The 57671-nt window shown below is 55.5% G+C and carries 52 protein-coding genes (2 of these 52 running past the window's edge); 44 read left to right on the forward strand and 8 right to left on the reverse strand.

Features of this window, described 5'->3' with window-relative positions; translation table 11 throughout:
- From J4772_RS11550 to J4772_RS11585, 8 genes are all read left to right on the forward strand, one after another.
- Window positions 1-378, forward strand: partial view of a hypothetical protein gene (locus J4772_RS11550; RefSeq protein ID WP_209075314.1) — the 3' portion only. The gene continues 2139 nt to the left of window position 1, outside the view; the window shows 378 of its 2517 coding nt (coding positions 2140-2517); its start codon lies beyond the left edge, outside the window; the stop codon is at window positions 376-378.
- A 15-nt stretch (window positions 379-393) separates the two neighbouring features.
- Window positions 394-927: a hypothetical protein gene (locus J4772_RS11555; RefSeq protein WP_209075315.1), complete on the forward strand. Its 534-nt coding sequence runs from the start codon at window positions 394-396 to the stop codon at window positions 925-927.
- A gap of 2 nt (window positions 928-929) precedes the next feature.
- Window positions 930-1052, forward strand: coding sequence for a CD1375 family protein (locus tag J4772_RS11560; protein ID WP_209075316.1), 123 nt, complete (start codon window positions 930-932; stop codon window positions 1050-1052).
- Between the two features lie 30 nt (window positions 1053-1082).
- Window positions 1083-1334, forward strand: coding sequence for a hemolysin XhlA family protein (locus tag J4772_RS11565; protein WP_209075317.1), 252 nt, complete (start codon window positions 1083-1085; stop codon window positions 1332-1334).
- Between the two features lie 5 nt (window positions 1335-1339).
- Window positions 1340-1567, forward strand: a complete 228-nt coding sequence (locus tag J4772_RS11570; RefSeq protein ID WP_371822847.1) for a hypothetical protein — start codon at window positions 1340-1342, stop codon at window positions 1565-1567.
- Window positions 1567-3132: a glycoside hydrolase domain-containing protein gene (locus tag J4772_RS11575; protein ID WP_209075319.1), complete on the forward strand. Its 1566-nt coding sequence runs from the start codon at window positions 1567-1569 to the stop codon at window positions 3130-3132. The genes J4772_RS11570 and J4772_RS11575 overlap by 1 nt, the downstream gene beginning before the upstream one ends.
- 139 nt (window positions 3133-3271) lie before the next feature.
- Entirely contained in the window at window positions 3272-4258 is a 987-nt protein-coding gene (locus J4772_RS11580; RefSeq protein ID WP_209075320.1) for a fibronectin type III domain-containing protein, read from the forward strand.
- A 16-nt stretch (window positions 4259-4274) separates the two neighbouring features.
- Window positions 4275-4826 (forward strand): hypothetical protein, encoded by a 552-nt coding sequence (locus tag J4772_RS11585; protein WP_209075321.1) that lies wholly within the window; start codon window positions 4275-4277, stop codon window positions 4824-4826.
- A gap of 61 nt (window positions 4827-4887) precedes the next feature.
- On the opposite strand, the gene J4772_RS11590 is transcribed toward J4772_RS11585, so the two are convergent.
- A complete protein-coding gene (locus J4772_RS11590; RefSeq protein ID WP_209075322.1) occupies window positions 4888-5079 on the reverse strand; it encodes a hypothetical protein in 192 nt (63 codons plus the stop codon).
- Between the two features lie 88 nt (window positions 5080-5167).
- On the reverse strand, window positions 5168-6103 hold the full coding sequence (locus J4772_RS11595; RefSeq protein ID WP_209075323.1) for an ATP-dependent DNA ligase: 936 nt from the start codon (window positions 6101-6103) through the stop codon (window positions 5168-5170).
- Between the two features lie 98 nt (window positions 6104-6201).
- Here J4772_RS11595 and J4772_RS11600 point away from each other — a divergent pair, with 98 nt between their 5' ends.
- The 7 genes from J4772_RS11600 to J4772_RS11630 all read left to right on the forward strand — a co-directional run bounded on the left by J4772_RS11600 (window position 6202) and on the right by J4772_RS11630 (window position 9926).
- The gene (locus J4772_RS11600) at window positions 6202-6402 is read left to right on the forward strand and encodes a hypothetical protein (RefSeq protein WP_209075324.1); all 201 of its coding nucleotides are present in this window, start codon (window positions 6202-6204) and stop codon (window positions 6400-6402) included.
- Window positions 6392-7651 carry a DNA polymerase IV gene (locus J4772_RS11605; RefSeq protein ID WP_209075325.1) on the forward strand — a complete coding sequence of 420 codons (1260 nt, stop codon included), beginning with the start codon at window positions 6392-6394 and terminating at the stop codon, window positions 7649-7651. Before J4772_RS11600 ends, J4772_RS11605 begins: the two co-directional genes overlap by 11 nt.
- A complete protein-coding gene (locus tag J4772_RS11610; protein ID WP_209075326.1) occupies window positions 7648-8109 on the forward strand; it encodes a YhjD family protein in 462 nt (153 codons plus the stop codon). The genes J4772_RS11605 and J4772_RS11610 overlap by 4 nt, the downstream gene beginning before the upstream one ends.
- A gap of 150 nt (window positions 8110-8259) precedes the next feature.
- Window positions 8260-8931 (forward strand): hypothetical protein, encoded by a 672-nt coding sequence (locus tag J4772_RS11615; RefSeq protein ID WP_209075327.1) that lies wholly within the window; start codon window positions 8260-8262, stop codon window positions 8929-8931.
- Complete coding sequence (locus J4772_RS11620) at window positions 8891-9406, forward strand: accessory gene regulator ArgB-like protein (protein ID WP_209075328.1); 516 nt, start codon at window positions 8891-8893, stop codon at window positions 9404-9406. Before J4772_RS11615 ends, J4772_RS11620 begins: the two co-directional genes overlap by 41 nt.
- Before the next feature lie 7 nt (window positions 9407-9413).
- Window positions 9414-9551 (forward strand): cyclic lactone autoinducer peptide, encoded by a 138-nt coding sequence (locus tag J4772_RS11625; protein ID WP_209075329.1) that lies wholly within the window; start codon window positions 9414-9416, stop codon window positions 9549-9551.
- On the forward strand, window positions 9552-9926 hold the full coding sequence (locus tag J4772_RS11630) for a LytTR family DNA-binding domain-containing protein (protein WP_209075330.1): 375 nt from the start codon (window positions 9552-9554) through the stop codon (window positions 9924-9926).
- A 279-nt stretch (window positions 9927-10205) separates the two neighbouring features.
- Here the strand turns inward: J4772_RS11630 and J4772_RS11635 are convergent, their stop codons facing one another.
- Window positions 10206-10427, reverse strand: coding sequence for a helix-turn-helix transcriptional regulator (locus J4772_RS11635; RefSeq protein ID WP_256442707.1), 222 nt, complete (start codon window positions 10425-10427; stop codon window positions 10206-10208).
- 566 nt (window positions 10428-10993) lie between these two features.
- Here J4772_RS11635 and leuC point away from each other — a divergent pair.
- The 27 genes from leuC to gyrA all read left to right on the forward strand — a co-directional run bounded on the left by leuC (window position 10994) and on the right by gyrA (window position 51179).
- Complete coding sequence (leuC, locus tag J4772_RS11640) at window positions 10994-12415, forward strand: 3-isopropylmalate dehydratase large subunit (protein WP_116064501.1); 1422 nt, start codon at window positions 10994-10996, stop codon at window positions 12413-12415.
- 17 nt (window positions 12416-12432) lie between these two features.
- Window positions 12433-13035 carry a 3-isopropylmalate dehydratase small subunit gene (gene leuD, locus J4772_RS11645; protein WP_209075332.1) on the forward strand — a complete coding sequence of 201 codons (603 nt, stop codon included), beginning with the start codon at window positions 12433-12435 and terminating at the stop codon, window positions 13033-13035.
- A gap of 199 nt (window positions 13036-13234) precedes the next feature.
- Window positions 13235-14722: an N-acetylmuramoyl-L-alanine amidase family protein gene (locus J4772_RS11650; protein WP_209075333.1), complete on the forward strand. Its 1488-nt coding sequence runs from the start codon at window positions 13235-13237 to the stop codon at window positions 14720-14722.
- A 62-nt stretch (window positions 14723-14784) separates the two neighbouring features.
- Window positions 14785-17487 carry an S-layer homology domain-containing protein gene (locus J4772_RS11655; RefSeq protein ID WP_209075334.1) on the forward strand — a complete coding sequence of 901 codons (2703 nt, stop codon included), beginning with the start codon at window positions 14785-14787 and terminating at the stop codon, window positions 17485-17487.
- A gap of 139 nt (window positions 17488-17626) precedes the next feature.
- Complete coding sequence (locus J4772_RS11660; protein ID WP_209075335.1) at window positions 17627-18319, forward strand: response regulator transcription factor; 693 nt, start codon at window positions 17627-17629, stop codon at window positions 18317-18319.
- Window positions 18320-19855 carry a sensor histidine kinase gene (locus J4772_RS11665; RefSeq protein WP_209075336.1) on the forward strand — a complete coding sequence of 512 codons (1536 nt, stop codon included), beginning with the start codon at window positions 18320-18322 and terminating at the stop codon, window positions 19853-19855. It begins immediately after the preceding gene.
- Window positions 19856-20154: 299 nt separating this feature from the next.
- Window positions 20155-21330 carry a TolB family protein gene (locus J4772_RS11670; protein WP_209075337.1) on the forward strand — a complete coding sequence of 392 codons (1176 nt, stop codon included), beginning with the start codon at window positions 20155-20157 and terminating at the stop codon, window positions 21328-21330.
- Between the two features lie 30 nt (window positions 21331-21360).
- Complete coding sequence (locus tag J4772_RS11675; protein ID WP_209075338.1) at window positions 21361-22056, forward strand: stalk domain-containing protein; 696 nt, start codon at window positions 21361-21363, stop codon at window positions 22054-22056.
- A gap of 216 nt (window positions 22057-22272) precedes the next feature.
- Window positions 22273-23892: a response regulator gene (locus tag J4772_RS11680; RefSeq protein WP_116064509.1), complete on the forward strand. Its 1620-nt coding sequence runs from the start codon at window positions 22273-22275 to the stop codon at window positions 23890-23892.
- Window positions 23889-25667 carry a cache domain-containing sensor histidine kinase gene (locus tag J4772_RS11685; RefSeq protein WP_209075339.1) on the forward strand — a complete coding sequence of 593 codons (1779 nt, stop codon included), beginning with the start codon at window positions 23889-23891 and terminating at the stop codon, window positions 25665-25667. Before J4772_RS11680 ends, J4772_RS11685 begins: the two co-directional genes overlap by 4 nt.
- Window positions 25667-26659: a substrate-binding domain-containing protein gene (locus tag J4772_RS11690; protein WP_209075340.1), complete on the forward strand. Its 993-nt coding sequence runs from the start codon at window positions 25667-25669 to the stop codon at window positions 26657-26659. Before J4772_RS11685 ends, J4772_RS11690 begins: the two co-directional genes overlap by 1 nt.
- Window positions 26660-26861: 202 nt before the next feature.
- Window positions 26862-28364, forward strand: a complete 1503-nt coding sequence (locus tag J4772_RS11695) for a sugar ABC transporter ATP-binding protein (protein ID WP_209075341.1) — start codon at window positions 26862-26864, stop codon at window positions 28362-28364.
- A gap of 31 nt (window positions 28365-28395) precedes the next feature.
- On the forward strand, window positions 28396-29385 hold the full coding sequence (locus J4772_RS11700) for an ABC transporter permease (protein ID WP_209075342.1): 990 nt from the start codon (window positions 28396-28398) through the stop codon (window positions 29383-29385).
- Window positions 29386-29470: 85 nt separating this feature from the next.
- Complete coding sequence (locus tag J4772_RS11705) at window positions 29471-30478, forward strand: ABC transporter substrate-binding protein (protein WP_116064514.1); 1008 nt, start codon at window positions 29471-29473, stop codon at window positions 30476-30478.
- A gap of 120 nt (window positions 30479-30598) precedes the next feature.
- A complete protein-coding gene (locus tag J4772_RS11710; RefSeq protein WP_209075343.1) occupies window positions 30599-31606 on the forward strand; it encodes an alcohol dehydrogenase catalytic domain-containing protein in 1008 nt (335 codons plus the stop codon).
- Complete coding sequence (locus tag J4772_RS11715; protein ID WP_209075344.1) at window positions 31603-32613, forward strand: zinc-dependent alcohol dehydrogenase family protein; 1011 nt, start codon at window positions 31603-31605, stop codon at window positions 32611-32613. The genes J4772_RS11710 and J4772_RS11715 overlap by 4 nt, the downstream gene beginning before the upstream one ends.
- A 461-nt stretch (window positions 32614-33074) precedes the next feature.
- Complete coding sequence (locus J4772_RS37320) at window positions 33075-33995, forward strand: DUF6444 domain-containing protein (RefSeq protein WP_209075345.1); 921 nt, start codon at window positions 33075-33077, stop codon at window positions 33993-33995.
- On the forward strand, window positions 33899-34549 hold the full coding sequence (locus tag J4772_RS37325; protein WP_256442708.1) for an IS66 family transposase: 651 nt from the start codon (window positions 33899-33901) through the stop codon (window positions 34547-34549). Before J4772_RS37320 ends, J4772_RS37325 begins: the two co-directional genes overlap by 97 nt.
- Before the next feature lie 201 nt (window positions 34550-34750).
- Window positions 34751-35419, forward strand: coding sequence for an endonuclease III (nth, locus tag J4772_RS11730; RefSeq protein WP_209075347.1), 669 nt, complete (start codon window positions 34751-34753; stop codon window positions 35417-35419).
- Window positions 35416-39135 carry a dynamin family protein gene (locus tag J4772_RS11735; protein ID WP_209075348.1) on the forward strand — a complete coding sequence of 1240 codons (3720 nt, stop codon included), beginning with the start codon at window positions 35416-35418 and terminating at the stop codon, window positions 39133-39135. The genes nth and J4772_RS11735 overlap by 4 nt, the downstream gene beginning before the upstream one ends.
- Before the next feature lie 259 nt (window positions 39136-39394).
- Window positions 39395-41194 carry an ABC transporter ATP-binding protein gene (locus J4772_RS11740; protein ID WP_209075349.1) on the forward strand — a complete coding sequence of 600 codons (1800 nt, stop codon included), beginning with the start codon at window positions 39395-39397 and terminating at the stop codon, window positions 41192-41194.
- Window positions 41191-42990 carry an ABC transporter ATP-binding protein gene (locus J4772_RS11745; protein WP_209075350.1) on the forward strand — a complete coding sequence of 600 codons (1800 nt, stop codon included), beginning with the start codon at window positions 41191-41193 and terminating at the stop codon, window positions 42988-42990. Before J4772_RS11740 ends, J4772_RS11745 begins: the two co-directional genes overlap by 4 nt.
- Before the next feature lie 136 nt (window positions 42991-43126).
- Entirely contained in the window at window positions 43127-43945 is an 819-nt protein-coding gene (locus tag J4772_RS11750; protein ID WP_116061018.1) for a GDSL-type esterase/lipase family protein, read from the forward strand.
- A 23-nt stretch (window positions 43946-43968) separates the two neighbouring features.
- A complete protein-coding gene (locus J4772_RS11755) occupies window positions 43969-44934 on the forward strand; it encodes an ABC transporter ATP-binding protein (protein ID WP_209075351.1) in 966 nt (321 codons plus the stop codon).
- A complete protein-coding gene (locus J4772_RS11760) occupies window positions 44927-45916 on the forward strand; it encodes an ABC transporter permease (RefSeq protein ID WP_116061020.1) in 990 nt (329 codons plus the stop codon). The genes J4772_RS11755 and J4772_RS11760 overlap by 8 nt, the downstream gene beginning before the upstream one ends.
- A 58-nt stretch (window positions 45917-45974) precedes the next feature.
- The gene (gene parE, locus J4772_RS11765; protein ID WP_209075352.1) at window positions 45975-47948 is read left to right on the forward strand and encodes a DNA topoisomerase IV subunit B; all 1974 of its coding nucleotides are present in this window, start codon (window positions 45975-45977) and stop codon (window positions 47946-47948) included.
- 717 nt (window positions 47949-48665) lie between these two features.
- Window positions 48666-51179, forward strand: a complete 2514-nt coding sequence (gene gyrA / locus J4772_RS11770) for a DNA gyrase subunit A (RefSeq protein WP_209075353.1) — start codon at window positions 48666-48668, stop codon at window positions 51177-51179.
- Here gyrA and J4772_RS11775 read toward each other — a convergent pair.
- Window positions 51170-51349 carry a hypothetical protein gene (locus J4772_RS11775; protein ID WP_116061023.1) on the reverse strand — a complete coding sequence of 60 codons (180 nt, stop codon included), beginning with the start codon at window positions 51347-51349 and terminating at the stop codon, window positions 51170-51172. The two genes, gyrA and J4772_RS11775, sit on opposite strands and share 10 nt — an antisense overlap.
- A gap of 194 nt (window positions 51350-51543) precedes the next feature.
- Here J4772_RS11775 and J4772_RS37525 point away from each other — a divergent pair, with 194 nt between their 5' ends.
- On the forward strand, window positions 51544-52113 hold the full coding sequence (locus J4772_RS37525) for a MarR family winged helix-turn-helix transcriptional regulator (RefSeq protein WP_371822849.1): 570 nt from the start codon (window positions 51544-51546) through the stop codon (window positions 52111-52113).
- Window positions 52114-52243: 130 nt separating this feature from the next.
- Here J4772_RS37525 and J4772_RS11785 read toward each other — a convergent pair whose 3' ends face one another.
- From J4772_RS11785 to J4772_RS11795, 3 genes are all read right to left on the reverse strand, one after another.
- A complete protein-coding gene (locus J4772_RS11785) occupies window positions 52244-53623 on the reverse strand; it encodes a CapA family protein (protein WP_209075354.1) in 1380 nt (459 codons plus the stop codon).
- Complete coding sequence (locus J4772_RS11790) at window positions 53539-54408, reverse strand: class I SAM-dependent methyltransferase (protein WP_209077110.1); 870 nt, start codon at window positions 54406-54408, stop codon at window positions 53539-53541. Before J4772_RS11790 ends, J4772_RS11785 begins: the two co-directional genes overlap by 85 nt.
- A 98-nt stretch (window positions 54409-54506) precedes the next feature.
- Window positions 54507-55241 (reverse strand): response regulator transcription factor, encoded by a 735-nt coding sequence (locus J4772_RS11795; protein ID WP_116061025.1) that lies wholly within the window; start codon window positions 55239-55241, stop codon window positions 54507-54509.
- A 174-nt stretch (window positions 55242-55415) separates the two neighbouring features.
- On the opposite strand from J4772_RS11795, the gene J4772_RS11800 reads away from it, so the two are divergent.
- Window positions 55416-57521: a sensor histidine kinase gene (locus tag J4772_RS11800; RefSeq protein ID WP_209075355.1), complete on the forward strand. Its 2106-nt coding sequence runs from the start codon at window positions 55416-55418 to the stop codon at window positions 57519-57521.
- On the opposite strand, the gene J4772_RS11805 is transcribed toward J4772_RS11800, so the two are convergent.
- Window positions 57518-57671 carry the 3' end of a helix-turn-helix domain-containing protein gene (locus J4772_RS11805; protein WP_116061027.1) on the reverse strand. 194 nt of this gene lie beyond the right edge of the window, so the window shows 154 of its 348 coding nt (coding positions 195-348); its start codon lies beyond the right edge, outside the window; its stop codon occupies window positions 57518-57520. The genes J4772_RS11800 and J4772_RS11805 overlap by 4 nt on opposite strands.

Below are 57671 nucleotides of genomic sequence, written 5' to 3' on the forward strand. Positions count from 1 at the left end.
CGGGAAGTGATCGAAGCCAGGACAGAAACGTCCGTCCTGCAGAACACGAAGGCGCAAAAACAACAGCCGCAATGGATTGCGCCGACCCTGCGAAATGATTGGGCAGGAACGGTCAGATACATGAAAGACGAATTCGGGAATGTTCATCTAAAAGGATACGTTTCGGGTGGAGTAATGACAGGTACTTCAACGGTCATATTCGCTCTACCAACGGGTTACAGGCCGAGTGTTCAAGCGTCAATTCCAACCGTTACTTCTGAGGCTGTGACATCCAATCCGGGATCTTTGGTTGTGTATGTGCTGACAAATGGCAATGTTGTATTTGAGCCAACATCAAAAAATGTTATTTTCTTCAATTGTACATTCAGATTGGATTAAGGAGGGAACAACCCAATGAAAGAAGCTGCAAAAATAGACCTCGACGGCCTATACGCCGAATCGGTCATCGCCCCACTCTCACAGTCGGGCGTGACGGAAATCCGCGAGCTGCTTCCCGCCGAAGACGACGAGGAACCGGAGGAAGTCATTACCGGCTACATCGTCGCCGAGAAAGTCCCAAACGGGCTGTTTACGCCCCGCTGGGACTTTACTATGTGGGCGGACTATCAAACGGCGCTTGCCGACGCCCAAGCCGCCTACGACCAAGCACTAGCCGATTGGTACGCGCTGCCGGAGGAGGAGCGCGGAGAGCGCCCAACCTACATCGATCCGATCCGCCCGGAATGCTGGGTCGAGGGGATGCCGCCTGAGGAGATCGAGGCGATCCGCAACGCGCCGCAGCCGATTTCCGAGACGGAGCATCTACGGACTGAAAACCTCGAACTGAAGCTTGCACTTGCCGAACTGGCCGAGGCCCAGCAAACCGACAAGCTCGACGTGCAGCTCGCTCTGGCCGAACTAGCCGAAATCATAACGGGAGGTGCGTGACCGTGGCGAAAATCTACTATGACCTGATCAAAGCCGGATTGCGAACGATTGACGACGTGCCGATTCGCTGGCGAGACGATGTGCAAAACATGATTGGTGCAGATACGCAAGGCTCCGCAACCTAAGCGGGGCCTATTTAATTGGGGGTGGGCCGTATGAGCCAAACAGATAACGCAGATGTGCTGCAGCGTATGACACGAGTTGAGACCAAATTGGACAATATGGATGGGAAGCTCGACCGGGCGATTAGCGCTAGTGAGACAGCCGTACAAGCACTCGAATCAGCTAAGTCGGCTCATTACCGGCTGGACGAGATCAAGGATAATCAAAAATGGCTGTGGCGCACTGTCATCGGCACAATACTGGCCGGGGCGATCGGGGCGCTTATTAAATTTAATGGAGGATGATCAAAGTGATCAACTGGAAGCAAAAACTCGCAAGTCGTAAGTTCTGGGCGCTGGTTGGCGGACTCGCTACCAGCGCTCTCGTTTTGATCGGAGCTGGCGAGGATACGATCGTCAAGGTTGCCGGACTGATCACAGCGGCGGGAACGGTTGTGGCATATATCTTTGGAGAGGCACATGTAGACGCGTCTCGCCCGCCGGATGACGATCCGTTCAAAATCGGGGGGTCGAACTGATGGTGCTGATCGCTCACAAACGTATTCGCATCGTCGCTGGCAGAATCGAGGAAGGCCCGCTGCAGTACAGCGGCGGGTACAGCAAGGCGCAGGGCTGGACGGACATCCGGATCGTCGAGCTTCCGCCGGTTGCCGTGCGGGCCGCTCGGTACATTTACAGCAAGGGAGGCAACGTGCCGTCGATTGCGGCCAAGCAGGGCGGCGATGTGATCGCTTTTAATGCCTCCTATGTAGACGTGGCCAGTGGGGCGCTGCTCGGCCGCACCATCGCCGATGGCAAGCAGATCGCTGCGGACATCGCCAGCAAGACGGTCGACCGCGATCATCTCTATTACGCCGACGGACGCTTCGGCGTCGGGGACATCACCGGCGTCACTGGATTAACATGGGCAGCACAGGGAGCGCCTCGACTGGTGCAAGCCGAGAAAAATGTAGCAGACAGCGCTGCAGCATTGGAAAATGTGCAACCGGATATCGCAAAACAGTTGCAGCCGCGCCTGGCTGCCGGAATCAAAGTGGACGGCGCGTTACTGCTTGTTCTGGTTGACGGTCGGGGCAATGCGGACCGCGGGCTGTACCTGTCGGAACTCGCTACGGTCATGCTGCACTACGGTGCCCGCGATGCAATCAACCTGGACGGAGGCGGATCCGCGACGCTGTTTGCAAGCTTTCCGGAATTACGGACGGCAATCGACATCAAAAAGGGCAACTACCACCTTGCCGATCTGAGCGCCAGCTCGCCACGCACGGTACACCATGCTGTCGTGGTCGAGGTGGACAAGGCAAAACTGCTTCCTCCGGCGCTCTTCGGGATCGATTGCGCTGTACCACTGACTGCGGCAAAGGCCAAAGCGCTGGCGGCCGAGGGAGTAAAGTTCGCGGTCCGTTATTTGGTGCCGGCGTCCTATGCCTGGAAGCGGCTACTCAAGTCGGAGGCGGATGCGATCCAAACGGCGGGCTTGCGACTGGCTAGCGTGTTCCAGCTTGGGGAAGACCGGCCGAAAGGCGGGGGCGCCAACGGTAAAGCAGACGGTAAGGCCGCTCTGGCTGAGGCCAAATCGATTGGGCAGCCGGAGGGCTCAGCAATCTTCATGGCCGTCGATTACGACGCGCCGGAGAACGACTACGACAAGATCGAGGCATACCTGCGAGCTGCTCAGGCCGAACTGCCTGGCTACCATGTCGGCGTTTACGGCCATTACAGCGTAATTGAGGAGATGGCCCGCCGCAGCGCCTGCCGGTACTTCTGGCAAACGTATGCCTGGAGCGGTGGGAGAAAGAGCAGCCGTGCAGATCTGTGGCAGTACAAAAATAACGTCACGATGGCCGGCCATACCGTCGATTACAATGAGTGCTACGATGATTCTATCTTTTGGGGAGCGGCGTTCAGGGAGGAGGAGAAGCCTGTGAACGAGATCGCCATCATTGTGAACGACAAAGAGATGCCGGAAAAAGGCGAGGTTAAAGCAGGCGTTACTCGAGTGCCAGTCAGAGTTATCGCCGAAGCGCTGGGCGCTAAAGTGATATGGGATAAAGAGGCTAATGCTGTACGCATAACGATATGACGATCTGCCCGGAAACCAACGTTTCCGGGATTTTCCTTTCAACCTTCCAGTATATTGTAGTTTCCTGTCGATTATCAGACTGCAAATTCCTGAAATTTCCTTGTACGATGGGAGCAGTACAAACATAGGAGGTTTTAACTTGAAGAAGATTGCTAGTTTTGTGCTCAGTCTATCATTACTTATCGTTTTTTTGATTCCAGTTTCTTCAGTAAGTGCGTATAACGGTGGTTTAATGAACGGTAAAAGCATGAGTTACGGGCCAGGCTTCGACGTTAGTAAAGGAACAACCAACTTCATGACGGATAATGATGAGAGCACTTACTTTACTCTTCATGCTCAACATGTAAGCTCCCAAACTGTTTATGATAACGCTTGGTCGAACTTTGGTCTCGTTCACACCGTTGGTTCTTACAAACTGTTATCAGGTACATCGGGTCAGCCCAATCTGGCATTCTTCGACGCCAGCGGTAATTTACTTAAAGTGATAACTCCCGTCACAGACGGCACATTACAATTAATTGAACCTATCCCAGGAGTAAAATCAGTCGATCTTTCGAATGGTTATGACACACCAACAGATGTGTATGAGTTCGATGTATTCGATGCTGTGTTGCCAGATGCTCCAATTTTGACTGGGGTTGCAGGTGTTGGCCAAAATTCACTAAGTTGGAGTGCTGTTGAGAATGCTGACTTTTATACGATTAAGCGTTCCCTAACGAGTGGTGGTCCATATACGGTAATAGGATCCATTATAACTGATCTAGGTTTTGTTGATACCGCTGTTACTGCCGGAACTACATATTATTATATTCTGACAGCTACTAATCTTAATGGTGAGAGCGCCTCGTCAAACGAGGTCGCGCTTACACCACAAACGGAATTTGAAAGTCGCGGCCTCCTCACCATCTACATCTCCGGCGGCCAGATCAAGGAGTACGACCTGTCTGCAGCTGAACTGAACGCCTTCCTCTCGTGGTACGATGCCAAGGATGCAGGCAGCGGCCCAGCTAAGTACAAATTCGTGAAGACATGGAACAAAGGACCGTTTAAGACACGGGCCGAATACGTGATCTTCGATAAGATTTTGACGTTCGATGTGGACGAGTACGAAGTAGAGAATCCATAAATAGGGGGAAATGAATATGAAGAAATGGACTAAGAAGGTTTGGATGTCTGCGGGGGCTGTACTGATCGCGATTATGTCGGTGTCGGCTATTCCGGTATCGGCTGATGTGAGTAGGGTTCAATACTTTACAATCCAAAATAACACAGCATGTGATAGTTCAATTAGATTAACCGGACTGTACTTCAATGTTAACAATATAAGCAATAGTAGCGTTCAAGCAACTCTCTACTTATACAAAAACGACGGGACTTTATTTACAAGTCCCGGAATAACGACATCTACCGGCTTCAGTAGTACACTAACTCCAGGAACTAGCTTTACTATTGACCCTTATTCAACAAAACAATATGCTTCCGCTTTTGGTGGCCAAACAAATGGAACAACTGTAACCACAAATTTACCTTGCACAGATCGTCCGGCTTATGGAAAGATAGTAGTAGAATCCGATACAGGATTGATTATGGCTAACGGAGAAATAGTCGGATCGGATAAAATCGATCCAAATAACACAAACAGAAATATATACCAAAATACTGGGATAAGCATTAACGAAGGAAAGCCGTTTTAAGTATTAGCTAATTGACGCAAAGGCGGACGGATATTCTTTTACAAAGAGTATCTAATAACGATCAGCCCGGGGGCTTAGGCTCTCGGGCTATTTTTATTTCGCAGCTTGCTTTTGAGAAGAAATCCTCGTCATCCAGTCGAATGTAATCCTTCGTATGCTCCGTGATCCGACCTGTTCCGGTAAGCTCGCCAGCTTGCCATACTTCGACGGTCAGGTTGTGCAGGAATGCGTGATTGATCATTTTAGCGTCCACGCTACCCACCTCCATTTCACATGCGTTTGTGATTATCATATTTTCAATGAGTATCTATGTAAAGGCTGGCTTTCGCAGCTCCTGCTCTCTATGCGAATGTACATTCATGAGGAGGAACTGTCACAAACGCCTGAATACTCGGCTGCCGCATCGTCCTTCCCTCTTGCCAGCGCCACTCCGTGTACTGGATCTTCGCAGTCAATATAGGCTTGCACCAGTGTGCGCCGCGCATGTCGGGATGACGGTTGGCAAATGGGCAGTCCAGGGTGCTGATCTGCGCGACCACTTTGGTTATCTCGCGCCAGTCCGCTGCTGTGAGTTTGCCGGTCCCGACCTTGCCGATAAAGTAGAGCTTTCCCCCGCTATAAAGGCCAGCTAGTACAGCGTTAACTACTCCGCCCCGCATTGTATAACCGCCGATCACCGCGACAACATCCCCATAATTTTTGACCTTTACCCACCGGCCGTCTTTTCGCCCGATTTCGTAGGTACTGTTCCTATCTTTGCAGACGATGCCTTCCATGCCATTCTGTTCGACGACACGGAACAAGGACTCCCCGTCAGGATGAGAGGCAACCAGTTGCACGGATGGAGTCGGAATAACGAATTCCTGCAGTAGCTCCAGACGATCGGAGAGAGGTCGGTTATTAAGCCATTCCCCGTTTAAATAAACGATATCGAAGATCATGTAAGTGATCGAAACTTCTTTTTGCGCAACCGATACATTTTCGGGCCGGCGAATTCCGTCTCGGCGCATGACCTCGTGAAACGACGGCTTCCCATCAGCCGCCAAGGCAATAACCTCTCCGTCCAAGATAAAGGAGGAGGCACTGCAATAGCTTGGGTCGGTCAATTCTGGAAACTGCATTGTTCGTTCGTTAAGGTGCCGGTTGTAAAGCCTGATTTTGGCGCCATCGAAGTAGGAAAGGATGCGTACACCGTCCCATTTGACTTGATAAATCCATTGCCTTCCTTTGGGTACGGAGTCAGAACGTACGGGCTCAAAAGGGATAATTGGTTTCATGTTTGTATAATGCCCACATCACAGGAATAAATTGAGTATTGCCGGGGAACAATTGTTCGTATTATGATAAGAACAAACGTTCTATGGGGGCGAGGAAGATGTCCATAGCCAAATATATTGGTCGGACGGTCATGATCGTGTATATGGACAAAAAGGAGCGGATCAGCAAGCGGACGATCCGGGTGATCCGCATCGATGCGGGGACAGTGTATGCGTTTGATAGGTCTTGCAACGGGCCGAGAAGATTCACGATCGAGCGGATTTTGGCGACGCAGCCGGTGATTGTGCATGCCTCCTGAGCGCACGATTTTCCTGATCGACGGCCAGTCGTTTTACGCCTCATGTGAAAAAGCTGCACATCCAGAGTACCGCAATAGGCCTGTTGCCGTTGGCGACCCGAGCCGCCCATCAGGGATCGTGCTGGCCGCATGTCCAATCGCCAAGGCTCGTGGCGTGACGACTGCTGAGCGCAATTTTACGGCGCTCGCCAAGTGCCCCGAGTTGGTCATCATACGCCCTCGGATGCAACGATACATTGAGATTTCGTTAATGATAACAAAGATTTTTGAGAGCTATACGGAACTTGTGGAACCCTTTAGTATTGATGAACAGTTTTTGGATGTAACTGGGAGTTTGGGGCGATATAAGTCTGCCGAGGAACTCGCAAAGCAAATCCAAGAAGAAGTGCTATTGTCAACGGGCGTCTGGAGTAGGGTAGGAATCGGTCCATCGAAAATTATGGCCAAGACGGCAACTGACAATTTCGCGAAAAAAAACGATACCGGTGTGTTCCGTCTTGACTACAACAATATCGAGGAGACGTTATGGCCACTTCCAGTACACCAAATGTTTATGGTTGCGTCGAAAATGGCGACCCACTTTGCGATCATGGGGCTCCCGACAATCGGCGACATCGCCCGTACGCCATTACCTGAGTTTAAGCGTCGTATGCGACTCCGGATGGGCAAACAATCAGACATTCAGGCGGAGTATTATTGGCAGACGGCCCGAGGCATTGATCCTAGTCCGGTCACGCCTTCGATCCGAAATGAACTTAAATCGGTGTCGCATGGCAAAACACTCCGAGCAAGTTTGTACTTTAGACGTCCTGACATTGAACTTGTACTGCAGGAACTCGTAATCGAGGTTTGCCGGCGAGCGCGGCGGCTAGGCAAGCAAGGTCGCGTTGTATCGGTTGGAGCCGGGGAGACAGATGGAGAGAGGGCTTATCGTTTCGGTCGGCAGATGACTTTGCCTCATGCGACAAACCTTACTCATGAAGTGTTCGCGTCGTCGCTTCGGCTATTCCGCGAATATTGGCACGGGCTGCCGGTAGCCTACCTACACCTATCCTTAACGCAACTGTCTGACGATAACGTGACACAACTGACACTATTTGATGACAGGGCACGGATCCATGACCTAGAGGCGGCCACAGACATGATTAAGGAACGATACGGCAGCGCGGCAATTATGCGAGCATCTTCGCTGCAAGAAGCTGGAGTTGCGCGTGAACGAGCTGGACAGATCGGAGGTCACTACAAATGAGTAAGCTCGAAGGTAACGGACGTTGGGGAGGCAAAATGCTCTTGACCGAGCATCAGGAGCAGTACGGTAGACGGGAACAAACAATAAGCGGGAAGGCTACGTCAGATGAGATGAGGTTGATCAGGGAGGCCATACTGCTTCCTCACTTGATGACGATGCTCCAAAGATCGATCGACGAGATAAGCCGATCTCAAATATCCATGCACAATGTAATGGCACGATTTATGCGGGTGCTTTTAGATCGAGTAAGCCTTGAATCCTTCGGTACACGGCGGGAGTTAAAGAAGCGAAATATCAAGATTTTGTCCGATCAGACGCAGGACGATATCGTATACACTAGCTATCTCTGCAGAGGATACGAAGACAAATTTGGGATGACTCGGGAGATCATGCGGGCGGAAATCAGCAGTCATCTTGCTAAAGCTGTTGAAAGCATACTTAAACCCATAAAAGAGTAACCTACACTGTGCTCATTTTTTGAACTGTACATGGTGTTAATTGGAAGACGTGGTCAATAACTCTCTTGCTACTAATGACCTATCAATATATATTCTTTAGTAGGGTGGAAAATCGAGGCAACTCATTAGCCCACAAGGAGATTTTGTTGAATGGACATTGTTTTATTTTCAAAGTTTATGACTTTTTCGATGATCGAGGTGATGGCTGCCATTGCAATTACGTTATCATTATTCCGCTTTAAGTTAACGGACTATATTTGGCCAGCTTTACTGGCAAGTGGAATAATGAACACTTTGAGTTTCATCTTGAGGGATGAAGCTGGACTGGCTAGCTTGTCTCCGGTAGTAAATTTGTTGCTGTTAGCCATCTTTGTAACCATTTTTGTTAGAGTGCCGCTGGTTTGGTCCTTCATTATGAGTATCATAGGATATGCATTTTCGGTATTGTTGCAAGCGCTAATAATCGTTCTTTCTCTTGGCGCGTTATCTATCGCAGCAACAGATGAAAGTTTGGATAAAGGGTACTTACTACAGACAATAACTGGAGCAATTCTGTTTGTATTGTCTTACTTATCTTACAAGTTTGGATTGGGGTTTGCTTTTAACTTCGAAAGACTCAGATTCAAGTCGGAGAGATTGCTAATCCTCACTTTAATAGTTGCTATGGGCATATCTGTCGGTTTTTTATTCTATTATAAAATAATCTACATTATAATTCTGACATTGCTCTTTATGCTCCTGTTCTTTGTGTACTATGCAGCTCAAAAGGAGGTAGAGAGTATTGATTCAAAACTTAGGACAAAAGGCGGCCCGAAGAATTAAGCGAGTTGTTCCAGATCATCCGGCGAGCCTTGACGTATTGGCGTTTTCCTTGACTGCGCTATTGAACGTATTAGCCATTGTGACAATTACACTGATAATTGCAATATTCACAGGAAAAATTGCTTCTGCGAGCATTGCCATTGTATCTTTTGCAATCCTTCGACAATTGTCGGGTGGAATACACTTACCATCAACCGATTGGTGCGTAGTGGTCAGCGTGATCGGCCTTACGGCACTTTCCTTCTTAGACGGCTTGGCAAGTGGAATCACCATAACTGCAACCATAGTATCTATGATCATAGCCGCATTGTTTGCGCCGACCGGAATAGAAAGGCAATCGAGGATTCCTAAACGATTTTACCCATATCTTAAAGTGGTTTCAGTTGCTCTTATTGCAAGCAATCTATTAATAGGATCATCCGTTATTGCTTTCTCATTCTTAGCGCAATGTCTGACACTAACAAAGAAGAGGTGAAGGAAGTATGAAAAAGGAGATTTATTATAGGATCGCAACGATTTTAGGTGGCATCGCGATATTGTTCGTATCAACTGCAAGCCTATTTTTTATTGGTCAACCAAGCGTTCCAGACGAGCTGCTGAAAGTAGGGGAGGGAGAGTAATTGAAGTTGATTGTCTCAAATAACACAATTGGAGCAGGCCCATTTGTGGAGTTGCCCGTTGAAGACATTTTGTACTTCGAATTCGACAGAAAATCAAAAATGATAACGCTACATTCGTTGGCTGAACAGTTTTACATGCCAGGAACTTTGATTTTCTGGCAGAACGGACTTTTAGAAAGTGGATATGAATTTGTTATGTTGGATCGGAACAATGCAGTTAACCTTTCAAAATTGCGCTATGTTGATCAAGTAAGCAATCGTGGTTACTTTGAAGATGATATAAGTCCAAAATCAAAGCATTGTACGATCTCGATCGCGAACATAGCCATCGTCAAACAAAGGGTTGCGACTATGTCGAATATGCTAGTAAATTAAAAAAGGCTGCCGAGAGGCAGCTTTTTTGATGATCTAATATATAAACATAACAGAGCCAAAATGAAAATGCTGTCGAATATCGTCGGCAGTTTGTCGAATGTATGACTATTTTCGTCCGGACGAGTATTTATTTACACCGTAATATAATAGGAGATAATCTAAAGATAAGATAGATGTAATTCACAACTTTCTATTCTATATTGACAAAATAACAGTAGCGACCATCGGCTATGAAGAGGAGAGGGAGGGCGGTAAAAACCACCATCGCCGGTAGCTGATCTACCATTCGTATTCGTAAATTTCATCCATAGTTACGCCGAATACGATGGCGCAAGCTTTACGAACAAGATCAGGGAACTCCCTAACGTTGCGCTCGTATTTGCTCAGAGACTGGGGCGTAACAGATACATAGGGTTTTAGCTTGTCAGCCAATTCTTGTTGTGTCCACCCTCTGGCAGCTCGCAGATCAGGAACCAAGCACCTCCCCCTCTCAAGGGGCATGCTCTAATCCTCCAACGAATATTGATATCAGTATTATAGCATCGGAGTAACTCTAGGCAAGCATCTCCTCGGAAGATGCACATGCTTCTATTTACTCCTTGCGTTTTAATTTCAGCATCATTATAACACCTGGAAACGAGGGAGACACTGTGAATCGAACCAAAGTATCGTTGATCGATGCAAGACAAAGGGCAGAATACACTGTTGGTGATGCAGCATTCGCCCTAGGTGTTACAATTGATGACTTATCATATTATGAAGTAAACCCAGGAAAAACCCCTTGCAGCGTAGTTATAAAGATGTGTAATCTATATAAGTTGAAATCAGCGGATCAAATACTGGTGGATTAACAATGCCCATATATTGCCCACAAAGACAATGCAACCGAACGCTTTTGACTAATCGCGAAAACCATCTAGATGCACAAAAATAAGGCAACCCAGTTTCCCTGGGTTGCTCATGAATAGGTTACACCTATTAACCTTATAGAAATTATATCTTGGAACAATGATAGACGAAATGTTAAGATAAGAGCAAGTTAAAGAGAACTTTTGGGGTGACAACAAATGAGCAAAAAGACGATGTTCGAGAAAATTTGGGAAAACCACGAGATCGTAGCCGAACAAGGGAAGCCTAGCATTCTCTATATCGATCTCCATCTGGTGCACGAGGTTACGTCCCCGCAAGCGTTCGAGGGACTGCGCCTGTCCGGCCGCAAGGTGAGACGTCCGGAATTGACGTTCGCGACGATGGACCACAACGTTCCGACCAAAGACCGCTTCAACATTGCCGATCCGATCTCCAAGCAGCAGGTCGACACGCTGACGGCAAACTGTAAAGAGTTCGGCGTCAAGCTGTACGACCTGAACACGATCGACCAAGGCGTCGTTCACGTTATGGGACCTGAGCTGGGCTTGACCCATCCGGGCAAAACGATCGTCTGCGGCGACAGCCACACATCGACTCACGGCGCATTCGGCGCTCTCGCGTTCGGTATCGGAACGAGCGAAGTCGAACACGTTATGGCGACGCAATGCTTGCAGCAAGCCAAAGCGAAAACGATGTGCATTCGCTTCAACGGCAAGCGCAAGCCGGGCATTACCGCTAAAGACATGATTCTCGGTCTGATCGCCAAATACGGCACGGACTTCGGTACGGGCTACGTTATGGAATATACGGGCGAAGCGATTCGCGAGCTGTCGATGGAAGAGCGGATGACCGTCTGCAACATGTCCATCGAAGCCGGCGCTCGCGCCGGTCTGATCGCTCCGGACGAAACGACTTTCGAATACTTGCGCGGCCGCGAGTACGCTCCGCAAGGCGAAGCATACGATAAAGCGGTTGAACAGTGGAAAGCGCTGTGCACGGATGAAGGCGCAACGTTCGATTTGACTCTCGATTTCGACGTAGAGTCGTTGATTCCGCAAGTGACTTGGGGCACGAGCCCTGGCATGGGTACGGGCATTACCGATTCCGTGCCGGTTCCGGAGGAACTGCCGACCGAGAACGAGCGCAAAGCCGCTAAGAGCGCGATCGAGTACATGGGACTGAAGCCGGGCACGCCGATGACCGATATCGAGATCGACTATGTATTTATCGGTTCTTGCACGAACGGACGGATCGAAGACTTGCGAGCTGCGGCATCCGTAGCGCGTGGTCACAAAGTCAGCTCTCAAGTAACTGCGATCGTCGTTCCGGGCTCGGGACGCGTCAAGCTGCAAGCCGAGAAGGAAGGCTTGGATAAAATCTTTACCGAAGCCGGTTTCGAATGGCGCGAAGCAGGCTGCAGCATGTGCCTCGCGATGAACCCCGACGTGCTTCAACCGGGACAGCGCTGCGCATCGACGTCCAACCGCAACTTCGAAGGCCGTCAAGGCCGCGGCGGGCGCACGCACCTCGTATCGCCGGAGATGGCGGCTGCGGCTGCGATCCAAGGCCGTTTCGTCGACGTGCGCAAGTGGGATTTCAAAGCCGAAGTGACGGCGTAAGGGGAGGAACCACCAACATGGAAGCATTCGTACAACTGAACGGACTTGTCGCCCCGGTTGACCGGGTTAACGTAGATACGGACGCCATTATACCGAAGCAATTTTTGAAAAGAATCGAAAGAAGCGGGTTCGGCCAATTCCTGTTCTTCGAATGGAGATGGGATGAGCAGGGCAACGTCATTCCTGAATTCAGCCTGAACAAGGACCGCTATCAGGGCGCATCCGTCCTGCTGTCCCGCGCCAACTTCGGCTGCGGCTCGTCCCGCGAGCACGCGCCTTGGGCCATTCTGGACTACGGTTTCCGCTGCGTGATCGCGCCGTCTTTCGCCGACATTTTCTACAACAACTGCTTCAAAAACGGCATTCTGCCAATCAAGCTGAGCGAGGAGCAAGTCGACGACCTGTTCAAGCGCACGGAAGCGATGGAAGGCTACAAGCTGAACGTCGATCTGGAAAATCAGGTCATTACCGACGAAGACGGACTTAACATTCCGTTCGAGCTCGACGCTCACCGCCGCAACTTCCTGCTGCAAGGTCTGGACGACATCGGTCTTACGCTGCAGCACGAAGCTGCCATTACGGCCTACGAGCAAAAACGCGCCGCAAGCGCGGTCGTATAACGCCGAATCTGCGGACGAAGTAAACGGCAGGAGAAAGACCTTTTGTCACCGATTCGGCAAAATTCGGGACAAAGGGTCTTTTTTTCCTCGGTTACGCAACTTTTCTTCGTTTTATACGTCTAATGATTCGTGGACAAACCGCTCGTAAGCTTACATAAATCGACCTTGTTCGCAAATCTATTAGACATCGAGGTGAAGCATGAAGAAGTGGCTCTCCCTGTTGTTTGTCGTCGCCGGCATGCTGGTTCTGAGTTCGGGCATGGCGCACGCCGCCAAAGCGGAGACGCCGACACCCAAATTAATTTTGGACGGCATGGAATTAGAGCCTAAAGTTCCGCCCCTTCTCCTGAAAAGCACGGTAATGGTGCCTGTTCGCATCGCGACCGAAAATTTGGGATACAAGGTGGACTACGACAACCGTAAGAAACAGGTGACGGTATCGAACGGCAAGAAGGAACTCGTCATGACGGTGGACAAGCCTACGGCCTATTTGGACGGAACCCCCGTAGAGATGAAAAATCCGCCGCTAATCCAATCCAACACTACTCTTATCCCTTTAAGATTTCTTGGCGAATCTTTGGACGTCCAGGTTTTCTGGGATAATCAAATTAAATCCGTATTCCTATATTCGCCTTCGAAGCCGGATCCCGAAAATGGGAGCGGAAGCAAGCCGACAGATCCTTCGGACGGCGGCCTGATCGGAGTCGTCGACCCGGTCGAAGGCTCGGAAGGTTCGGGGAACGGATCTTCGCCGGGCACGGTCGTCCCTCCCGTCGTAACGGGAACGTTAAACGAAATCTATTACGATCCCGGAACGGAATCGGTCGTGCTGAAATACGACGGACTGATCGTTCCGCGCGACTTCAAGCTGGATGGCCCGAAACGCATCGTGATCGATATCTCGGGCGGAGCTTACTCTCCGGAATTCGTGCCTGCGGTCGATCTTGCCGCGGCTAATGAAGGCAATATTCCGATTGAAGGACACGAGGCGCTGCGATCGATTCGTTATTCGATGTTCGGCACGGATACGAAAGCGCCAAGATTCGTGCTCGATTTGAATCAAGCATGGGATTACGAATTGCACAACGACCCGAGCGCCGGCGTTCTTACCATTGCGCTTAAGCGCCCGCCGGAAGACAAGTCTTTGTACACCGTCGTCCTCGATGCCGGGCATGGCGGAAGCGACCCGGGCGCCATCAGCATTACGAAGCGTTCGGAGAAGGATTTTAATCTCGCTGTCGTGCTGAAAGTGCAAGCGCTGCTCGCGGGAGAAGAGCGGATTAAGCTGATTATGACGCGCGAAGGCGATACGTACCCGACGCTGACGGATCGATATACGCTGGCCAATTCGCTTCAGGCGGACATTTTTGTTTCCGTACACGCGAATAGCAGCACCTCTCCGAAAACGAACGGCACGGAAACCTATTATACTCGCGCAGACAGCAAGGCGTTCGCCGAGCTGATGCACTCCGTTTTCGCTCCGTCGACGGGGCTGAAGGACAACGGCTTCAAGAAGCACTCCGTCAACCTCGCCGTAACGACGAAGACGACGATGCCGGCCATTTTGCTGGAAGTAGGCTACTTGTCGAGCAGCATCGACGAGCCCCAGCTGTGGACTGAAGAGCTGCAAAACCGCGTCGCCGAAGCAATCGCGACGGGAATCAAAATGCAATTGAATTTGCAATAAGCCGTCCGGCCCCGAATCAGGGGCCGGCATGCGCATATTTTGGGAGAGGGGACAGGTTGACGATGAAAAAGGGGTTATCGAAAGGCGTTACCGGTTTACTTGCCGCATCGCTGGTGTTATCGGGGGTCTCCTACACAAGTAAGGCCGTATGGGCCGCTTCCATTTTCACGGACGTTAAGCCGGGCTGGTCGGAGAAGCATATTACGAAGCTGGCTATGCAAGGCATTTTGAAGGGCGGCACGGGCAAGCAAGCAGGCATGTTCAGCCCCGCCAATAAAGTGACGCGCCAGGAAGCGGTTATTATCGCGATCCGATTTATGGGCGTCGAGAACGAAGTGAAGGTCGGCGATCCTCTTGTTTTTCCAAGCGATCTGGTCATTAAAGACGACTACAAACCTTACATAAAACTTGCGGTACAAAAAAATATTTTGAATCTCCAGGAAGAAATCGCACTGGTTCAAAAAGACGGCGGCAAGGAATGGGGCAGCAGCCCCGCTACGCGCGAATGGATGGCCAAGCTGCTCGTGCGCGCCATCGGCAAAGACCAGGCAGCCAAGGATGTCGCGGACAAAGCGACTTCGTTCAGCGACGACGGGCAGATCGACGCCGGCCTGAAAGGCTACGTCAGCGTTGCAACGACGCTCGGACTCGTTAACGGCGTTACGGCGACCAAGTTCGATCCGACGGCATCGGTGACGCGAGAGATGGCATCCACACTGTTCAGCCGCGCGCAATCCCAAGTCGACGTCGCCTACTCCGGGCAAGTATCCGGAGCGCTAACCGCAGTGGAAGGCAGCAAGCTGACGCTGCTTCATTCCGACGGCGTCGTGAAGAGCTACACGCTGAGCTCATCCTCTTTTGTCTACGGATTCGGTTCGGAACAGACGACCAATATTTCTGCTTTAAAGCTGTACGGCGAAGTGATTCTGATCGGCAATACCGACGGAACGGTCGGATATGTCGAGCAGACAAGCGAAACGCCGAAGGTGAAAAATATCGAAGGAACGCTGCTGCTCGTATCCGAAGCGCAAAATAAGCTGACCGTCTCGATCGACGGGGAGCCTAAAAGCGTTTCCTACAATGCGCAAGCTTTAACGATCAAAGATATTAACGGCAAATCGCTTACGATCGCCGATCTTCCCGTTAACGTGCCTGTGACGCTAGGCGTGGATGTGGCGACTGAGAGCAAGCTCCTGTCACTAACGGTGAACAAGGCGGTTACGAACAAGTCTGGCACAGGTACGGTTGAAGCTGTCAATGTAAGCGGCTTGACCCTGCAAGTTAAGGATGCAGCAGGCGAATCGGAATCATATCCTATCGATGCGAATGTAGTCGTTAAACATAACAGCACGAATTTGACGCTGGATCAGCTTGTCGCCGGCGATGCCATTTCCTATGAAGTGAAGATGGGCTCGGTGACGAGCATTACCGTGACGAAGAAGGTTCAGCCTCCGATCATAGGTACTGTAAACCTGCTGGACAAAGGAACGAAAACGATCCAGTATCGGGTGAACGGGAAACTCGAGGTTCAGGAGCTGGCGGATAATGTCACTGTCAAGCTTGAAGGACTGTCCAATGTAACATTGAACGACTTGTTCCCGGGCGATACAGTATCTATGACACTGAACGACAGCGGCAAAGTCGGGATCATCACAATTACGAGTCGTTCCGTCAACTTCCTGAACGGAGCGGTGGTGTTTTCCGCCGACCTGGATAACGACATTCTGATCGTGACCGATTCCACGAACAAGAAGGTTCCGCTTATTCTTACCGAGACGACCCGGTTCGATCTGAATGGAACAGTTCTCACGAAGAAAGATGCGGTAAAATATATCATCAAAGGCAAGAAAATTAACGTAGGCTACACCAACTCGAACGCGGCTTACATTTCGGTCGTTTCCCAGTACTCCGGCACAGTGCTGGAGAACAACCTGTCGGCCAAGACGCTTAAGCTGCAGCTGGACAATAAGAATGAGGTCGTACTGCCTTATCCGAACTATTTCTCGGCTGAAATCTACGGAACGTCCTCGACGAGCTATCTTGATATTCGCGTCGGAGACAAAGTTACGGCGCTGATGGATTACAATACGCAGGATACGGTCATTGCCGTCCAAGTAGAGAAAACAGTACAGTTTGAACTGGAAAAAGTGGATCTGTCGCTGAACAAGGTTCGCGCGAAACGGTCCGACGGCGTGTTCGAAGAATGGAGCCTGAATACGACGCTGCTGTCCCTTGTGGACGAGAACGACAACCCGATCAGTCTGAACGCATTGAATCAATTAAACACCAAGCTGCTTAATGTGACATTCAAAGGCAGAACGCCGGTCAAGATCAAAGCGTATCCGGTCACCTACGGAAAAGTGACGTCCGTGAACGCTGCGGCAAACTCGGTCGAACTGTTGACGAACACAGGCGCGACGGTTACGAGAACGTTCGCCGCGGCTCCATCGGTCGTGCGCAACAGCTCCGTTGTCGGTTCGTTGTCTTCGATCAAAGCGGACGATCGCGTCGAAGTACGGGTAGACGAGAGCGGCAAAGCTGTAATTGAGATCGTTGCGGGGATCAGCAAGACGTACAATAACCACAATTCGAGTGTGCTGTACGTGAACAGATCGTCGCTGAGCGAGAGCAATACGTATGATTTGCATCCGCAAGTATACGTTCATCAAGGAACGAGAACGGTGCTGCTGTCGGAGATGAAGAAGGACGATGCGCTCACGCTGTATATTTTACGGGGCAAAGTCGTCGAAATCGTGAAAAATTAAGTAGTTTTCAATCGTCAGGCCAATCGGAGAAATCCGGTTGGCCTGATTTGCTGTGTGCGGAGTATACCGCCCGGAATCGTGGCAACCGATTCTTCTTATTTGATATACTACAGGGAACAAATCATACGAGGAGATTTTCATGACCAAAATACTTGTGGTGGATGACGAGAGCAGCATTCGGGAGGCTGTAGCTTACGCGCTGCGCAGAGAAGGGTATGAGGTGGAGACGGCTGCAGACGGTCAGGAGGCGCTGGACAAGGTGGAGACGTTCCGGCCGTCGGTGATGGTGCTCGATGTCATGATGCCTCGTGTTAACGGTTATGACGTATGCCGCAAATTGGATGGGCGGCCGCGGCCTGCGATTATGCTGCTGACCGTCAAAGACGATATCGTCGATAAAGTGCTGGGGTTGGAGCTCGGGGCCGACGATTATATGACCAAGCCCTTTGATATGCGGGAGCTGCTGGCCAGAGTCAAGGCGTTATCGCGTCGCGGAGGTTATGTCGAGCAGACGCAGCAGGAGCAGGAGCAGCAAGAAGTGCTGAGATTGGGGGAACTGTCCGCAGAGCTGTTCAGCCGCGCAGTGTCTATCCAAGGCGAACTGCTGGATTTAACGCCGAAGGAATTTGATTTGCTGATATTGCTGATGCGCAATCCGGAGCGGGTCTACTCCCGGGAAGTGCTGCTGGAGAAAGTATGGGATATGGATTTTGCTGGCGGCACCCGCACGGTGGATATCCATGTGCAGCGTCTGCGCAAAAAGCTGGGCAGTCACCACGGGCTGATTCAAACCGTTTACGGCATCGGCTATAAAAGCACGGGGACGCCTTAGATGGCAAGCCAATTTCGGCTGGGCCTGAAGGGGAAAATGTCGTTGCTGCTCGCCTTGCTGCTCGTTTTTATCGTAACCTGCTTGAGCGTGTTGGTGTTAAGAGGCATCCGGGACAATCAGCGCACGATGCTGGAGCAGTCTTTTTCCCGACAGGCGGAGGCCGCTAATTTGCGCGTACGGGAGGAATATTTGTCCGAAAGCAAAATTCCGCCGGACCGATTTATGGAGCAGACGGGTCAACGGCTGGCCGTGGATCTGGGCGCGCAAAGCGGCATGGCCGTGACGCTGTATACGGCGGACGGCGCTTTTGCCGGAACCTCGCTGCCCTTTCAGTCTAAGGCCGATGTGCAGGATGCCCTGCAATATACGGCTCAAGGGCATTCGGCTTACATTACCCAAGGAGATCAGCTGTTGTTCCTCGCTCCGCTATACAATGCCGATCAGCGTCTAGGCACGGTGCAGTTTCATGCTACGCTCGTCGAGCAGAATGCTTTTTACGCCCGAATTCGCCAGTTGTTTATACTTGCCGGAGCGACCGTTCTGGGCGTCGGTTTTCTAATCGGGTACGTGTATGTCCGGCGGCAGGTCAATGTGATCGATCGGCTGAACAAAGCGGCAGTGCAAATCGGTCAAGGAGAGTATCTGTTGACGCTTCCGATTGTCAGAAAGGATGAGCTGGGCGAGCTTGCGCAAGGAATCTACGAGATGAGCGGCAGCATCTCCGCATCGGTCGGCGCTCTGCATGAAGAAAAACAAAAGCTGATTGAAACGGTAGGGCGGCTGAGGGAGTTGGAGCAGCAGCAAAAGCAATTCATCGGCAATATTAGCCATGAGCTAAAGACGCCCTTAACCTCAATTATCGCGTACGCCGATCTGTTGACGATGTACAGCGACGATCCTGCCCTGCTGGACGATGCCGGGAGGCGTATCCATGCAGAGGCGCAAAGATTGTACAGTCTTGTGGAGAAGGCGCTGCAGTTGTCTGCGATGGACGTTTACGAGTTTGAGACGCGAGCGGAGTCGGTTTCGCTGAGACCCTTGCTGGAGGAAGCCGCGGCCCGGCTGCAAGGCAAGGCGGACAGCTGCGGCGTTACGATCCATACTTCGCTTGTGGAAGGCGAGGTGTGGGCCGATCCCGAGAACGTGATGCACATCATGCTCAATCTGCTGGATAACGCGATAAAATATAACCGCCCAGGCGGACAAGTTCGCTTACTAAACTACGTAGCAGCATCAGCAGAAGGAGCACAGCGGATGAGGATCGAGGTGGCCGATACGGGAATCGGCATTCCGAAGGAAGCCGTATCGCGCATTTTCGATCCGTTCTATACGGTCAGCCGAGACCGGTCAAGAGCCAGCGGCGGAACCGGACTTGGGTTAGCCCTAGTGCGCAATCTGACCGAGAAGCAAGGCGGAACGGTGCAGCTTGTAGAGACAGGCCCCAGCGGGTCGCGCCTTAGAGTGGAGCTTCTGCTGCATGCCGGCGATTCGAATAAGACAATCTATACAGCAGATGACGAAGGGGCTGACTCATAGCCGAGTTGCTTGAGATAATCGATATATAGAAGAAGAGGGGGATGTACCTCCCGGAGACCTAATCATGGCCCATAACACTTCCAGGTAAAGTTGATCCGCCATAAAAGTCTATCTTTCACAGCAACTTGGTTGGCTTATGGGGCAGCCTCTTTTCGCCATGCTGTAGAAGTCATCTCTGGATTGTTTACAAGTTCGTTACAAGCCGGATATGTTTGCGCAATATTATCAATCTATACTGAAGGCCGTGGGGGAGAATTGTCCCAGGTCAGAATCATTTGCGGAGGAGCGGGAGGTCCCTGATGAACAAAGAGAAATATATCGCCGGTCTGATTGCGGCGACCCTGCTGTCAGTTGGCATTGTGTCCGGATGTAATGCAGAGCGGAAGGGCGACACAGCAGAGGTACGCATCAGCCCGGGGACAACTGACCAACCTGGCTCCGGGACGGGAGGAGGAAAACGCGAACTGACTGTAGTCAAAGAGAGCAAGCCGTCTGCCGAACAGGGAATTGCGGTGCAGCGAATCCACCGGATGGATGCCGCAAATATCGAGAAATGGCTCTCGGACAATGAACTGGAGATCCAGGTCACCACAATGGAGAAGCAAGCTACCGCGACGGAGGAAGCGCAATTTAGCTACCAGCGGTTCCGTGTCGATCTGGAGACCGGCGAGAGGCAAGGCATCGAGGAACCGCCAGGAGCGGCTCAGGGAGAAGTCGTCAAAACGTTCTTGTCGCCGGATGGGAAATACGCCTTTATTCAGACCTGGAAGGACAAATATACGGCCGTAAACGAGATCGAAAACAGGACTACCGGGGAGCGGCAGGAGATTGCGGTCGACAACTATATGGAAACGGGCGGCTGGCTTGATTCTGATTCCTATGTTCTCGCCGCCGGCTCGATGGAGAACCGGGGCGAAATATGGAACATATCCGCGGACGGTACCCGGGAGAAAATCGAGCTGCAGGATCCTGATGTGGAGAGCTTCACCGAATTTGCTGCGGGCAATGGGAAGATTTATTATACCGATTCCAAAAACCGCATGAAAAGCTTCGCCCCCACACAATCCCGGCCAACCTCTCTTGTAGAGGATGTCTCCGGCATGAGTCTGTCGCCCGACAGTCAGCGGATTGCCGTTTCCACGACAGGAAGCGGCGGGAGGGAAGACTCGCGCCTGCTTATCTACGATACGAGCGGTCACGTACAAGGCTTGCTAATCGGCAAAGGCGACCTGCTCTCCCATCAATCGTGGTCTCCCGATTCTTCCAAGCTGGCCTTTGCCGTCTATACCGAGGATAAGGGCGGCATGAACGGGATCTATATTTTTGATACGGTCTCCGGCAAAGTATCGCCGCTAGGGCTATCGTATTACCCGGTGTATCCGCTGAGCTGGAGTCCCTCTGGCAGTAGGCTGGGCATTACCGTGGACGATAAAGAGAAGCTAATCGTTACGCATATTGTAGATTTCAAAAAATGATTTTTGTTCAGGAAAAAGGAGAGATTCGTTATGAAAAAAACATTGTTGACCGCCATCGTACTGGGAATGACTGTAACGGGAGCCGCCGGGGTGTATGCCGGAAGCAAGCTGGAGAAAATCAACGCCTATCTGAATCATGGCATTACTTTTAACGTAAACGGAGCCGATCAATCTTTGTTAGACAGCAACGGCAAAAAACTGGCGCCGATCACTTACCAGAATACGACGTATTTGCCGGTGAGGGCCATTTCCAACCTGGCCGGGATCAACGTATACTACGATGCGGCCAACCAGCGGATTCGGCTGGAAACCAAAGAGGACGTCGAAGTCCCTGCAAATCAATGGGCAACTATCCAATATAGTCAAGCGCAGATCAAAGCCATCAAAGAGGCCTACGCCCAGTTTGAATCGTTTGAGACGGCTTACGCACCGAAGCAAATGGCCAAAAACGATAGTTATGTTAAAGCGGCAGCTACAGGCGATGGAGTCAATCTGATCTTTAAGCATATGATCGTGAATGTGTCGCCGCGGGATTACTCCGCTGGTTATGAATCCAAGGAGGTTAAGCTGTCCAACGGCGTGAGCGCGAAGTGGTATACGCCTTCCGATACGCCGATGCTGGGCTTCCAATTGGACGACCGGACAGTGACGATCAGCTCCCCTGACGGTTCCCTCAGCAGCAGCCAAATGGAACAGGTCGCTGTTAGCGTAGCAGAACTGAAATAAGAGATAGCGTAAGTTGGACGCAATTGGAATTCTTAAGAGGCAGTTGAAAATAGAAAGCCCGAAGGGCGCCTTGCTTCCGTATGCGGAGCAGGCGCTTTTCGCCGTCCAAGTTGTGGCATTAGCCGCGGAATGCTTGCCTAACCTCGAATTCGACGACATAATAAAAAGATGCGAAGACAGGGGAGGGCGTTATCCCCGAGGAGAGGAGGGCGCGGCGTGTACAAAATCATGCTGGTAGACGACGAAGCGGAGGTGCGGGAAGGCATCCGCAGGCGCATCGCCTGGCACGAGCACGGCTTTGAATGTGTAAGCGATTGCGAGAATGGCATGGACGCGCTCGAGGCGGCGGAGCAGCTTAGACCCGACGTGGTGCTGACCGATATCAATATGCCGTTTATGGATGGTCTGGAATTGACGCGTCAGCTGTCCGAGCGTCTCCCGTGGACAAAGGTGGTCATTTTGACCGGATACGACGATTTCGATTACGCCCAGCAAGCGGTGAAGCTGCGCGTGAACGACTTTATTTTGAAACCGATTACAGCCGAAGAGCTGATCCGCGTTCTGGAGAGCGTCAAGCGGGAGCTGGACGAAGAGAGGGACCGGCTCGAAAATCTCGTGCGGCTGGAACGCCAGCTACGGGAAAGCCTGCCCGCCCTTAAGGAGCGTTTTCTGGAAAGGATGGTCGGCACCTCGATCGGCGTAGGCGAGATGAAGCAGCGAATGGCTTACTTCGGTCTGAATCTGCCCGGTCCCGAATATGTGGTTCTGGCAGCCGACGCGGATCATTTCGGCGAGGCGGCCCCTGAAGCCGATCGGGAGCTGCTGCGCTTCGCGCTGCACAACATCGTGCAGGAGATCGCGGCTCGGGAGCCGGCATCGGCCGAGTTCCGCAGCCGGGAGGAGAAGGTCGTGTGCATTCTGTCCGGAGGCTCGGACATCCGCCTGTTCGATCGGGCGCAGGCGCTGGCGGAGGAAATCCGGCGATCGGTGGAGACGTATTTGCGTTTTACGGTCACGGTCGGCATCGGCCTCCCCGTCTTCGGCCTGGCCGATCTCCGCCAGTCGTATCGCTCCGCCGTCGCGGCTCTCGACTACCGCGTACTGCTCGGGACGAATCGGGTGATCAGCATTACGGACGTCGAAACCCGCCGCCGTCTGTCCGCCGAGACGACGGGAGATTGGGAGAAACGGCTCGTCGTCGGCATTAAAACAGGCTCCAGGGAGGAGGCGGACCAGGCGGTCGCCGCGATCGTCTCCGGATTAAAGGAGGCCGCTCCTTCCATCGAGCAGGTCTATATCCGCATTCAGAAGCTGATCGTCTCTTTGCTTAACGCGCTGGAGGAGCCGGGCGGAGGCGCAAGTCCGTTCGGGGAAGCCGTCAATCCGATCACGGAGGTCTACCGCTTCAAGACGCTGGAAGAAATCGAGATCTGGCTCAAGGAGCTGTGCAGGGATTCGATCAGGATGCTTGCCGAGAAGCGCAGCGATATGGCCCGCGATCTGATGGTCAAAGCCGAAGCGCATATCCGGGACAACTTCTCCGATCCGAATCTGTCCCTGAAGGCGGTGTGCGAGATTGTCCATATGAGCAACAGTTATTTCAGCGCTTTGTTCAAAGCGAGGACGGGGAAGACGTTCGTCGAATTTCTGACTTGTCAGCGGGTCGAGAAAGCGAAGGAGCTGCTCGCGTCCACCGATCTGAAGAGCTACGAGATCGCCGCGGCGGTCGGCTATGCCGATCCGCATTATTTCAGCGTGCTCTTCAAGAAAGCGACCGGGGACACGCCCACCGAATACCGCCAGAAGGCGGCGGTTGACCGGGAGAGGGCGACATGAACCTGTTTCGCTTCCGCACGATCCAATCCAACATCGCCGCGGCGCTCGCTTTACTGATCGTCATTCTCGCTCTGGTCATGGGCTTCAGCGCCTATCGCTTGTCCACGTCCGCCGTCCAGCGGACCGCCCAGGATTTTACGGCCGAGCTGATCAAGCAGGTCAACAGCAACATCCAGTCTTACGTCAACAATATGGAAAATATTTCGCTGCTAGCGCTGAATCACCGGGGCTTGAGCGGCTACCTGAGCGGAGTGAATGACGACGACGCGGCGGTAACGGACTTTCTGAAGACGATCATGCTGTCGCGGAAGGACATCGCCTCTATCGGCGTATTCGGCTATAACGGCCGCTTCGTCTCCGACGGCGGAAGCGGGAACTTGAATCCTTACGTGGACGTGAAGGAGCAAAGCTGGTACAGCGAGGCGAAGGAGGGACGCGGCAAGGTGTTCATTTCCCCCTCGCACGTGCAGCCCGTATTCAAGGAGGATTACCGGTGGGTCGTCTCGCTTAGCCGTGAGATCCGAAGCCCGGACAATACGAAAGGGCTCGGAATTTTGCTGGTCGATCTCAACTTCAGCGTCATCAACGATATTTTGAACGGAATCGAGTTGGGCAAGCGGGGGTACGTGTACATCATCGACCGGAGCGGCCGCGTCGTCTACCATCCGCAGCAGCAGCTGCTGTACAGCAACCTCAAGACGGAGAAGATCGAGGAGGCGCTCGCTCTCGACAACGGCAGCTTCATTACGAACGAAGGCGGCCAGAGCCGCATCTATACAGTGCAGGATTCCGGCTTCGGCTGGAAAATCGTCGGCGTGTCCTACGTCAGCGAGCTGGTCAACAACAAAGGCGAAATGCAGACGTCGTTCTTCATCCTTGGCGGAATCAGCCTGGTCGTGGCGCTGCTTCTGTCCTTCCTGCTGTCGCGCAACCTGACCCGACCGATCCATCAGATGCAGAAGCATATGAGCGAGGTGGAAAAAGGCAACTTCGACATTCAGGTGCCGGTCGATTCGACGCGCGAGATCGGGATGCTGGCCCGCGCCTTTAACCTGATGGTCGTGCGCATTCGCGAGCTGATGGCCCAGGTGGTCAAAGAGCAGGAATTCAAGCGGAAGAGCGAGCTGAACGCGCTGCAAGCGCAGATCAATCCGCATTTTCTGTACAACACGCTCGATTCGATCGTCTGGATGGCGGAGAACGACAAGTCGGCGGAAGTCGTTCGAATGACTTCGGCGCTGGCTCGATTGTTCCGCGCTTCGATCAGCAAAGGCTCCGAGTTGGTGCCCATCCGCAACGAAGTCGAGCATATCAGCAACTATTTGACAATTCAGAAGATGCGTTACCGCGACAAGCTCGATTTCTGTATCGACGTGGACGACGCGATCAAAGGCAACCTGACCTTGAAGGTACTGCTGCAGCCGCTGGTCGAAAACGCGATTTACCACGGCATCAAAAACAAGTACGGAACGGGCACGATCCGGATAACGGGAGAGCGGGAAGGGGAGACGATTGTACTGCGGGTGAACGACAACGGCGTGGGCATGGACGAGGAGACGCGCAAATCGCTGCTGAGCCCCGCGACCGACGCCAAACAAGGCAAGGGCGTAGGACTGATGAATGTGCACGAGCGCATTCGGCTTTATTTCGGCAAGATCTACGGTTTGACGATCGACAGCGAACCCGACGAGGGCACGACGGTGACGGTGAAGTTTCCGGTGCTCGACAAGCCGGCCGGTAGCGCGGAGTCGTCCGGGAAGGAGAGGGGAACGTAATGGCCAGACGAAGCGATACGAAGCGATTGCTGACGTTCGTGCTGGCGGTGCTCGCCGTTACGCTGGCTGGAAGCTACGGCCTGGCCGCGCTGCGCGGAAACGAGGCCGACAAGCCGCTGAACGTCACCGTTGTCATCAAATCGGTGTCCAAGGAGATGGAGTTCTGGCAGGTGCTGTCCGAAGGCGTTCATGCTGCGGCCAAGGAATTCGGCGTCAACGCCCGCGTCGTCGGCCCCCAGAGGGAGACGGATATCGACGTCCAGATCGACATGCTGCGGCAGGTCGTGCGGGAGAAGCCGGACGTCATTCTGCTCGCCGCGGCCGATTATAACCGGCTGGCGCCGCTCGCTGATGAGATCGACAAGGCGGGCATCCCGCTCATCACGATCGACTCCGGGGTGAACAGCGAAGTTCCCCGAGGCTTTATCGCGACCGACAACGTGGAGGCCGGGAAGAAGGCGGCGAGGCAGCTGGCCGAGCTGCTCGAGGGGCCGTCGCAAATCGCCGTCATCAGCTACGTGAAGGAGACGGCCACGCAGATCGAGAGGGAGCGGGGCGTCCGGGAGGTGTTGGAGCCGGACGGCCGCTTCGAGATCGTCGGCACCTACTACAGCAACGGGGACGAGAACATCGCTTACGAGACGACGAAGGAGCTGCTGCGCAAATATCCGGATCTGAAAGGAGTTGTCGGCCTGAACGAGCCTTCCTCCGTAGGCGCGGGCCGGGCGATCAAGGATATGGGGCGCGGCGGCGAAGTGCTGCTGGTCGGTTTTGACAGCTCGGTCGACGAAGTCCGCCTGCTGGAGGAGGGCGTCATCCAGGCGACTGTCGTCCAGCGCCCCTTCAACATGGGCTATCTCGGCGTCAAAACGGCGGTCGATCTGAGCGCCGGCCGGAAGGCGCCGGCCTCCACAGACACTGGCTCGATCGTCATTACGAAGGCGAATATGTACGAAGAGGAGAACCAGCAGCTCGTATTTCCTTTTAAATAAAATCGATTTTGCGCAACCGTTCCCGGCAACGGCGGCTACTTGGCCGCAGTTTGCCGGAGAACGGTTTTTTTGGCATGTCCGGAGATCGTCAGAGATTTTTCAACTAGGCCAAGAGATTATTCCATTTCGTCTGTAAGCGTTTAACTCTACAATTCGGATAGACAGCAAAGCCGCCGCAAGGCAAATCAGAAGGGGTGAGAGGATGAGCGAGCCATTGCTCCGCATGGAAGGCATCGACAAGTCGTTTCCCGGCGTTCAAGCGCTGCAGCAGGCGCAATTCGAGCTGCTTGCGGGCGAGGTGCACGCGCTGATGGGAGAGAACGGCGCGGGCAAGTCGACGCTGATGAAGGTGCTGACCGGCGTGTACAGGAAAGATGCCGGAACGGTCCGCTATCAGGGGAAGGAAGTGGAGTTTTCCCATACGAAGGCGGCGCAGGACGCCGGCATCAGCATCATTCATCAGGAATTGAATCTGGCGCCGGATCTGACCGTGGCCCAGAACATCTATATCGGCCGAGAGCCGAGAATGAATGGCTTCCCGTTGTTCATCGACGAGAAGAAGCTCAACGAGCAGGTGCGAGTGTTGCTGAAGAAAATGAACCTGCACCTCGAGCCGGACACTCCCGTTGCCGATCTGACCGTAGCCAAGCAGCAAATGGTGGAGATCGCCAAGGCGCTGTCGTTTAACGCCAAAGCGCTCGTCATGGACGAACCGACGGCGGCGCTCAGCGACAGCGAAATCTCCGACCTGTTCCGGATCATCGGCGAGCTGAAGGCAAGCGGCGTCGGAATCGTCTACATCTCCCACCGGATGGACGAGATCAAGCGGATTACCGACCGCGTGACGGTCATGCGCGACGGCGCTTACATCGACACGGTCCGTACGGACGAGGTGACGATCGACCGGATCATCTCGATGATGGTCGGGCGCGCCGTCTATCAGGAATCCCGCGCCAAGGCTTCGACGTACGGGGAAACGGCTCTTGAGGTGAGCGGGCTGAACCGCGGCCGGGCGCTCAAAAATATCGGGTTTGCCGTGCGCAAAGGAGAGATTCTCGGCTTCGCGGGTCTGGTCGGAGCAGGAAGGACGGAGCTGGCCCGGGCGATCTTCGGGGCGGACCCGATCGATTCGGGCGAGGTGCGCGTCCATGACCGCCAGGTTCGTATCCGAAGCCCGTACGATGCGGTTCGGGCCGGGATCGGCTACTTGTCCGAGGATCGCAAGCGATTCGGGCTCCTCGTCGACATGGACGTGAAGACGAACGTCGCCGTCGCCAGCCTGCGCGGCTTTACGCGGCTCGGAGGCTGGATGAAGGCGGGAGCGGTCGCTGAAGTCGCCGAGTCCGTCGTGGATAAGCTGAAGGTCAAGACGCCGGGTATCGATCAGGAGGTCAAATTTTTGTCCGGTGGCAATCAGCAGAAGGTCGTCATCGGCAAATGGTTGACCCGCGACTGCGACATCCTCATTTTCGACGAACCGACCCGGGGCATCGACGTCGGCGCCAAGAGCGAAATCTACAAGCTGCTGGAGGAGCTGGCCGACCAAGGGAAGGCGATTATTATGATCTCCTCGGAGCTTCCGGAAATATTGCGGATGAGTCATCGCATCGTCGTCATGTGCGAGGGCCGGATTACCGGAGAGCTTTCCCGCGAGGAAGCGACGCAAGAGAAAATCATGAGCCTGGCCACCGCTCGAATGGCCTGAATCAAGCAATCGAAAGGGGAGAGAGCTTCATATGCAACCCGCAGAAGCGAAAAAGACGCTTAAGCTAGGCTCGGGCATGCTGCAGCAGCTGCTGGCGTTTACGAGTCTGATCGTTCTTATACTGGTGTTTTCGTTTGCATCGGAGAACTTCTTCCAGTTTTCCAACATTGTCGGCATTCTGCTCTCTACGGCGGTCATCGGCGTGCTGGCGCTCGGCTCGACCTTCGTCATTATTACCGGAGGCATCGACTTATCCGTCGGTACGGTGATGACGTTGAGCGCGGTCATGACCGGGGTGTTCATCACCTTCTGGGATTTTCCCATATGGCTGGGCGTCGTCGGGGGCGTGCTAACCGGCGCGCTATGCGGCTTCCTGTCCGGGACGCTCGTGGCGAAGCTGAAAATTATGCCCTTCATCGCGACGCTGGCCGTCATGATGATCGCCAAAGGGCTGGCGCTCGTTATCTCCGGAACGAAGCCGATCTATTTCAACGACGATCCGGTATTCCGCAAAATTGCTCAAGGCTCATTGCTCGGCGATCTCATTCCGGGCTTCACCATTCCGAACGCGGTGTTGATCTTCTTCTTGGCGGCGATTGTTGCGGGCATCATTTTGTCCCGCACGATCGTCGGGCGCTACAACTTCGCGCTGGGCAGCAACGAGGAAGCGACGCGGTTGTCCGGAGTCAACGTGAACTTCTGGAAAATCGTCATCTACACGATTACCGGTCTGTTCACCGGTCTTGCCGGCGTGCTGATCGCCTCCCGTCTCAACTCCGCCCAGCCGGCGCTGGGAGCGGGCTACGAGCTCGAAGCGATTGCGGCGGTCGTCATCGGAGGCACCTCGCTGAGCGGGGGCAAAGGCACGATCGTCGGCACCGTCATCGGCGCATTGATCATGAGCGTATTGACGAACGGTCTGAGAATTTTGTCCGTGCCCCAGGAGTGGCAGACTGTCGTCGTCGGCCTGGTCATATTGCTGGCGGTGTACACGGACATGCTGCGCAGACGAAAAAGATGACCATTGACAGCGGTAGGCACTCCGCGGCTTCGGCCCGGAGTTTCCATACAACCATTTCATGAGGAAAAAGGGGAGAACTCCGGTTATGAAAAAATGGACCATGCTTCTCGTATCGACATTGCTCGTCGCTCTGACGCTGAGCGCTTGCGGCGGCAAGAAGGAATCTGGCGGACAGCCGTCGGCATCGAATGCAGGCGGAAGCGCGCCTGCGGCCAGCGAAGGCAAGCTGTATATCCCGATCGTCTCCAAGGGCTTCCAGCATCAATTCTGGCAAGCGGTTAAACAAGGCGCCGAGAAAGCGGCGGCCGAGCTCGGCGTCGAAATTACGTTCGAAGGACCGGAGACGGAAGCTCAGGTCGACAAGCAGATCGAAATGCTGCAGGCGGCATTGGATAAGAAGCCCGCAGCTATCGGTTTCGCGGCGCTGGACAGCCAGGCGTCGGTGCCTTATCTGGAGCAGGCGCAGGCTGCGGGCATTCCCGTCGTCGCCTTCGACTCCGGCGTAGAGAGCAGGATTCCGGTAACGACGGCGGCAACGAACAACGTCGCGGCATCCGCGATGGCGGCCAAGAAAATGGCCGAGCTGATCGGCAACGAGGGCGAGATCGCCATGGTTGTCCACGATCAGACTAGCCGCACTGGCGTCGATCGCCGCGACGGCTTCAAGAACGAGATTGAGACGAACCACCCGAACATTAAAATCGTGGACATTCAGTACGGCGGCGGCGACCATCTGAAATCGACCGACCTTGCTAAGGCAATTATTCAGGCGCATCCGAATTTGAAAGGCATTTTCGGCTCCAACGAAGGCTCCGCCATCGGCGTGTTCAACGCCGTGACCGAGCTCGGCCTCGAAGGCAAAATTACCGTAATCGGCTTCGATTCCGGCAAGCAGCAGATCGATGCGATCAAATCCGGCAAGATGGCCGGGGCGATTACTCAGAATCCGGTCGGCATCGGCTACGAAACCGTCAAGGCGGCCGTCGCCGCGGTGAAGGGCGAGAAAGTCGAGCCGATTATCGACACAGGCTTCTTCTGGTACGACCAGTCCAATATCGACAGCGAGGAAATTAAAGCCGCTCTATACGAATAACGGACGGGGCCGAGACAGGAACGGATGACGGGAAAGCAGTCCGGGCGCTTCTCGCGTCCGGACTGCTGTCGTACTTAAGGAAAGGGCGATCGAATCTACGATCGGACAGGAGGAGAGAAAATGAAAGCGTTAGTCTACAAGCAGCCCGGGGACGTCCGCGTCGAGGAGCGGGAGATTCCCGCGCCGAAGCCGGGGGAAGCGCTCATCCGGGTCGCCGCCGCGGGGCTCTGCGGCACGGACCGGCATATCGCGGACGGCAGCTATCGCGGCGCGCCCGGCATTGTGCTCGGGCATGAGCTGGCGGGCGTCGTCGTCGAAGTCGGCTTGGGAGTCAGGGGCCTGACTGTCGGGACGGCGGTAGGCGTCGATCCTAATCTGGCGTGCCGGGCCTGCGAACGGTGCCGCGCGGGCAAGCCCCATCTGTGCGCCAGCGCCCAGGCGGTAGGCGTCACCCGGGACGGAGGACTAGCTCCCTATGTGTGCGTGCCGACGGAGCTGCTCTCGCCGCTTCCGGCAGGGCTGTCTCCCGTACAAGCGATATTGGGAGAGCCGCTGTCGTGCGTTGTGCACGCTCTTGATCGGGCGGAGATCAAGCCGGGAGGACGAGCCGCGGTATGGGGGCTCGGCACGGCCGGCATCATGATGATTCAGCTGTTGAAGGCGATCGGCCAGACTAGAATCGTCGGCGTGAGCCATCATGAAGACCACCGCAGGCTTGCGCTGCGTGCCGGAGCGACGGAAGTGATGACTCAGGAGGAAGCGAGAATCGGACTTGAGGTCGATCTGGCGGTGGAGGCGTCCGGCTCGCCGTCGGCGTTCGGACCGGCGTTCGACGCGCTCGCTCCCGGAGGAACGCTGCTCGTCTACGGCGTCATGAATCCGGAGGATACGGTTGCGCTCAAGCCTGAAGCGATGTTCCGCAAGGAGCTGCGGATCGTGGCCAGCTATGTCGGCCCGTCGACGCTCGACCGGGCCTTGTCCCTGCTGAGCGCCGGCACCGTCGACGCGGAACTGCTGCTGGGCGACCGCCTGTCGCTTGAGGAAGCGCGGGAATGGGTGCTGAAGCAGGGACCGAGGAGAAAAGCGAAGGCGCACGTTATTTTCGAACACGAGGAGGCAATGCCATGAAAGCGCTGGTGATGGAGCAGGCACGACGGGCGGTCGTCAAGGAGGTTCCCTATCCGGCGCCCGGCCCGGGGGAGTTGACGATCCGCGTGATGGCCTGCGGCATTTGCGGCACCGATCTGCACATTTATCAGGGAACGTTCCTGCCCGCTTATCCGCTTATTCCCGGACACGAGTTCGCGGGAGTCGTGCATGAGGTCGGAGAGGGAGTTGTCCGTTTTCGGTCGGGGGATCGAGTGGCCGTCGATCCGTCCTTGTTTTGCGGCAAATGCGATTACTGTCTGAGCGGCCGGGGCAACCATTGCGTCGAGTGGCAGGCGACGGGCGACACGGTAAACGGGGCGATGGCGGAATTCGTGCGCGTGCCGGAGGAGACCGCGTTTGCGATGCCTGAGGGCATGACATTTGCCGAAGGGGCGTTTATCGAACCGATCGCCTGTGTCGTGCACGGCATGAATCAGCTTGAACTGAAAGTCGGACAGAGCGTGCTGCTGTTCGGGGCCGGAAGCATGGGTCAGCTACTGATCCAGGCGTTGTCGCACGCGGGAGCGGGGGAATTGGCCGTTGTCGACGTCGCGCAGGGCAAGCTGGACATGGCGCTGCGCAACGGCGCGACGCATGCTTATTTCAGCAGCGAGATCGGGGCGGCACTGGCGGGGCGCAGACGACATAGCGGCTTCGACGCGGTCATCGACGTTACCGGAATTCCGTCCGTCATCGAGTCGCAGTTTCAGTATTTGGCGCCGAAGGGGACGCATCTGCAGTTCGGCGTTGCGCCCCGCGACGCCGTGATCGGCATCCGTCCGTTCGATATTTACCACAACGACTGGAAGCTGGTCGGATCGATGGCGGTGAACCATACGTTCAAGCCGGCTATGGACTGGATCGCCGCCGGACGATTCGATACGGCGCCGCTCGTCTCCAAGGTTATTCGCCTGGAGGACGTTCCGGCCTTCTTCGAGGCCGGCAAGGCCGCCGAGTTGATGAAGGTACAGATCAGCTTCGAGTAACTAAAGCAGCAGCATAAACGGCGGTGCAGGGGAACGGGTCCCGCACCGCCGTTTATGCTGCTGCGCGCTAGTTGGAGTAGAACCCTCCCAGATACCTATTACCCAGGTATCGGCTCAAACGGATCGAATAAGTCCCTCCCAGATACCTATTACCCCGGCATCGGCTCAGACGGATCGAATAAGTCCCTCCCAGATACCTATCACCTCGGCATCGGCTCAGACGGATCGAATAAGTCCCTCCCGGATACCTATGACCCCGGCATCGGCTCAGACGGATCGAATAAGTCCCTCCCAGATACCTATCACCTCGGCATCGGCTCAGATGGATCGAATAAGTCCTTCCCAGAGTTACTACTTACGTCTCCCTGAAATCCTAGGGAGATGTTTTCTGCTTTAAAGGGTTTTCGGTATGTGATGTAGAAGTATTCTCCAATCAGATTTTGCGGAAGGAGTGCGTGCAAGTGAAGCTAACATCGAAACAGGTTCTACACGTTAGTAAAGGAGATACCGAGATTGCCGGCTTTATTTCCGCGCTCCTCACCCAAAATGAAAAGTTAACCGAGATCGTGGAAACGCAAGCCCGGCAGATCCATAAACTCGAACATCGCGTACAAGATTTAGAACGCCAGCTCGGTCAAAATAGCAATAATAGTAGTAAACCCCCTTCGAGTGACGGACTGCGCAAAAAGAATAACTTACGCGAGCCCGGGGGCAAGCGTGGTGCGCCTAAAGGACATGAAGGGCATACCCTTCGTTTCCATCCGGTGCCGGATGAAGTGGTCATCCATCCCCTGACCACCTGCAAAAACTGCAATTATGCCTTAGCGGAAGTACCTGTGCAGAATTGGATCAAAAGGCAGGTACTTGACTTGCCTCTTGCTCCACTCGTCACGACCGAGCATCGCGCCGAAGAGAAGCGCTGTCCCTGCTGCCGCACGCTACAAAGCGCTACGTTTCCCCCTACAGTGAAAGCCCCTGTGCAATACGGAGAAAGCTTTGCAGCCTGGACGACGTATCTGAGTGTGTATCAGTTACTTCCCTTGAAACGCATTACCCAATTCTTTTTCGATTTGACGGGGTATCGACCGAGCGAGCGTACGTTGCTTGAACAACTGAATACGATGGCCTCTCGTATAGCGGAACATGAATCGGTGATCCAAACCCAGTTGCGCCAAGCCCCTGTCATTTGCTGCGATGAAACACCCATGCGTTTGAACGGGAAACAACAATATCTCCATACCCACTCCACCAGCGAATGGACGTTACTGCATATGAACGAGAAGCGATGTGGGCCGGCATTCGTCGAAATGGATGTGCTGCCCGCCCCTACAAGGGAATCGTCGTGCATGACTGCTTTGTTTCGTATTTCAAATCAGACGTGACGTTCTCCCATGCGCTCTGCAATGCGCATCTCCTGCGGGACTGTCAAGGTGTCGTAGATCACAGTCGACATTCATGGGCAGCCGAGATGAAAGAGCTGCTTCGCCGAAGCTGGAAGCTCGCTAAAGCGGCAAGAGTCTCCGATAGGCGATTGTCAGTTGAAGTCCTCGCCGAGCTTGAGCGGCAATACGATCACATTCTGGCCCTTGGAGAAACGCAGTGGTCTAAAGACAAAGTACCCGAAAAAACGGGGCCGCGAGGACGGAAATGCAAAAGTGTGGCAGCCAACCTTGGAGATCGACTGAAACGCCCCAAAGCGTCGATCCTTCACATTCTTTATGATGACCGAATACCATTTGATAACAATTTGGCCGAAAGAGACATTCGTATGTCCAAGGTGAAACAAAAGATTTCAGGTTGCTTTCGGACAGCGATTGGCGGAGAGCAATTTGCCCGCATTCGCGGGTTTATTTCTACACTGCTGAAACAATCCCTCCCTTTGCACGAATCCCTCGTTTCCGTTCTTCGCGGTCAGTTTCGGTTTAGGGCTACGTAAGTAGTAACGAGAAGAACAGCTTATTGCGCGGCATTCGCTTTTGCCTTTTGCCCGTTTCGGCATTTTTGTCCGCGACTTCGCTTGAAATCCTCAGCCCGCCTACCTTAGGATTTGACGACATTCTCGTTCATTGGCATTGCTGCACGAGCGAACTTCAGGTAGACTAATATGTTAGAGACTTTCTGAAAATGAGGAGCGCTTATGAACGCCGCAACGTTAAGGCAAGTGCTGAATACGATAGCCGAGATGTTTCCGGATGCGCGCTGCGAGCTGAATCACCGCAATCCGTTCGAACTGACGATCGCGGTGCTGCTGTCTGCGCAGTGTACGGACGAAACGGTCAACAAAGTGACGGCTACGCTGTTCGAGAAGTACCGATCCCCGCACGATTACTTATCCGTTCCCCTGGAAGAATTGGAGAACGATATTCGCAGAATCGGGCTGTTTCGCAATAAGGCGGCCAATATCCAGAAGCTGTGCCGCATGGTTATCGACCTGCATGGCGGGGATGTGCCGCGCACGCACGAGGAGCTGACGGCGCTGCCCGGAGTCGGTCGCAAGACGGCTAACGTCGTCATGTCCAACGCTTTCGATGTTCCGGCAATCGCCGTGGATACCCACGTAGAGCGCGTATCCAAGCGTCTTGGCGTCGCCAAGCCCGACGACTCGGTGCTTGAGGTCGAGAAGAAGCTGATGCGCAGAGTGCCGAGAGAGGAATGGACGATTACGCATCACCGGCTGATATTCTTCGGCCGCTATCACTGCAAGGCGCAAAATCCGAAATGCGAGGTTTGTCCGGTGTTGGAACATTGCAAGGAAGGCAAGGCACGAATGATAGCCTCCTTGATGAAGAGGAGCGTATCGAAGTGAAGGCTATCGACCTCGACGCGCCGCCATCCGGCGCGCCGTTATCAGCAGAACTTATTCAATTCCAGGAGGCGCTGCGGCAGATGTCCGTCAGATCGGCCGCCAACGGAGACGAGGTGCAGGCGGCCAAGCTGCAGGAGCTGGCCGGCAAGCTGGAAGGCGGGCGGCTGACCGTCGCCTTCTGCGGACATTTCTCCGCCGGGAAGTCCACGCTCGTCAATACGCTGTGCGGGGCGACGCTGCTGCCCGCCTCGCCGATTCCGACGAGCGCCAACGTCGTGACGGTCGTTAACGGGGAGCCGTTCGCGGAAACGGAATTCCGCGATTCGAAAGGCAATATTCACCCTGCTCGCACGATTGCGGTCGAGCAACTGCACGGCTTTGCGGTGGACGGGGAAGGCGTCACCTCGATTCGCGTATCCTACCCGATTCCGCTGCTGGGCGATCGCATGGCGATCGCAGACACTCCAGGCGTCGATTCGACGGACGGCGCGCACCGCGCGGCGACCGAGTCCGCTCTGCATATGGCGGACGTCGTTTTTTTCGTGACCGATTACAACCATGTGCAGTCCGAGGTGAACTTCCGGTTTCTGCGCAGTTTAGCCCGTTGGGGCAAGCCGACGTATCTGATCGTGAATCAGATCGACAAGCACAGGGAGGAGCAGCTTTCGTTTGCGGAGTTCCGGGATAGCTTAAGAGAGGCGTTGGCCAACTGGGATATCGAGCCTGCGGCTACGCTATTCCTGTCGCTGCGCGAGCCCGATCACCCGCTGTCGCAATGGAGTCAACTGCTGGAGCTCATGGAACAGCTTCAGCCGCTTGCCGATCCGCTTGTTCTGAGAAGCGTAACCCGTTCGGCCGTCTACTTGGCGGAGCAATACCGCGAGACGCTGCATGAGCGCAACCAGGAGAAAAGACAGCAGCTCCAGGAGCAATTGGGCGAAGACGGCGAGACGGAGCGGAGAGCGGCGCTCCGCGCCGAATGGGAGGCGGAACTGGCTCAATTAAGGTCGGCAGGCGATCTGCGCAAAGAACGCGTGCGGGTCGAAATGGACCGGTTGCTGGGCAACGCCAATCTGACGCCCGCCGAGACGCGCGAGAAAGCGCAGGCGGTGCTTGCTGCGATGCAGCCGGGATTTAAAGCCGGCTGGCTGGCCGGTGCGGCGAAAACCGAGGCGGAGAGAAACGCGAGACTAGGCAGGCTGACAGACGATTTCAACAGACAGGTGTCGGCGAACGTTACCGGGCACCTGAAGGAGCTGCTGCGTCGGGAAGCGGAGCAGAGCGGATTGGCCGGAGAGGAACTGGAGCGATCGCTGGACGACATCTTCCGCCCCGTACAGCCGGAATGGCTTCGCTCGCTCGTGAAGCCGGGCGCAGGCTCGGAAGGTCAGGCGACGCTGCACTATTCGGCGGAGATCAGCACCGAGCTGAAGTCGCTGTATCGCAAGGCGGCGTTCCAATGGATCGACGAGCTGCAGGAGAGAGATCGTCCCGCATTGGAGGAGCAGACAAAGGAAGTCGGCGCCAAGCTGTCTAAGCTTGCGGAGGCGGATCGCATTGCGGGAAGGATCGACGAGTTGGAGCGCGAGGAACGCGAAGAGGAGCGGCAGCTATTGGCTATGCTGCCGGAGGATGGGAGCAACAGCGGGCTGAGACTTCCTGCTCCGGTGGGCATTTCAAGCGACCGGCTGGAGGAATTGGCGAGCGAAGCGGCGGCAGGGCTGAATACGGCAGGAGATCCGGACGGAAGCGCAGAAGCCTCCGACGACTTGCCTTTTGAGGAGCAGCCGGAGGTCGCCGACGCTCAGCCGACCCGTCTGGGCGCGCCGCAGGGAGCTGCGGAGATGCTGGAGCGCTCTGCCGCGCTGTTGGGCAACATCGCCGCGCTGCGAGGCGTGGCGGACGGTCTGTACGCCAAGGCGGCTCGATTCCGCGACAAGAGCTTTACGATCGCGCTGTTCGGCGCGTTCAGCGCGGGCAAATCGTCGTTCGCCAACGCGCTCGTCGGCAAGCCGGCATTGCCGGTCTCGCCGAATCCGACGACGGCGACGATCAACCGGATTGTCGCTCCGACAGAGGAGCATCCGGACGGCACGGCGCTCGTCACGATGAAGACGCCGGAGGAGTTCGCCGAAGATATCCGTCATTCGCTGGGGCGGATCGGCATCGCCAAGGAGAAGCTGGAGGAGGCGGGCGCGGATGTGGCGAAGCTGCTGGCGTTGAAGGACCCTGTCGCTGCGGCGGATCTGCATCCTCGCGGACGTCCGCATTTGGCGTTCTTGACAGCTGCGGCCAAGGGATGGGGCGAGTTCGGTTCGCTGCTCGGACAGAAGCTGACGGCAGGCGGAGAGGAGTACCGGAGGTTCGCCGCCGACGAGCAGGCTTCCTGCTTCGTCGCATCGATCGATCTGTACGTCGATTCTCCGATTACGCGCAGCGGCGCGGTGCTTGTCGATACGCCGGGGGCGGATTCGATCAACGCCCGGCATACGGGCGTTGCCTTCCAATATATCAAGAACGCGGACGCGGTCCTGTTCGTGACGTATTACAATCACGCCTTCACGGAGGCGGACCGCGAATTTCTCAATCAGCTCGGCAGCGTCAAGGACGTGTTCGAGCTGGATAAAATGTTTTTCGTCATCAATGCCGCCGACCTCGCTTCGTCCGATACGGAGCTTGAAGCCGTCAAGGAGCACGTTGGAAATCAGCTGCTAAAGCACGGTATCCGCAAGCCGCGATTGTTCGGCGTCTCCAGTCTGAACGGATTGCAGGCGAAGCAGTCGCGCAGCCGCGCGGCGCTGGAAGCTTCCGGGCTGGCCGAATTCGAGGGCGCTTTCCGCCGCTTCTCCGAGGAGGAGCTGGGAGGCTTGGCGCTGGCGTCGGCCAATAAGGAGCTGGACCGCGTCGACAAGCTGCTGGACAGCTGGCTGCAATCGGCCAACGCCGACGCCGCGACCCGCGAAGCGAAGGCAAAGCGGTTGACGGCGCAGGCGGAGCGCTGGCGCGCCGAGGGCGGAGATTCCGTTCCCGCGGCGGCAGTGCAGCCGCTCAGTCAGGAAGTGGGGGAGCAGCTGTACCATTTGCGTCAGCGGCTGAAATTCCGCTTCAAGGAGCATTTCCAGACGGCGTTCCACCCGTCCATTTTGCAGGACGACGGACGAGATCTCAAAAAGCTGCTGCAATCGTGCGGCGAAGATTTGAAGCGATCGTTGACAGAGGATCTGCTGCAGGAGCTGAGGGCGGCGGGACTCCGGCTCGAAGGGACGATCGGCGCGCTTGCGGACAAGACGCTCGGCTCGCTGTCCGGACTTGCGGAGATGGAGCGCGAAGGCTTTGCTCCGGAGCCGGCAGGCAAGCCGGCATTGGAGCTGCCGCTTCCCGAGCCTTTCGCCGCAGGCCCGAATTTCGAGGTCAGACAGCTGTGGAATGCGTTCCGCTCTCCGAAGCATTTCTTCGAGCAGGAAGGCGCTGCGGAGCTTCGGAGCGACCTGGAAGGCACACTGTTGGGGACGATCGACGAGGTGCTTGAGGCGTTGAAGCGGCAATGGGAGCAATCGACGGAGCAGGCGCTGCAGCAAACCGTTCGCGCGGCCGCTTTGGCGTGGTCCGAACAGCTTGCGGCTTTTGCGCTCAGCATGAGCGAGGCGCTTCGCCAACCGGGCGAAGAACGTTATTTGCAGGATTTGCGGGAGCAGTGGCAGAAAATCAGGCAGTAACGGGTAGAATCGGCCCTTTTTCATCTTTTCGGAGATGGAAAGGGGCCTTTTCTTTGCTTGCCTGCGTTTTCCTTTGTTTAATGGACCAACAAGGGGAAGTAGGGTATGAAAAGCGACCATATCGAAGATATCCGGTGATTATCCGTCAATGACTGCGGCAGTTTCCTTCGTAAGCGCGAATAGCGCGAAATAACGCTGTTGCCGGAGGTGGGGGATTCGGCTAAACTGCCGTAGAAAGCAGCGAGGAGGGGAACCATTTTTGGATATTTTTCGCGCATTAAAGGCCTATTATTGGAAAGACAAAGGCTTCCTGTGGGGATCGATAGCCGGACTTGCGATCGCGACAGCGCTAGGACTGATTTATCCCCTGCTGCTCAGGACGCTCATCGACGATATGATCGTTCCTGGTAAATTCGAAGGCGTGCTTGGGCTCACGCTGACGGCGGTAGGGATCATTTTCGTCAAAGCCGCATTCCAGTATGTACACGGTTTCAGCGGAGGGCGGCTCGGCAACCGCATTGCGTATCGGCTGCGCAACGCCTGCTATGAGAAGCTGCAGCAGTTATCCTTTTCCTACTATGATACGGCCAGAACGGGCGACCTGATGTCGCGGCTTACGGCCGATATCGAAGGCGTGAGGATGTTTATCGGCTTCGGCTTCGCGCAATTGCTCAATACGGCGCTGCTCATCGTATTCGGGTTTGGCATGATGTTTTTTATCGACTGGCCGCTTACGGTGCTCATTCTCGTCTTTATCCCGGTGCTCGGCTTCGTGGCGATTCGTTTCGAGCAGGCCATCCATCCGGTGTTCCGTTCGATTCGGTCCGCGGTGGGCCGTCTGACGACTCGGGTGCAGGAAAACATTACCGGAGTCAGAACGGTCAAATCGTTTGCTCGGGAGCCCTTTGAGATTAACAAGTTCGTTAAAGAAAATATAGATTATCGGGACAATCATCTCACGCTCGCGGACGTATGGGCGAAGTATTTTCCCATGATGGAGTTTATTGCCAACCTCAGCGTCGTCACGCTGCTGCTAGCAGGCGGCTGGCGCGTAATCGTCGGCACGATGACGCTGGGCGAACTGGTCGCGATTACGGGAATGCTCGGTTTCATCGTGGCGCCGCTCTGGACGCTTGGCTTCCAGATTAACGGCTATACGCAGTCCAAAGCGTCCGGCGAACGGCTGCTCGAGCTGCTGTATCAGCCGATCGCGGTCAAAAACCGCGAGCAAAGCCTTGTGCTGGACGATGCGGAGGTCAAGGGAAGTATCCGCTTCAACGACGTCAGCTTCCGCTATACGAACCGCGACGATCTGCCTTCCGCTCTGCTGGGGCTAGAGCTCGACGCGCCGGCCGGAACTGTCGTCGGCCTCCTTGGAGGAACCGGGTCGGGCAAATCGACGGCCGTCGGCTTGCTGCTTAGAGCTTACGATGCGGGCGAAGGCACGATTACGCTGGACGGCGTAGATATTCGCCATATCGAGCTGGACAGCTTGCGCAGGCAGATCGGCATTGTGTTCCAGGAATCGTTCCTGTTCTCGACGACGATCAAGGAAAACATCAGCTACGGGCGACCGGACGCAACGATGGAGGAGATCGAGGAGGCGGCGCGCTACGCGCAGGCCGACGGCTTCATCCGCGAGCTTCCGCTTGGCTACGATACGATTGTCGGCGAACGGGGCATGGGCTTGTCGGGCGGACAGAAGCAGCGGATCGCCATCGCTCGGGCGCTGCTGAACAAGCCGAAAGTTTTAATTCTCGACGATGCCACAAGCGCACTCGACATGGAGACGGAACACGAGATTCAGACCGCGATTCGCAAAGTCATGGCCGGCAGAACCGTGTTTATGATCGCGCACCGGATTTCGACTTTACGCCATGCCAACGAAATTATCGTGCTGGATCGCGGCCATACGATTCAACGGGGAACGCACGATAAGCTCGTTCGCCAGCCGGGGCTCTATCGCGAGACGTACCGGATTCAATATGCCGATCGCCCGGATGAGCTGGATTACGCAGCGGATGCGGACGACTCGGGGGAAAGGCGGGTGTCGGGATGAGTCGCCAATTCATATACCAGGACGACGAACTGATCGAGAAGCCGTTTAACTGGAAGCAGATGGCCCGGCTGATTACGTATGTGAAGCCTTACAAGGCCGAGGTCGGCAAAGTTATAATCGTGATGCTCGTGTTCGGGATGCTCTCGAAGCTGGCGATCCCGTATCTGACAATGCTGGCGATCGACAAGGCGATTTTCCCGAAGGGAAGCGAGGGCAATCTTACTTTGCTGTTGACGCTTTCCGCCGCGATGCTAGTGCTGTACGTCACGCGCTGGTGGGCGCAAAATTATACGATTCGTCGCACGAACGAGATCGGGCAGAAGGTTATTTTCGACTTGCGGGCTGCTTTGTTTAAGCACATTCAATCGCTGTCGTTCCGCTTCTTCGACAAGCGCCCGGCGGGCTCCGTGCTCGTCCGGGTCACGAACGACGTTAATTCGCTGCAGGATATGTTCACGAACGGGGTCGTTAACACAGCGATCGACATCGTGCAGCTGATCGGCATTACGATTATTCTGCTCTTCATCGAGCCGAAGCTGGCGCTCGCCGTCATTGTAACCGTTCCGCTCATGTTCTTCGTCTCGACGACGCTGCGCAAAAAAATCCGCATGGCTTGGCAGGTCGTCCGCATCAAGCAGTCGCGCATCAACGCGCATCTGAACGAGAGCATCCAGGGCATTCGCGTGACACAGGCGTTCGCTCAGGAGAAGGAGAACATCGGCTTTTTCGACGGGATGAACTCCAGCAACATTCGCTCGTGGAACCGGGCGTCGGCGCTGAACCAACTGTTCGGACCGCTGATCGAAGTGACGTCGGCGATCGGCACGCTCATTCTGCTGTTGTACGGCACGTATCTCATTCAATCCGAAGCGATGACCGTCGGCGTTCTCTTCGCGTTCATCACCTACGTCGGCAGCTTCTGGGAGCCGATTACGCGTCTGGGCAACATGTATTCGCAAATGCTGATCTCGATGTCCTCGGCCGAGCGCATTTTCGAGTTTATGGACGAACGGCCGGCCGTTCCGGAAAAGGAAGACGCCAAACCGATCTCCGAGCTGCAGGGCCGCGTCAAGCTTGAAAACGTTACGTTCGGCTACGAGAGCGACCGTCCGGCGCTTAAGGGCATTAACCTCGACGTGGAGGCGGGGCTATCGGTGGCGCTCGTCGGTCATACCGGCTCGGGCAAGAGCACGATCGTCAACCTGATCTGCCGCTTCTATGATACGGTGGAAGGCCGCGTGCTGATCGACGGTCAAGACGTCCGAGACGTGACGATCGACAGCCTGCGCTCGCAGATCGGCATCGTGCTTCAGGATACGTTTATTTTCTCGGGCACCATCCGTGAAAACATTCGTTACGGACGTCCCGACGCTACGGATGCGGAGATCGAAGCGGCGGCCCGCGCTGTGCGGGCGCACGATTTTATCGTCGACCTGCCGAGCGGCTACGACACCGAGGTTGAGGAGCGGGGCAACGCGCTTTCCGTCGGGCAACGGCAGCTGCTCAGCTTCGCCAGGGCGCTGCTCGCCGATCCGCGCATTCTCGTGCTGGACGAAGCGACGGCCAGCATCGATACGGAGACGGAGCTGCGCATTCAGGAAGCGTTGTCGACGCTGCTGCAAGGACGCACCTCGTTTATCGTCGCGCACCGTCTGTCCACGATCCGTCATGCCGACTGCATCGTCGTGCTGGACCACGGAGAAATTATGGAGATGGGCAACCACGACGAGCTAATGAAGCGGCCCGGCCATTATCGCAGTCTGGTCGAAGCGCAGTACCGTTTTTTGTCCGCATAATCGAGTTTATGTGCCGGCCTGTGGGCGCCGAGAGGCGTCGTCAGGCCGGTTTTTCAATTTTTTTTCGGCCAACGGATTTGTAAAATGCGGCAATAACCGTTATCGTTAAAATCATCGAGGATCGGGAGGGAATCGGATGAAATCGTCTTCCATGCTATGGAGAACGCTTGGCATCGTGTCGCTTGTTTGCTTGTTGACTCTGTTGACAGGGTTCGGATGGGCGCTTAAGGACAGCTGGTTTCCGAAGGAGGGAATGGCGCTTCCCGAAGCGGCGGCGCCGGAGACGGCGGTCGGAGGCAAATGGAGCGAGAAAAGCGAGCTGTACGTAACCGCTCTGGGAGATTCGTTAACGAAGGGAACGGGCGATACGACGGGGGAAGGCTATGTGGCGCGCACGATCGCTTCGCTTTCCAAGAGAATGGACAAGCCGGTTTATCTGGTCAACAATATGGCCGTCAACGGGATGAGAGCCGATCAATTGTCCGGCAGGCTGGACGACAAAGGCTTCATTAACGCGGTCGGACGGGCGGATATTGTGCTGCTGACGATCGGGGGCAACGACCTGTTCCAGGTCGCCCAGGGCGGCGGCTCGCTGGCGCAAGGAGGCGACTTGTCGCCGGAGGCGCTGCAGGAGCGGCTGCCGGACGTGAAACCGCGGCTGAAGGAAGTGTTCGATAAAGTCAGAGCCGTTAATCCGGTCGCTCGCATCGTCTACGTTGGGCTTTACAACGCCTTCTATGACGTGCCGCAGATGCGGGGGGCCGCCAGCGAGACGATCGCCGACTGGAACGGCTACGCTTACGAGCTGGCGCTGGCGGACGGCAACGCGACGGTCGTTCCGACGTACGATCTGTTCGAGTTTAATCTGAAGGACTATTTGTCTTCGGATCACTTTCACCCGAACGCGCTCGGGTACGAACGGATCGCCGGAAGAGTCGTTGACGCGCTGCAATAACTCGGATGAAGGGGGGCACGGCTATGGGAAAACAGATGGAGAAGACCGTATTGTCGGTACGCGGACTGAGAAAAAAAATTGGACGCAAGCCGATCATTCATAACGTTTCCTTCGATGTGAACGCGGGAGAGATTTTCGGATTTCTCGGACCGAACGGCTCGGGCAAAACGACGACGATCCGCATGCTGGTCGGCCTGATCAAGCCGACGGAAGGCGATATCGTCGTCTGCGGCGAGAACGTGCGCACGCATCCGGAGCGCGCGCTTGCGCATATCGGCTGCATCGTGGAAAATCCCGAGATGTACGGGTTTATGACCGGCTGGGAAAATCTTGCCCACTTCGCCCGCATGCAGCCGGATATTCCGGAGCAGCGCATCGTCGAGGTCGTGGAGATCGTCGGACTCGACCAACGCATTCACGACAAGGTCAAAACCTACTCGCTCGGCATGAGACAGCGGTTAGGCATCGCCCAGGCGCTGCTGTGCAAGCCGAAGCTGCTCATTCTGGACGAGCCGACGAACGGCCTTGACCCGAAAGGAATCAAGGAGCTGCGCGAGTTTATCCGCATGCTGGCGGAGAGCGGCATGAGCCTGTTTATTTCCAGTCACCTGTTAAGCGAAATCCAGTTGATGTGCGACCGCGTGGCGATTATCGCGCATGGCGAAGTGATCGCCGTCGGCGAGGTCGACGAGCTCGTCTCGCAGGCGGGAGCGTATACGGTATGGCAGGTCGATCGCCCGGACGAAGCCAGGCGGATGTTTGCGGATCAGCCGGACGTCAGGCTTGTGCCGGAGCGGGAGCATCGTATCGATGAGGCGCTGCTGTCGGCGATGGACGAGCCGATCGTCACGGTCGTGGACGAAAGCCGGATCTCGGGCTGGGTGAACCGGCTCGTCGGAGCTGGCGTCGGGATCGTGTCGGTGCAGCGCGTCGCGCCCTCTTTGGAGGAGCTATTCCTGAAGCTGACGGAGGGGGAGCAAATTGGCTAATCTGCTGGCGCTTATTCAGAACGAGACGTTAAAGGTGTGGAAGAAAAAACGCTTCGCGGTTGTCGTGCTTATTTTGCTTATTCTGATCCCTGTATTCGTCTATGCTCAGATGAAGGTCGCGCAGAACAGCGCCGACAAGTTCCGGACGGACTGGCGGGCCGAGCTGCAGAGCCGGATTACCGACAATACGAACGCGCTAAGCAGCGACCGGATTCCCGAGGAATGGAAGCAGTGGCGCAAGGCGATCGTTCAGCAGTTGCAATATTATCTCGATCACGACATCAACCCCGAATCGCCGAACGCGGTTACGTTTACCCGGCGGTTTATGGATAATGCGGTCAGTCTGTTTATCCCGCTCATGGTGCTGGCGATCGCATCGGATTTAGTCTCCTCGGAGCGCTCTACGGGCACAATCAAGATGCTGCTGACGAGGCCCGTGCGAAGATGGCGCATTTTATTTTCAAAATTAGCGACACTGACCTTATACGTCTCTCTTATTCTCGTCACCACGATTGCGCTCTGTTATGTCATATCCGGCCTCGTGTTCGGATACGGAGGCTGGGGAGAGCCGGTGTTCGTCGGCTTCCGCGTCGAGGGAGCGGAGGTCGATACGACGAATGTCCATGCCGTCACACAGGGCGTATATGTGCTTATGCAAGCCGGGCTAATCTGGTTTGCCGCAATGGTGGTGGCGCTGATCGCGCTGATGATATCCGTGCTCGTACGCAGTACGGCGGCGAGTTTCGTGACGATGATGGCGGCGATTATTTCCGGTACGTTGCTGGCGAACATGGCCTCCTCTTGGAAAACGGCCAAATATTTATTTAACGTCAATCTCGAACTATCCGCATATTTACGGGGTACTCCGCCTCCGGTGGAGGGCATGTCGCTCGGATTTTCGCTTGCCGTGCTGGGGATTTGGGGGCTTGCGGCGGTGATCGTTTCTTTCTCCGTCTTTACGAAGCAAGACATCTTGAATTAGAATAAACAAAGCGCGTTTATGAGGATAAACGCAAGAGATTACGCAAGGAGGTCCGTTCGTGACCGAAAAAATCGATCTGTTCACCGAATCCGCCGCATCGGCGGTCAGTGAATACAGTGCGGATGATATTCAAATTTTAGAAGGACTAACCGCTGTACGCAAAAGGCCGGGCATGTACATCGGCAGCACGACGACATCGGGGTTGCATCATCTATTATGGGAAATTGTCGACAACGCCGTGGACGAGCATTTGGCTAAATTTTGCTCGCGCATCGACGTCATCGTTCATGCCAACAATTCCGTTACCGTCGTCGACAACGGGCGGGGCATTCCGACAGGGATGCACAAAAGCGGTATCCCTACGCCTCAGGTCGTCTACACGATTTTGCATGCGGGCGGGAAATTCGGCGGAGGCGGCTACAAGAAGTCGGGGGGGCTGCACGGCGTGGGCGCTTCCGTTACGAACGCTCTCTCCGAGTGGCTGGAAGTGGAGATTTACCGCGACGGCAAAATACATAAGATGAGATTCGAGACGTGGGTCGACGATCGCGGCGTCGAGCATGTCGGAGAGCCGGTTACCGGGCTGGAAGTGACCGGAAATACGAACCGCTCAGGTACGAAGGTTACCTTTAAGCCCGATCCGAAAGTGTTCCACGGCAACGTCAGCATGAACTACGACACGCTGTCGGAGCGGCTGCAGGAGATCGCGTTCCTGAACTCGGGGCTTAAGGTCAATATTAAGGACGAACGCAGCGGCAAGTCGGATTCGTTTCATTACGAGGGCGGCGCAAGCCAGTTCGTGCAATTTCTGAATGAGGAGAAATCGGTGCTCCACGACGTCGTACACTTTGCGGCGGAGAAGGACGACATCGAGGTCGAGATCGCTCTGCAGTACAATGACGGCTATACGGAGACGATCGCTTCGTTCGTCAACGCCATTCCGACGCGCGGCGGCGGGACGCACGAGACGGGTTTTAAGACGGCTTATACGCGGGTGATGAACGAATACGCGCGTAAGACGGGTCAACTCAAGGAGAAGGAAAAAAATCTCGAAGGCAACGACTTGCGCGAAGGCATGATGGCGGTCATCAATATTAAAATGTCCGAGGTCGAATTCGTCGGCCAGACGAAGGACCAACTCGGGAGCGCTTCCGCTCGGGGCGCGGTCGATGCGATTGTCACGGACAAGATGGCCGTTTTTCTGGAAGAGAACCCGCAGGTCGGCCAGCTGCTGATCCGCAAGTCGATTCAGGCGTCCAAGGCGCGGGAAGCGGCGCGTAAGGCGCGCGAGGAAATTCGCAGCGGCAAGAAGCGCAGCGAGAGCGCCAGCCTTGGCGGCAAGCTGTCGCCGGCGCAGTCCAAGGACAGCTCCCGTAACGAGCTGTTTATCGTGGAAGGCGATTCCGCTGGCGGGTCGGCCAAGCAGGGACGGGATTCGAAGTATCAGGCGATTTTGCCGCTTAAGGGCAAGCCGATGAATCCGGAGAAGTCCAAGCTTGTCGACATTCTGAAGAACGACGAGTATAAGGCGATTATCGCGGCCGTCGGCGCGGGCATCGGCTCTGAGTTCGACGTCGAGGAGTGCAACTACTCCAAAATCATCATTATGACCGATGCGGACACGGACGGCGCGCACATTCAAGTGCTGCTGCTGACGTTCTTCTACCGGTACATGAAGCCGCTGATCGATGCGGGCAAAGTGTTTATCGCGCAGCCGCCGCTGTACAAGATTACGCGGAAGTCCGGCAAGCTGGAGACGGTTCGCTACGCCTGGACGGACGAGCAGCTCAACCTGTACACGAAGGAGCTTGGCAAGGGCGCCGAGCTGCAGCGTTATAAAGGGTTGGGCGAGATGAACCCCGACCAGCTGTGGGAGACGACGATGAACTACGAGTCGCGTACGTTCCTGCAAGTGCAGATCGAAGACGCCGCCAAAGCGGAGCGCCGCGTATCGACGCTGATGGGCGACAAGGTCGATCCTCGCAAACGCTGGATTATCGAGAACGTCGATTTTACGGAGTACGAGGAGTAAGGGGCGGGCGCCGAAGTCGGCGGAATGGGCGGTGTAACGGTCTGCGGGACCGTTAGAGGCGCCGAAGTCGGCGGAAGTGTCGGTGTAACGGTCTGAGAGACCGTTAGAGGTGCCGAAGTCGACGGAAAAGTCGGCGTAACGGTCTGAGAGACCGTTAGAGGCTCCGAAGTCGGCGGAAAAGTCGGTGTAACGGTCTGCGAGACCGTTAGAGATGCTGAAGTCGACGGAAAAGTCGGCGTAACGGTCTGAGAGACCGTTAGAGGCTCCGAAGTCGGCGGAAAAGTCGGCATAACGGTCTGCGGGACCGTTAGAGGCTCCGAAGTCGGCGGAAAAGTCGGCGTAACGGTCTGCGGGACCGTTATGGGTGCCGAAGTCGGCGGAAGTGTCGGTGTAACGGTCTGCGGGACCGTTAGAGGCGCCGAAGTCGGCGGAAGTGTCGGTATAACGGTCTGCGAGACCGTTAGAGGCTCCGAAGTCGGCGGAAAAGTCGGTGTAACGGTCTGCGAGACCGTTAGAGGCGCCGAAGTCGGCGAGACCGACGTGGCAACGGCCTGTCAGACCGTTACGCGCTCCAAACTTGATGCAACAACCGGAATAGCGACCTGTCTGTCAGGCGTTATTCTGTACATAGCCGGGGCAAGCGCAGGGATGAGGGCCTGGAAGGCCCTTACTGCTAGCGCAGAAGAATGCGCCCCAACACTTAGGAGGCAGTAAGCTGTGAGCCTACTTGAAAACTTTTTGCCGGCGTTTCTGGAGGAGGTCGTAGGAGACCGCTTCGGACGCTATTCCAAATACATTATCCAAGACCGCGCGATACCTGACGTGCGCGACGGGCTGAAGCCGGTACAGCGTCGTATTTTGTACGCGATGTACGAGTCGGGCAATACGCCGGACAAGCCGTACCGGAAGTCGGCCAAGACGGTCGGCGACGTTATGGGTAATTATCACCCGCACGGCGATTCGTCGATTTACGAAGGCATGGTGCGGATGGCCCAACCGTGGAAAATGGCGCATATGCTCGTCGACGGCCACGGCAACTGGGGCTCGATGGACGACGATCCGCCGGCCGCTATGCGGTATACGGAGGCGCGTCTGTCCAAGATCTCCATGGAGCTGCTGCGGGACATCGAGAAAAGAACGGTTTTGTTCAAGGATAACTTCGACAATACCGCCAAGGAGCCTGTCGTGCTTCCGTCGCGTTACCCGAACCTGCTCGTCAACGGCGTATCCGGCATCTCGGCGGGCTTCGCCACGGAAATTCCGACGCATAACCTGCGCGAGATTATCGACGCTTGCGTCGCCGTCATGAACAAGCCGGAGATGACGGTGCCCGAGCTCATGGAGATCGTGAAAGGCCCCGACTTTCCGACCGGCGGCATTATCATGGGGGCGGACGGCATTCGCGAGGCTTACGAGACGGGCAAGGGCAAAATCCATGTTCGCTCCACAACCGCCATCGAAGAAGTTAGAGGCGGCAAGCAGCAAATCGTCATTACGGAAATTCCGTACCAGATCGTGAAGTCCAAGCTTGTCAATGCCATTGACAACGTACGTATGGAGAAGAAGGTCGAAGGCATTGCCGAGGTGCGCGACGAGAGCGGGCGGAACGGTCTGCGCATCGTCGTCGAGCTGAAGAAGGACGCCGATGCGGAAGGCATCCTTGCCTTTCTGTTGAAGAAAACGGATTTGCAGACGACCTACAACTTCAACATGGTCGCGATCGTCAACAAGGCGCCGCGTCAGCTTGGCCTCAAGCCGATTCTCGAAGCCTATATCGCGCACCAGAAGGAAGTCGTAACTCACCGGACCCAATACGATCTGGAAAAGGCGGAAGACCGCGCGCATGTGCTGGAAGGGCTCGTCAAGGCGCTGAATCTGCTCGATCAGATCATTGAGACGATCAAAGCCTCGAAGAATCGCCAGGACGCGCAAAACAACTTGATCGCCAAGTTCGGCTTTACCGAGCGGCAGGCTGACGCTATTTTGACTTTGCAGCTCTATCGGCTGACGAATCTTGAGATTACGCAGCTGGAGAAGGAGCATGCCGATACGCTCAAGAAAATCGCTCAACTGCGCGCGATTCTCGAAAGCCCGCGCAAGCTGATGAACGTCATTAAAGACGAGCTGACGGAAATTCGCGGCAAGTACGGGATCGATCGCCGCTCCGTCATTCAGGGCGAAGTCGAAGAGATCAAGGTCAATCTTGAGGTTATGGTTCCGGCGGAGGACGTATTGGTCACGCTGAGCCGAGAAGGTTATATTAAACGGACAAGCCTGCTCTCGTTCACGCGTTCCGGCGGGGAGCTTGAAAGCGCCGGCGTTAAAGAGGGCGACGTTATCCGATGGAGCCTGGGCGTCAGTACGATCGATCCGCTGCTGCTCTTCACGCAGAAAGGTCATTATTATCTGCTGCCCGTGCACCAGATTCCCGAGTTCAAGTGGAAAGATACCGGAACGGCTATCGTCAACGTGCTGCCGCTCGCCAAGGACGACCGTATCGTGGGCATCGTACATGCCAGAAGCGCGGAGCTTACGCCGCCTTCTGACGCGAAGGATAACGGCGATTCGGGAGCAAACGGCCCGATGCTCGTGTTCGTGACGAAGCGGGGACAGGTCAAGCGGACGCCGTTGGCCGAATACGCGACGACGCGAAGCATGGCGATCGCCGCCTGCAAAGTTGGAGACGGCGACGAGATTGTGAAGGTGTTGCGTTCGGACAATCCGGAGGACCTGCTGCTCGTGACCGAGCAAGGCATGAGCATTCGCTTTAGCCGCGAGGAAGTCAGCGTTCAGGGCCGCGTAGCCGGGGGCGTGAGAGGGATCGCGCTTAAAGACGGGGATCAGCTTGCGGACGCGCTGTTCGTGGCGGAGGATGAAGGAGAGGTTCTTGTCTTATCCGACTATGGCTATGCGAAGCGCACGCTGCTGCTCGACTATCCGCAGCAAGGCCGCGGAGGCAAAGGCATTCAGACGTTCGAGTTCAAGGAAGGCAAGCGAGTCCGCCCGAATGGCACGAAGCTGGTCGCCGCATTCCATGTCAAAGAAGCGATTAGCCTGCTTGCCCTGACGACGAGCGGCGCAGTATCGGAGTTTTCCTCGGAGAGCTCTCCAATCGAAGACAGAAGGGGCCAAGGCAAGCTAATGATTCCCGTAGATCGCGGGGATACGCTGGCCGAGGCGTTCGTCAAGCCGCTTTCGACGCAGACGCAAGCCGGGAAAACTCAGTCGTAGGGACCTTCACCATTCGACTCGGTTCGGTCGATCCAGCGCAATAGCATATCCAATACGACCCACAGGGGCACCGGCTCATTGAGCCGTTCGAGCCACTGGGGGTCTTCTATTAGTCCGGCGTCCTGGGCCATTTGACCGATCATTTTAATTTTTGTTTCGTTAGAGGACAAGGGATAAGCCTCCTTGTTTGCCTTTTCTCCGCTTTTACCCATTTTTCGTATCTAGTATATGTCGCCACTTGTCGTCAGGTTCTCGTTCCTGCGGATTCATGTCGTAAATATTTAAGCGCATTAAACTATCATTCGACAGAGACGGTAAGTATAATAAAGAAGAAGGCAATGTTCGGGATGAAAGGGGCGTACTCGTGGACAATGCGGCGGAATTTGTGAAAAGCTGGACCAAGCTCACGAAGGATTGGAACGCGCGAATGGAGGCGGAGCTGGCTCCGCAACTGACGGCCGGGCAGCTGGAGGTGCTGGAGCTGCTGGAAGCGCATGAGCCTATGAAGCCGTCCGAGCTGCTTCCTCACCTGGAGACGACTCCGGCGGCGATTACGACGCTGCTCGATCGTATGGAGAGGGCGGGCTTGGTCGAGAGGAGACGGGATGAGGCCGACCGGAGAATCGTATGGGTAACGATGACGGAGCTCGGGCGATCGGAGGTCGGGCGGGGCGTCGCCGTCCGCGCCGCGATCGTCAACGAGTCATTGGATCGCATTTCTAGCCACAATCGTCAACTGCTCGTCTATCTGATGGGCAAGGTGTCCGGGACCAGGGAAGCGAAAGCGACGGAACGCCCAACGAAGGAACGGGAGGAAACGGAGCAGCCGACTGCCGGAACGCCCGAATCGGCTAAGACGACCACAGAGCCGGGACCGCCGACGTCCGTAATGTCGGAGTCGGCGCTCGAATCAACGGCCGAGCCGGTTGTGTAACCCTAGGTCATCGTCGTCAGGAAATAGAAAAGAGCAAGCTCCATGGGACCGTTTGTCCGTCCGGAGCTTGCTCTTTTTTGATTGACTTGCAAGTAATGCGAATGCAGTCGTCGATCTCCGAGCTTGGAAGTCAGCCCGCGACAAGCTTGCGGAGATGCTTGCGAATGCCGGAATACATCGTCTGCATCTTCTCGTAATCTTTTGCCGTCAGCGCCGAGAAGCTGCGCTGCTTAAGCTCGGTTGCAAGCGGGATAACCGTATAATGCCGGTTTTTATTTTTCCAGACGATGTGAACCCAGGTCGGCTCTGTCGTAATCTCCTTCCATTCCAGCGCGACGGTTCCGTCAGGATGGACGGTTTTCTTCAAGCGTGCGCCGAAGATGACGCCGACATCCTTCCAGTCCCCCGTCTGGTTGGAAATGAAGTTGCCGAGTGAGTAGATCACGACTCCTTTGCGCGGAGAGCCGTCGAAGCTCTCGGAGGCAGGGATGGAAATCTCCTCATACGGCTGAACGACGTGAGGATGCGAGCCCAGAATCAGATCGGCCCCGGCCCCGATGAGCTCCTTGGCCAGAGAGGTTTGCTCGGCATTCGGCATGCGCTGATACTCGACCCCGAAGTGAAGGGAGACGGCGACCGCATCGGCTCCGGCCTTCTTAAGCTTCGCGATATCTTTCTTGATGGCGCTGCGGTCGATTAGATTGACGGTGTATTCCTTGCCCTTGGGAATCGGAATGCCGTTCGTGCCGTAAGTGTAAGAAAGAAAACCCATGCGAATGCCGTTTCTTTCCTCGATAACGTTGCGGCTTTGCTCCTTGGCGTCGGCCGATGTACCAAATGGGATAAGGCCTGCTTTGCGTACGGTTGCAAGCGTTCGTTGAACGCCGGGAACGCCGCGGTCGAGAGAATGATTGTTGGCGGTTGAGACAAGCTGGATGCCGGCGCCTCTAATCGCGTCCGCCAATTCGTTAGGAGCGTTAAACCGCGGAAAACCGGTAAACTTCAAATCCTTGCCGGCAATCGGCGTCTCCAGATTGCCTACAACCCAATCGCCGCGCTCTAGAATCGGCTTGACCTGCGAGAACCAGGACGTAAGGTCGTAGCTGTCTGTCCCCTTATCGTAATAGGCGGGGAGCTGCGGCATGTGCACCATGATGTCTCCGACGGCCAGCAGCGTCGCTTCCGTGACTACAGGCTCCTTAGTCTCGGGAGACGGCGTTGTCGGCGAATGCGATGCGGATGGAGCCGTTGAAGCCGTGTGGGTTACAGCCGGACTGGAAGGCGACTGGCTGGACCGGGACGGGTGCGTACGAGAAGAAGCGTCCGCACAGGAAGTCAGAACGATCGCCAACAGGCTCAAGCCGATTAGTGAGGCGTATTTGCCGCCCGCAGACGGAACTTTATTATTCGTTATCAATCCGATTGTCAACTCCCGCTTTCCCATCTTCCATAGATGCCGCAAGGCAGCGTCATGCCGCTGCTCGTAATCGGCAATCCGACTTCTCCGCAATCCAGCGTTCCGCCGAACTTGCGACGGAAGCTAAGCTCAAGCAAATTGCTTAAGACGGTAGGAGAGAAGCCGGTCGTATACGAGTTAACGAGCACGAATAATGGCTTATCCGAGAGAATGGACATGCACGTCTCCAGGAAGGGGAACAAGTTTTCTTCCAGCTTCCAAGTCTCTCCGTTAGGCCCGCGCCCGTAAGAAGGAGGGTCCATAATGATCGCCTCGTATTGGCGTTCCCTTCTTTGCTCGCGCTGCACGAACTTGAACACATCGTCCGTAATGTAGCGGATCGGCGCGGATCCGAGACCGGACAGCTCAGCGTTCTCCTTGGCCCACTGGACCATGCCTTTGGCGGCGTCAACGTGGCAGACATCCGCTCCCGCCGAGGCGGCGGCCACCGTCGCTCCGCCCGTATACGCGAACAGGTTCAAAACGCGAATCGGCCGATTCGCTTCGCGGATTTTGTTCATCATCCAGCTCCAATTGACCGCTTGTTCGGGGAACAAGCCGGTATGCTTGAAGTTAGTCGGCTTGATATGGAATTTGAGCGGACCGTAAGCGACGCTCCAGCGCTCGGGCAGCGAACGCTTGTAGGTCCATTGCCCGCCGCCGCTGCTGCTGCGGTGGTAATGGCCGTCGGCTTGCTTCCACGCCGCGTTCTCGGTTTTGAGCGGCCATATAATTTGCGGGTCGGGGCGCCGCAGTACGACGTCTCCCCAACGCTCGAGCTTCTCGCCGTTGCCGGTGTCAATCAATTCGTAATCTTGCCATTCTTGCGCCAATCGCATCATCGTCTGATCTTCCTTTTTGTCGTCTAATAGTTTGTATGGATCGAACTCATGAGGGTTTACTGAGCGCTGTGCTTTGGTTCGACCTGTTCTGTAACTTACAAAACCTGCTCCTCGCCATTGTCCACCGGACCGAAACGGTAGCCGAAGCCTCTTACCGTCTGAATCCAGCGAGGGTTGGCGGGATCGCTTTCCAGTTTTTTGCGCAGGTTGCTGACATGCACCATCAGCGTGCGCGTGTCGCCCATGCTGTCCGTCTGCCATACTTTGCGATACAGCTCCTCCAACGGGAATACCCGTTTCGGCGATCTGGCCATAACGCTGAGCAGCTCGAATTCCTTGGCCGACAACGAGACCGCTTCGCCGTTCAAGCGGACCTCCATGCTGTGAAAATCGATGTCGAGCCCTGGGAAGCTGAGCGACGAAATCTGCTCCTCCGGATTTCTTTCGCGGGTTCTGCGTCTGCGGATGTGCGCTTGAATTCTCGCAACAAGCTGGCTTGGGCTAAACGGCTTCGTAATATAATCGTCGCCGCCCTCGGATAGCGCGCGAATGATGTCCTGGTCTTCCGATTTGCAACTGAGAAACAGAATCGGGACATCCGCGACCGGTCCCTGCCGCAGCGAACGGCACACCTCGACGCCGTCCATGCGGCCGAGAGAGACGTCGAGCAAAATCAAGTCGGGCTGAAGCGTCTCCGCCAAGCGAAGGGCGTGCGCGCCGTTGTCGGTCGCGTGTACGTCGAACCCTGCCTTTTGCAAGTAAAGGGCGATTAACTCCGTAATTTCCTGCTCGTCGTCGACGACGAGTATGGTCGCTTCGTAGCTGGTCATCTCAATCCTCCGTACCCAACGTCATTTTTCATGAAGAGGAGAACCGAACATGTGGAAAACACTCCAATCGTCTTATTATAACGAAAGCGTTGACGAGGAATCAATGCACCGTTACAATGACGTTCGAAACCTATTTGCATCGGACTGACATGGAACAATAGAGGAGAGGGAAATGTGACATCGGGAAAAGCGGTAATGCCGATCGGCCGATGGTATGCGTATGCGGCGGCGCTGGCGGCCGTAGCGCTGCTGCTGGCAGTGTCGGCCGGGTGCGCACCATCCCCCCGCGGGAGCGGGCCGGAGGAGCCTCGTGCCGAGAAAGGGGTTATCGATCTGACCGAATGGCCGTGGGATGAGGAAGGAACCGTTCCGCTCGACGGCGAATGGAACTTCCGTTGGCTGGAGCGCGCGCAAAAGGCGACAGAGGATTCTTCCTATCTCGATACGACTCTGAACATGCCCGGAACGTGGGGGGCTACGGAGCCCGGGGACGGCAAGGAGTTGGACGACATCGGCTACGGGATATACCGGTTGACGATTTTGCATCGGCCGATGAACGAGATGATGGCCATTCGATTGCCGAACATTTCGACTTCTTATGAGCTCTATATCGGGGGAAAGCTGGTGCACTCGCGCGGCCATCCCGATATTGACGAGCGGCTGTCCATCCCGCACCAAGTGCCGGCGACCGTTCATTTCAGCGCATCCGGCGATCGGACGGAGCTCAAGCTTGTCGTCGCCAACTACGACCACCGGCACGGCGGCGTCCGGACGTCGATCGTGATGGGCACGTCGGAGCAAATTCAGCGGCTGCAGCTCAGGAATGCCGCACAGCAGCTTATTATTATGGGCTGCTTGCTGATGATCGGATTTTACCATCTCGGGCTGTATATTTTGCGTCGCAAGGAGACCGCCAACGTGCTGTTCGCCTTGCTCTGCCTGTGCGTCGGACTGAGGACTGGGCTGATCGGGGAAGGCTTTATCGTCCGCTGGCTGCAGGGCATGAGCTGGGAGTCGGCGATCCGGCTGGAATACGCGGCGTTCGTCATGGCGGCGTGGGCGGGTTTCGGCTACTTCTGCAAAATGTATCCCATCGAGCTGAAGAAGGTCTGGTTCAAAGCCGCTACCGGCTGCGGAGTCGTGCTGATTCTCGTTGCCGCCGTTGTGCCGCCTCTGTCGTTTACGTCGTGGCTGATCGTCAACCAGCTCTATGTGCTTCTGTTCAGCGGGCGGGCGCTAGCCGGTTTAGTCGCGGCGGCGCACCGGAAACGGGAAGGGGCGGTGCTGGCGCTGATCGGCGTCGCGGGACTTGTCGTTACGATTGTCAACGACATCCTGTTCTACAACGGGTGGTCGCGTTCGATCGACCTGCTCCCGTTCGGCCTGCTATTCCTGATCGTTATGAATTCGTTCATCATCTCGCGCAGGTTTTCGCTGACCTACGACAGGGCGGAGCAGTTGTCTGCTCAACTGATCGAATGGAACAGCTCATTGGAGAATAGAATCGAGGAGCGGACGGAGGAGCTGCGGCGTTCTTACGTTACGCTGGAGGAAGCAAAAACCGAGCTGGAGAGAATAGAGCAGGCGAGAACCCGCTTGGTCAGCAACATTTCCCACGATTTGAGAACGCCTATAACGCTGTTGCGAGGGTATTTGGAGGCGCTTAGAGACGATGTCATCTCCGAGCCGGAGCAGCGCGACAAGACGATTCGATCGATGCTGTCGAAAGTCGACGGACTGAACTCTCTTATTCAGGATCTGTTCGATCTGTCCTTGTTGGAAGCGAGAAGGCTGGAGCTGACGCTTGAGAATATTCCGCTGTCGTACTGGCAAGAAAGAATAACGGAGCAATACGGTTTGGAAATGCAAAGCAAAGGCATCCTCTTTAGCTGCGAAATCATCGGAGAAGCCGCCGTCGATACGCTTGTAGCGGTCGATGTCCGGCAGATGGACCGGGTGTTCGCCAACCTGCTCTACAATGCGATTCGCTACACCCCCGAAGGCGGAGAGATCGCGCTTACGCTGCGAACGCTGCCGGAGTCCGGGCGCGTGGAAATTTTGGTCGCCGATAGCGGACCCGGAATCGAACCAGCCGACGTGCCTCGCGTGTTCGATCGATATTATCGAAAGAACCATTCCCGTTCTTCCGGTTCGGGAGGCGGAGGGCTTGGGCTGGCGATCTCGAAGGAAATCGTGGATCTGCACGGCGGCCGGATCGATGTCCGCAATTCGGAGGGCGGGGGATGCGTCTTCCGTATCGAGCTTCCTGTCCGTCTCTAGCGGCTGCCGTCCGCGCGCTGCTCCCCGCTCAGGAAGTCCGAGATCAACGAAATGGATTGCTTGCGCTGCTCGTGGCTCATCTGCCGGAACAGCGTAAGAATATCATCCGAGCTCGGCGCGTCGGGCGGATCAAGGGATCGTTTCGGCTGC

Origin of the sequence: Cohnella sp. LGH, assembly GCF_017671885.1 — a bacterium.
Classification (GTDB): Bacteria; Bacillota; Bacilli; order Paenibacillales; family Paenibacillaceae; genus Cohnella; species Cohnella phaseoli.

Excerpts from the sequence above, each read along its gene's own strand:
- J4772_RS11685 (WP_209075339.1), top strand. The coding sequence starts at position 23,889 with ATGAACCTGTTTCGCTTCCGCACGATCCAATCCAACATCGCCGCGGCG.
- J4772_RS11585 (WP_209075321.1), top strand. The coding sequence starts at position 4,275 with ATGAAGAAATGGACTAAGAAGGTTTGGATGTCTGCGGGGGCTGTACTG.
- J4772_RS11700 (WP_209075342.1), top strand. The coding sequence starts at position 28,396 with ATGCAACCCGCAGAAGCGAAAAAGACGCTTAAGCTAGGCTCGGGCATG.
- J4772_RS11615 (WP_209075327.1), top strand. The coding sequence starts at position 8,260 with ATGGACATTGTTTTATTTTCAAAGTTTATGACTTTTTCGATGATCGAG.
- J4772_RS11715 (WP_209075344.1), top strand. The coding sequence starts at position 31,603 with ATGAAAGCGCTGGTGATGGAGCAGGCACGACGGGCGGTCGTCAAGGAG.
- J4772_RS11655 (WP_209075334.1), top strand. The coding sequence starts at position 14,785 with ATGAAAAAGGGGTTATCGAAAGGCGTTACCGGTTTACTTGCCGCATCG.
- J4772_RS11665 (WP_209075336.1), top strand. The coding sequence starts at position 18,320 with ATGGCAAGCCAATTTCGGCTGGGCCTGAAGGGGAAAATGTCGTTGCTG.
- J4772_RS11690 (WP_209075340.1), top strand. The coding sequence starts at position 25,667 with ATGGCCAGACGAAGCGATACGAAGCGATTGCTGACGTTCGTGCTGGCG.
- leuC (WP_116064501.1), top strand. The coding sequence starts at position 10,994 with ATGAGCAAAAAGACGATGTTCGAGAAAATTTGGGAAAACCACGAGATC.
- J4772_RS11600 (WP_209075324.1), top strand. The coding sequence starts at position 6,202 with ATGTCCATAGCCAAATATATTGGTCGGACGGTCATGATCGTGTATATG.
- J4772_RS11625 (WP_209075329.1), top strand. The coding sequence starts at position 9,414 with ATGAAAAAGGAGATTTATTATAGGATCGCAACGATTTTAGGTGGCATC.
- J4772_RS11705 (WP_116064514.1), top strand. The coding sequence starts at position 29,471 with ATGAAAAAATGGACCATGCTTCTCGTATCGACATTGCTCGTCGCTCTG.
- leuD (WP_209075332.1), top strand. The coding sequence starts at position 12,433 with ATGGAAGCATTCGTACAACTGAACGGACTTGTCGCCCCGGTTGACCGG.
- J4772_RS11755 (WP_209075351.1), top strand. The coding sequence starts at position 43,969 with ATGGGAAAACAGATGGAGAAGACCGTATTGTCGGTACGCGGACTGAGA.
- J4772_RS37325 (WP_256442708.1), top strand. The coding sequence starts at position 33,899 with ATGTGGGCCGGCATTCGTCGAAATGGATGTGCTGCCCGCCCCTACAAG.
- J4772_RS11670 (WP_209075337.1), top strand. The coding sequence starts at position 20,155 with ATGAACAAAGAGAAATATATCGCCGGTCTGATTGCGGCGACCCTGCTG.
- J4772_RS11635 (WP_256442707.1), bottom strand. The coding sequence starts at position 10,427 with ATGCCCCTTGAGAGGGGGAGGTGCTTGGTTCCTGATCTGCGAGCTGCC.
- J4772_RS11660 (WP_209075335.1), top strand. The coding sequence starts at position 17,627 with ATGACCAAAATACTTGTGGTGGATGACGAGAGCAGCATTCGGGAGGCT.
- J4772_RS11650 (WP_209075333.1), top strand. The coding sequence starts at position 13,235 with ATGAAGAAGTGGCTCTCCCTGTTGTTTGTCGTCGCCGGCATGCTGGTT.
- J4772_RS11605 (WP_209075325.1), top strand. The coding sequence starts at position 6,392 with ATGCCTCCTGAGCGCACGATTTTCCTGATCGACGGCCAGTCGTTTTAC.
- J4772_RS11565 (WP_209075317.1), top strand. The coding sequence starts at position 1,083 with ATGAGCCAAACAGATAACGCAGATGTGCTGCAGCGTATGACACGAGTT.
- J4772_RS11790 (WP_209077110.1), bottom strand. The coding sequence starts at position 54,408 with ATGCGATTGGCGCAAGAATGGCAAGATTACGAATTGATTGACACCGGC.
- J4772_RS11795 (WP_116061025.1), bottom strand. The coding sequence starts at position 55,241 with ATGACCAGCTACGAAGCGACCATACTCGTCGTCGACGACGAGCAGGAA.
- J4772_RS11595 (WP_209075323.1), bottom strand. The coding sequence starts at position 6,103 with ATGAAACCAATTATCCCTTTTGAGCCCGTACGTTCTGACTCCGTACCC.
- J4772_RS11695 (WP_209075341.1), top strand. The coding sequence starts at position 26,862 with ATGAGCGAGCCATTGCTCCGCATGGAAGGCATCGACAAGTCGTTTCCC.
- J4772_RS11750 (WP_116061018.1), top strand. The coding sequence starts at position 43,127 with ATGAAATCGTCTTCCATGCTATGGAGAACGCTTGGCATCGTGTCGCTT.
- J4772_RS11675 (WP_209075338.1), top strand. The coding sequence starts at position 21,361 with ATGAAAAAAACATTGTTGACCGCCATCGTACTGGGAATGACTGTAACG.
- J4772_RS11610 (WP_209075326.1), top strand. The coding sequence starts at position 7,648 with ATGAGTAAGCTCGAAGGTAACGGACGTTGGGGAGGCAAAATGCTCTTG.
- nth (WP_209075347.1), top strand. The coding sequence starts at position 34,751 with ATGAACGCCGCAACGTTAAGGCAAGTGCTGAATACGATAGCCGAGATG.
- J4772_RS11745 (WP_209075350.1), top strand. The coding sequence starts at position 41,191 with ATGAGTCGCCAATTCATATACCAGGACGACGAACTGATCGAGAAGCCG.
- J4772_RS11575 (WP_209075319.1), top strand. The coding sequence starts at position 1,567 with ATGGTGCTGATCGCTCACAAACGTATTCGCATCGTCGCTGGCAGAATC.
- J4772_RS11710 (WP_209075343.1), top strand. The coding sequence starts at position 30,599 with ATGAAAGCGTTAGTCTACAAGCAGCCCGGGGACGTCCGCGTCGAGGAG.
- J4772_RS11555 (WP_209075315.1), top strand. The coding sequence starts at position 394 with ATGAAAGAAGCTGCAAAAATAGACCTCGACGGCCTATACGCCGAATCG.